The organism is Collinsella sp. An7 (assembly GCF_002159335.1).
In the GTDB taxonomy this organism is placed as follows: Bacteria; Actinomycetota; Coriobacteriia; order Coriobacteriales; family Coriobacteriaceae; genus Coprousia.
In genome coordinates this window covers 115,343-173,013 of the sequence record NZ_NFHP01000006.1, presented here as the reverse complement: position 1 = coordinate 173,013, position 57,671 = coordinate 115,343, and the positions used below count along the sequence as shown (strand labels likewise).

44 protein-coding genes and 2 tRNA genes are annotated in these 57,671 nt (G+C 68.1%); 21 read left to right on the top strand and 25 right to left on the bottom strand.

Annotated elements, in window-relative coordinates:
• Positions 1-125: 125 nt before the first annotated feature.
• From typA to B5G20_RS08205, 6 genes are all read right to left on the bottom strand, one after another.
• Positions 126-1,967, bottom strand: coding sequence for a translational GTPase TypA (gene typA / locus B5G20_RS08225; protein ID WP_087356425.1), 1,842 nt, complete (start codon positions 1,965-1,967; stop codon positions 126-128).
• A gap of 233 nt (positions 1,968-2,200) precedes the next feature.
• Positions 2,201-2,668, bottom strand: coding sequence for a hypothetical protein (locus B5G20_RS08220; protein WP_087356424.1), 468 nt, complete (start codon positions 2,666-2,668; stop codon positions 2,201-2,203).
• Between the two features lie 132 nt (positions 2,669-2,800).
• A complete protein-coding gene (locus B5G20_RS10635) occupies positions 2,801-2,935 on the bottom strand; it encodes a hypothetical protein (RefSeq protein ID WP_255377032.1) in 135 nt (44 codons plus the stop codon).
• A 451-nt stretch (positions 2,936-3,386) separates the two neighbouring features.
• Positions 3,387-3,983, bottom strand: a complete 597-nt coding sequence (locus B5G20_RS08215) for a J domain-containing protein (protein WP_087356423.1) — start codon at positions 3,981-3,983, stop codon at positions 3,387-3,389.
• Positions 3,984-4,428: 445 nt separating this feature from the next.
• Positions 4,429-4,504 (bottom strand) — tRNA-Ala (locus tag B5G20_RS08210).
• 60 nt (positions 4,505-4,564) lie between these two features.
• Positions 4,565-4,641, bottom strand: a tRNA-Ile gene (locus B5G20_RS08205).
• 299 nt (positions 4,642-4,940) lie between these two features.
• Between B5G20_RS08205 and B5G20_RS10375 the strand changes: the two genes are divergently transcribed.
• From B5G20_RS10375 to B5G20_RS08190, 3 genes are all read left to right on the top strand, one after another.
• Positions 4,941-5,324 (top strand): hypothetical protein, encoded by a 384-nt coding sequence (locus B5G20_RS10375; RefSeq protein ID WP_158094427.1) that lies wholly within the window; start codon positions 4,941-4,943, stop codon positions 5,322-5,324.
• Positions 5,325-5,470: 146 nt separating this feature from the next.
• On the top strand, positions 5,471-10,648 hold the full coding sequence (locus tag B5G20_RS08195; protein WP_143750252.1) for a SpaA isopeptide-forming pilin-related protein: 5,178 nt from the start codon (positions 5,471-5,473) through the stop codon (positions 10,646-10,648).
• Positions 10,649-10,885: 237 nt separating this feature from the next.
• The gene (locus tag B5G20_RS08190; protein WP_158094426.1) at positions 10,886-11,767 is read left to right on the top strand and encodes a class B sortase; all 882 of its coding nucleotides are present in this window, start codon (positions 10,886-10,888) and stop codon (positions 11,765-11,767) included.
• Positions 11,768-12,101: 334 nt separating this feature from the next.
• Here B5G20_RS08190 and B5G20_RS08185 read toward each other — a convergent pair whose 3' ends face one another.
• Together B5G20_RS08185 and B5G20_RS08180 are read right to left on the bottom strand one after the other, a co-directional pair.
• Positions 12,102-12,416, bottom strand: a complete 315-nt coding sequence (locus B5G20_RS08185; protein ID WP_143750250.1) for a hypothetical protein — start codon at positions 12,414-12,416, stop codon at positions 12,102-12,104.
• Between the two features lie 197 nt (positions 12,417-12,613).
• The gene (locus B5G20_RS08180; RefSeq protein ID WP_087356418.1) at positions 12,614-16,267 is read right to left on the bottom strand and encodes a M28 family peptidase; all 3,654 of its coding nucleotides are present in this window, start codon (positions 16,265-16,267) and stop codon (positions 12,614-12,616) included.
• 316 nt (positions 16,268-16,583) lie between these two features.
• Here B5G20_RS08180 and B5G20_RS08175 point away from each other — a divergent pair, with 316 nt between their 5' ends.
• Both B5G20_RS08175 and B5G20_RS08170 read left to right on the top strand, forming a co-directional pair.
• A complete protein-coding gene (locus B5G20_RS08175) occupies positions 16,584-17,771 on the top strand; it encodes a WYL domain-containing protein (RefSeq protein ID WP_087356417.1) in 1,188 nt (395 codons plus the stop codon).
• Positions 17,761-18,708: a WYL domain-containing protein gene (locus B5G20_RS08170; RefSeq protein WP_087356416.1), complete on the top strand. Its 948-nt coding sequence runs from the start codon at positions 17,761-17,763 to the stop codon at positions 18,706-18,708. The genes B5G20_RS08175 and B5G20_RS08170 overlap by 11 nt, the downstream gene beginning before the upstream one ends.
• Before the next feature lie 229 nt (positions 18,709-18,937).
• Here the strand turns inward: B5G20_RS08170 and B5G20_RS08165 are convergent, their stop codons facing one another.
• Positions 18,938-19,528 (bottom strand): HTH domain-containing protein, encoded by a 591-nt coding sequence (locus B5G20_RS08165; RefSeq protein WP_087356415.1) that lies wholly within the window; start codon positions 19,526-19,528, stop codon positions 18,938-18,940.
• Between the two features lie 73 nt (positions 19,529-19,601).
• Complete coding sequence (locus tag B5G20_RS08160) at positions 19,602-25,184, bottom strand: FctA domain-containing protein (RefSeq protein ID WP_087356414.1); 5,583 nt, start codon at positions 25,182-25,184, stop codon at positions 19,602-19,604.
• A 321-nt stretch (positions 25,185-25,505) separates the two neighbouring features.
• On the opposite strand from B5G20_RS08160, the gene rlmD reads away from it, so the two are divergent.
• On the top strand, positions 25,506-27,077 hold the full coding sequence (rlmD, locus tag B5G20_RS08155) for a 23S rRNA (uracil(1939)-C(5))-methyltransferase RlmD (RefSeq protein WP_343283995.1): 1,572 nt from the start codon (positions 25,506-25,508) through the stop codon (positions 27,075-27,077).
• Positions 27,078-27,159: 82 nt separating this feature from the next.
• Here the strand turns inward: rlmD and B5G20_RS08150 are convergent, their stop codons facing one another.
• The 6 genes from B5G20_RS08150 to B5G20_RS08125 all read right to left on the bottom strand — a co-directional run bounded on the left by B5G20_RS08150 (position 27,160) and on the right by B5G20_RS08125 (position 33,850).
• Positions 27,160-28,569 carry a hypothetical protein gene (locus tag B5G20_RS08150; protein WP_087356413.1) on the bottom strand — a complete coding sequence of 470 codons (1,410 nt, stop codon included), beginning with the start codon at positions 28,567-28,569 and terminating at the stop codon, positions 27,160-27,162.
• Positions 28,570-28,991: 422 nt separating this feature from the next.
• The gene (locus tag B5G20_RS08145; RefSeq protein ID WP_087356412.1) at positions 28,992-29,588 is read right to left on the bottom strand and encodes an FmdE family protein; all 597 of its coding nucleotides are present in this window, start codon (positions 29,586-29,588) and stop codon (positions 28,992-28,994) included.
• 57 nt (positions 29,589-29,645) lie between these two features.
• Positions 29,646-30,470 carry a phosphatase gene (locus B5G20_RS08140; RefSeq protein WP_087356411.1) on the bottom strand — a complete coding sequence of 275 codons (825 nt, stop codon included), beginning with the start codon at positions 30,468-30,470 and terminating at the stop codon, positions 29,646-29,648.
• A 140-nt stretch (positions 30,471-30,610) separates the two neighbouring features.
• A complete protein-coding gene (locus B5G20_RS08135) occupies positions 30,611-31,822 on the bottom strand; it encodes a pyridoxal phosphate-dependent aminotransferase (RefSeq protein ID WP_087356410.1) in 1,212 nt (403 codons plus the stop codon).
• 137 nt (positions 31,823-31,959) lie between these two features.
• Positions 31,960-33,144, bottom strand: a complete 1,185-nt coding sequence (locus B5G20_RS08130; protein WP_087356409.1) for an FprA family A-type flavoprotein — start codon at positions 33,142-33,144, stop codon at positions 31,960-31,962.
• A gap of 304 nt (positions 33,145-33,448) precedes the next feature.
• A complete protein-coding gene (locus tag B5G20_RS08125; protein WP_087356408.1) occupies positions 33,449-33,850 on the bottom strand; it encodes a helix-turn-helix domain-containing protein in 402 nt (133 codons plus the stop codon).
• Positions 33,851-34,357: 507 nt separating this feature from the next.
• On the opposite strand from B5G20_RS08125, the gene B5G20_RS08120 reads away from it, so the two are divergent.
• The 3 genes from B5G20_RS08120 to B5G20_RS10605 all read left to right on the top strand — a co-directional run bounded on the left by B5G20_RS08120 (position 34,358) and on the right by B5G20_RS10605 (position 37,563).
• Positions 34,358-35,329, top strand: a complete 972-nt coding sequence (locus B5G20_RS08120) for a magnesium transporter CorA family protein (RefSeq protein ID WP_087356407.1) — start codon at positions 34,358-34,360, stop codon at positions 35,327-35,329.
• An 85-nt stretch (positions 35,330-35,414) separates the two neighbouring features.
• Positions 35,415-35,990, top strand: a complete 576-nt coding sequence (locus tag B5G20_RS08115) for a histidine phosphatase family protein (protein WP_087356406.1) — start codon at positions 35,415-35,417, stop codon at positions 35,988-35,990.
• Between the two features lie 91 nt (positions 35,991-36,081).
• Positions 36,082-37,563 (top strand): DUF2399 domain-containing protein, encoded by a 1,482-nt coding sequence (locus B5G20_RS10605; protein WP_239286934.1) that lies wholly within the window; start codon positions 36,082-36,084, stop codon positions 37,561-37,563.
• A gap of 243 nt (positions 37,564-37,806) precedes the next feature.
• Here the strand turns inward: B5G20_RS10605 and B5G20_RS08105 are convergent, their stop codons facing one another.
• Positions 37,807-39,165, bottom strand: a complete 1,359-nt coding sequence (locus tag B5G20_RS08105; RefSeq protein ID WP_087356405.1) for a C1 family peptidase — start codon at positions 39,163-39,165, stop codon at positions 37,807-37,809.
• Between the two features lie 794 nt (positions 39,166-39,959).
• Here B5G20_RS08105 and B5G20_RS08100 point away from each other — a divergent pair.
• Positions 39,960-41,333: a site-specific integrase gene (locus tag B5G20_RS08100; RefSeq protein ID WP_087356404.1), complete on the top strand. Its 1,374-nt coding sequence runs from the start codon at positions 39,960-39,962 to the stop codon at positions 41,331-41,333.
• 136 nt (positions 41,334-41,469) lie between these two features.
• Positions 41,470-42,426: an ORF6N domain-containing protein gene (locus tag B5G20_RS08095; RefSeq protein WP_087356403.1), complete on the top strand. Its 957-nt coding sequence runs from the start codon at positions 41,470-41,472 to the stop codon at positions 42,424-42,426.
• Positions 42,427-42,497: 71 nt separating this feature from the next.
• Here B5G20_RS08095 and B5G20_RS08090 read toward each other — a convergent pair whose 3' ends face one another.
• Positions 42,498-43,487, bottom strand: coding sequence for a caspase family protein (locus B5G20_RS08090; RefSeq protein ID WP_087356402.1), 990 nt, complete (start codon positions 43,485-43,487; stop codon positions 42,498-42,500).
• Between the two features lie 10 nt (positions 43,488-43,497).
• On the bottom strand, positions 43,498-43,866 hold the full coding sequence (locus B5G20_RS08085) for a TIR domain-containing protein (protein WP_040359710.1): 369 nt from the start codon (positions 43,864-43,866) through the stop codon (positions 43,498-43,500).
• 724 nt (positions 43,867-44,590) lie between these two features.
• Between B5G20_RS08085 and B5G20_RS08080 the strand changes: the two genes are divergently transcribed.
• The 3 genes from B5G20_RS08080 (at position 44,591) to B5G20_RS08070 (ending at position 46,668) form a co-directional block, all read left to right on the top strand.
• Positions 44,591-44,956, top strand: a complete 366-nt coding sequence (locus B5G20_RS08080; protein WP_087356401.1) for a hypothetical protein — start codon at positions 44,591-44,593, stop codon at positions 44,954-44,956.
• Positions 44,957-45,234: 278 nt separating this feature from the next.
• On the top strand, positions 45,235-45,909 hold the full coding sequence (locus B5G20_RS08075; protein ID WP_087356400.1) for a hypothetical protein: 675 nt from the start codon (positions 45,235-45,237) through the stop codon (positions 45,907-45,909).
• Positions 45,910-46,245: 336 nt separating this feature from the next.
• Positions 46,246-46,668, top strand: a complete 423-nt coding sequence (locus B5G20_RS08070) for a hypothetical protein (RefSeq protein ID WP_087356399.1) — start codon at positions 46,246-46,248, stop codon at positions 46,666-46,668.
• Between the two features lie 512 nt (positions 46,669-47,180).
• Here the strand turns inward: B5G20_RS08070 and B5G20_RS10600 are convergent.
• Positions 47,181-47,498: a hypothetical protein gene (locus tag B5G20_RS10600; protein WP_239286933.1), complete on the bottom strand. Its 318-nt coding sequence runs from the start codon at positions 47,496-47,498 to the stop codon at positions 47,181-47,183.
• A gap of 404 nt (positions 47,499-47,902) precedes the next feature.
• Between B5G20_RS10600 and B5G20_RS10595 the strand changes: the two genes are divergently transcribed.
• Positions 47,903-48,403 carry a hypothetical protein gene (locus B5G20_RS10595; protein ID WP_239286932.1) on the top strand — a complete coding sequence of 167 codons (501 nt, stop codon included), beginning with the start codon at positions 47,903-47,905 and terminating at the stop codon, positions 48,401-48,403.
• Between the two features lie 128 nt (positions 48,404-48,531).
• Here B5G20_RS10595 and B5G20_RS08060 read toward each other — a convergent pair whose 3' ends face one another.
• Genes B5G20_RS08060 through B5G20_RS08045 form a run of 4 tightly spaced genes read right to left on the bottom strand, consistent with a single transcriptional unit; the run spans position 48,532 to position 52,033 of the window.
• Complete coding sequence (locus B5G20_RS08060) at positions 48,532-49,797, bottom strand: ABC transporter permease subunit (RefSeq protein WP_087356397.1); 1,266 nt, start codon at positions 49,795-49,797, stop codon at positions 48,532-48,534.
• Positions 49,790-50,719, bottom strand: coding sequence for an ABC transporter ATP-binding protein (locus B5G20_RS08055; protein WP_087356396.1), 930 nt, complete (start codon positions 50,717-50,719; stop codon positions 49,790-49,792). The genes B5G20_RS08060 and B5G20_RS08055 overlap by 8 nt, the downstream gene beginning before the upstream one ends.
• Before the next feature lie 41 nt (positions 50,720-50,760).
• Complete coding sequence (locus tag B5G20_RS08050; RefSeq protein ID WP_087356395.1) at positions 50,761-51,525, bottom strand: hypothetical protein; 765 nt, start codon at positions 51,523-51,525, stop codon at positions 50,761-50,763.
• Position 51,526: 1 nt separating this feature from the next.
• On the bottom strand, positions 51,527-52,033 hold the full coding sequence (locus B5G20_RS08045) for a sigma-70 family RNA polymerase sigma factor (protein ID WP_087356394.1): 507 nt from the start codon (positions 52,031-52,033) through the stop codon (positions 51,527-51,529).
• Between the two features lie 189 nt (positions 52,034-52,222).
• Between B5G20_RS08045 and B5G20_RS08040 the strand changes: the two genes are divergently transcribed.
• The 6 genes from B5G20_RS08040 to B5G20_RS08015 are packed head-to-tail and all read left to right on the top strand — an operon-like array spanning position 52,223 to position 57,062.
• Positions 52,223-52,951: a lantibiotic protection ABC transporter ATP-binding protein gene (locus B5G20_RS08040; protein ID WP_087356393.1), complete on the top strand. Its 729-nt coding sequence runs from the start codon at positions 52,223-52,225 to the stop codon at positions 52,949-52,951.
• The gene (locus B5G20_RS08035) at positions 52,948-53,718 is read left to right on the top strand and encodes a hypothetical protein (RefSeq protein WP_087356392.1); all 771 of its coding nucleotides are present in this window, start codon (positions 52,948-52,950) and stop codon (positions 53,716-53,718) included. The genes B5G20_RS08040 and B5G20_RS08035 overlap by 4 nt, the downstream gene beginning before the upstream one ends.
• A 5-nt stretch (positions 53,719-53,723) precedes the next feature.
• The gene (locus tag B5G20_RS08030) at positions 53,724-54,533 is read left to right on the top strand and encodes a lantibiotic ABC transporter permease (RefSeq protein WP_239286931.1); all 810 of its coding nucleotides are present in this window, start codon (positions 53,724-53,726) and stop codon (positions 54,531-54,533) included.
• A complete protein-coding gene (locus B5G20_RS08025; protein WP_087356390.1) occupies positions 54,526-54,930 on the top strand; it encodes a hypothetical protein in 405 nt (134 codons plus the stop codon). Before B5G20_RS08030 ends, B5G20_RS08025 begins: the two co-directional genes overlap by 8 nt.
• Positions 54,931-54,975: 45 nt before the next feature.
• Positions 54,976-55,638 (top strand): response regulator transcription factor, encoded by a 663-nt coding sequence (locus B5G20_RS08020; RefSeq protein WP_087356389.1) that lies wholly within the window; start codon positions 54,976-54,978, stop codon positions 55,636-55,638.
• A 26-nt stretch (positions 55,639-55,664) separates the two neighbouring features.
• Positions 55,665-57,062, top strand: coding sequence for a HAMP domain-containing sensor histidine kinase (locus tag B5G20_RS08015; RefSeq protein WP_087356388.1), 1,398 nt, complete (start codon positions 55,665-55,667; stop codon positions 57,060-57,062).
• Between the two features lie 81 nt (positions 57,063-57,143).
• On the opposite strand, the gene B5G20_RS08010 is transcribed toward B5G20_RS08015, so the two are convergent.
• The gene (locus tag B5G20_RS08010) at positions 57,144-57,566 is read right to left on the bottom strand and encodes a YjdF family protein (RefSeq protein ID WP_087356387.1); all 423 of its coding nucleotides are present in this window, start codon (positions 57,564-57,566) and stop codon (positions 57,144-57,146) included.
• Positions 57,567-57,671: the final 105 nt, after the last annotated feature.

Sequence of the window (57,671 nt, the reverse complement as noted above, 5' to 3'; positions counted from 1 at the left end):
GACCCTCCACCCGCCGTCATAGCCGCCGCCCACATGTCGTTCCGCCACGTGCGCCATACGCAAAAGGGCCTGCCGACGGGCATCTTCCCCCGCCGACAGGCCCCAGCTCGCACACTCAAAGGCAATTACTTGTTCTTTACCTGCCCAGCGCGCACGGCAGCCTTCTTGCGGTCCGTCGCGTTGAGGATGCGCTTGCGCAGGCGGATGTTCTTGGGCGTAACCTCCACCAGCTCGTCATCGGTAATGTACTCGAGCGCCTCCTCGAGCGTGAAAGTGCGCGGCGGCGTGAGCTGCACGGCAATGTCGGCCGTGGAGCTGCGCTGGTTGCCGAGGTTCTTGGTGCGCGCGATGTTAACCACCATGTCGCCCGGCTTGTTGCGCTCGCCCACGAGCATGCCCTCGTAGCACTCGGTGCCCGGCTCCACAAAGAGCTGGCCGCGCTCCTGCAGCGTGCCGAGCGCGTAGGCAACGGCCTTCTCGGTGGTCATCGAAATCATGGCGCCGTTGTTGCGCCCGCCGAGCTCGCCCGCGTAGGGTCCGTACTCCAGGAAGGTGTGGTAGAACACGCCCTCGCCGTGGCTGACGTTGAGGATGCGATTCTTGAGGCCCATGATGCCGCGCGTGGGGATGCGGAACTCGATGTGCGTGACCGTGCTGCCCGCGTTCATGCTGGTCATGGTGCCGCCGGCGTTGCCAAAGACCTCGATGACCTTGCCCGCGTACTCGTCGGGGCACTCCACCACGGCCTGCTCGATGGGCTCGAGCTTGTTGCCGTGCTCGTCGGTGTGGAAGAGCACACGCGGGCGACCGACCTGGAACTCGTAGCCCTCGCGGCGCATGGTCTCCATCAGAACGGAGAGGTGCAGGATGCCGCGGCCCGAGACCTCCACGCCGCTCTTGTCCTCGAGCTCCTCGATCTTCATGGTCACGTTATTCTCGGCCTCCTGGGCAAGGCGCTCCTTGAGCTGACGCGCGCCCACGATGTCGCCGTCGCGGCCAACAAGCGGCGAGGTCGACGCCTCAAACACAACGGAGAGCGTCGGCGGATCGATCTCGATCGGGTCGAGATGCACGGGGTTCTCGGGGTCGGTGTAGACGTCGCCGATGTCGGTGTGGTCGATGCCCACCACCGCGGCGATATCGCCGGCGCCGACCTCGTCGCACTCGGTGCGGCCGAGGTAGTCGAAGGTGTAGAGCTGCTTGACCGTGGCCGTGGAGCTCGAGCCGTCGTTCTTGACCACGAGAATCTGGTCGCCGTCGTGGATGGTGCCGGAGTACACGCGGCCGATGCCGATGCGACCCACGTAGCTCGAGTGGTCGATGGTGACGCACTGCATGGCAAGCGGCGCGTTCTCGTCGACCTCGGGAGCGGGCATCTCGCGCACGATCATATCGAGCAGCGGGTACATGTCGTCGCCATCGGCCAGCGGGTCGAGACGCGCGTAGCCGTTAACGGCACTCGCGTAGACCACATGCTCCATGGCAAACTCGAGCTGCTCGTCGGTGGCGCCGAGGTCGGCCATGAGGTCGAGGCAGTCGTTGTAGGCGCGCTCGGGCTCGGCGCCGGGGCGGTCAATCTTGTTGATGACGATCATGATCTGGAGGCCGCAGGCGATGGCGTGCGAGAGCACGAAGCGCGTCTGCGGCATGGGGCCCTCAAAGGCGTCGACAAGCAGGAGAGCGCCGTCGGCCATCTTGAGCACGCGCTCGACCTCGCCGCCAAAATCGGCGTGGCCGGGGGTATCGATGATGTTGATCTTGACGCCCTTGTACTCGATCGAGCAGTTCTTGGCGAGGATGGTGATGCCGCGCTCGCGCTCCTGATCGTTAGAATCGAGTACGCGCTCCTCGACCTGCTGGTTGGCGCGGAAGGCGTCGGTGGCGCGCAGCAGCTTGTCCACCAGCGTGGTCTTGCCATGGTCGACGTGGGCGATGATAGCGATGTTCCTCAGGTTCTCGACGCGCATGTAGTCTCCCGTTTCTTGATCCGTTTATCCCACCGGGCGGGGTCGTCCCCCTCGCTTTGCCCTCAGCTTCGTTCCTCAGAAATCGGGCAAAGCGAGGGGGGACGACCCCGCCCTGCAATATTGCGGGTTCATATCGTTCAGCTCGCGCCGAGAAGCCTTCGGATGGGCAAAGATGGAAAGGAGGCCTTCCTCGTAAAGCCCCTAGCGCAAGCGAATGAAATTGTAAACGATTTCTAGATGAGCGGTGACTCTTCTCCCGCGGGCGCGGGCTCGCTCCATATAAATTCATCGCCGGCGCCGGCGTTTTGGTAGGCCACGTAGGCAGAGTACCCCGTTGGGGCGCCGTCGGCCGTAGAGAGCCCGCGCTCGTAGAAGCTCACGAGCACCGCGTCCTGATAGGCTCCGTCAAGCTCCACCGCGCCCGTACAGGCGATGGCATAGCGCTCGATGGGCCCGAGCTGCTCGGCGGAGTTGCCGCGCGCGTTCTGGGTAACAAACACCTGCGCAGCCTCAAGACAGGCCTCCTCGCCGTCGTCGGTAAAGACCGCCTCGATGCGCCCCGTGCCCGCGTCTTCTGCACAGGCCGCCGTACCCGGATCGCGCCCCTCGGCGAGCTCGTCGAGCATATAGCCGATGAGGTCGCAGACCATCTCGTCGAGCTCGGGCGACACGGCACCGGGATTCTGCTGCTGGCGGCTCATGGCGAGCTCCTTTCTGGGCGGTAGGGATTAGCGAGCGACAACGCACATGGCGCATGACCGTTGGGGTATACTGGTGCTTGGCGGAGGCCTACGCCTGGAAACCTAGGCAGCGCCGTTTAGAGCATCGGGCCGTTAGCGCTTGCGCTTACGGCCCTTCCGCTTTTTACATTGCAACCTACGCACCTTGGGAATGGCCGACACCGCCGCCACGAGCCCCACCACTGCGGTAAGAAACTCAATGACCTTGGTCGCTACGTCCACTGACAACTCACCTCCTTTCGCAAGGAGTGGCGCTGCCGGGCACGCGGTCCCACCGTCAAGCACGGTCATTCTAGCACGCCGCCGGGACGCGGCATTGCTGGGGACGATGGAGTACGCCGGGGCGGCGCCGCAGGCGCGCCGGGCGAGCACGGGCTGCTGCGCGATCGGTGCAAAGGGGTAGGGGCTTTGTGCCGGGGATGCCCGCGGCACCCGGGGAAGGCCGACACCTCGCCTCCGCGCGGGCCCTGAATAAACTCGACGCCGGATGTGAGTGCATCTTTTGGAATGTCTCAGTAGCGCTCCACTAGGCTAAAGCGCTCAACTGGCCTTTTACTGGTAATTCATCGCCGATTTGAACGGTCTGCCCGAGGGGTCCCAAAAGATGCGCTCACTTCAGGGGTCGAGTTTCCGTGCGGGGCGCGAAAGCCGGCAATCAGAGTTTCCCTGGGCCGCGTTGCTACAGCTCGCGGGCGCGACGGGCGATGTCGCGGGCTGCGTCGCGCTGACGCAGCAGGTCGCGGGCTCGGCGATCGAGCACCCGGACCTGGTTGGAATACATGGCAACGTCCACGATGCCCCACACGAGCAGCATCGACGAGACGGAGAAGATGAGGGTGCCGAGCGCCCCGGCCATGCGCACAGTAACGAGCGCCACGAGCCCGGCGACAACCGTGAGCGAAAACATGCCACCGCGCCGTTCGCGCAGCGTGCGGGCTTGCGAGACAACGGTGAGCCGTGCCGTCTCGGCCGCATGGGCGCGTGCCTCGGCCTCAAAGGCGATCTGGTCGGGGGTGCGCGGCGCCGACGAGGGACGGGCGGCGGACGAGCCGTGCGCGGAGCTTGCGCGGGAGCGGCTTCCCGAGCCCTTAAGGAGCACGTCGCGGGCCTCGTTGATGGAGCGCATCTGCTGCTCGGCGCGCTCGCGGAGGCGCTTGTTGCCGGCGAACTTATCGGGATGGAGCATCTGCGCGAGCTCGCGATAAGCCACTTGGACCTCGTCGCGCGTGGCGTCGGACTTGAGCCCGAGCACGCTGAGCGCCTCGTCGCGCGTCATGGCCGCCTCCCCTCGTCTGGAACGTGATGCTGCGTTGCCATTTGGCCTTGCCGGCCTGGTTGACGCTTGCCGGCCGGTCGCACTGCCGACTATTGTCGCACAGGGTTGGGTGCTGCCCGTCGGGGCTTTGCCGTCGCGGAGGCTTTATAGACGGACGAGCTGCCGCGCTGCCGCCCCGTCCCGTGCACGTCGATTGCTGCCGCAGATGACCCCGAGACATGAAAAAACCTCGCCGTGGCGAGGCTCTTAAGGTCGTGGTGGAGGTTAGGGGGAGTCCGCAGTCGCTTCGCGACCGCGACCGCTGCGGGCGCTCGCGCGCCCTTGCACGCTACGCGGCCAACGGCTCACGCCGTTGGCTCCGCTTCGCGCCCCGAACGGGGTTCGACCCCCGTGCATCTGCCCCAATGCAAAAAAGGGCCCACACGTGTGAGGCCCTTGATTTCCCTGGTGGAGGTTAGGGGGATCGAACCCCTGGCCTCAGGCTTGCAAAGCCCGCGCTCTCCCAGCTGAGCTAAACCCCCGGTAGTAATAAACACCCCAGCGGCGACTCGGCTCTCGCTGGGGTGTTTATTGCGAAAGGATGGTGGACCTGACAAGATTCGAACTTGTGACCTCCCGGTTATCAGCCGGACGCTCTAACCAACTGAGCTACAGGTCCAACGCACTTGGGTATATTACTCCGGCCTCCGCGGCTGAGTCAACACCCAATTTTTCTTTCCTTTTGAGATGCCTCCAAATCTGGAATCCGCGTGGAGACACATCGGACGGCAGCACGCCTCCCCGCCGCAGCTCACCCGCCAAACAGGTCAAAACACCCCATCTGACCTGCGCGGTTAGAAAACGCAGAATCCTGGTTAGATATTGGTCAGGTTCGTGCAAGAAACAGCAGGAAAACGGTCAGATGGGCGCCGATACCCTTGCCTCCCGTTCTCTGGAGGGAAGGAGTGCCCATGAGCCATGAACCGTCCCACGTACCGCGCGCGCAGCGTCCGCGCCCCCGACCAGCCGTTTCCCCGCAAGACGGGAAGCGAGCGGGTAGCCAAGACGCAGCCTCAAACGTCTCCGCAGGCATGCCCCCTTGCGGGGCGCATCGGGCACGCCCCCAACGCACCTGTGGGGCGCGTCAAACGCGTCTCCAACATGCTTTCCGGCGATTGCGCTCCTGGCACGCCCCGCGGCGCCTGCGCCTCCGCCTCCCACGGCGGCGGCCTCGCCTCCCCGGCTGCGCCCACGCCCAGCCCCAGCAGCAACATCCCCATCGCCTACCCCGGCGCCTCCACACAGCCGGGCGTGCGCTCGCGCTCGTCGCTCTGGCAGCAGTCTCAACGCTCACCCTGTTAGCCGTCCAGACCGCCCACGCCGCACCGCGCGCTGGGCAGACTATCGACCAGGCGCTCGGCTGCACACGGAGCATCGAATCGGTCCTAGAAAGCCACCGCAACGACGGGTACTACCTCGGCACGCCCTACGGCAACTCCGCACCGGGCGTGTACGGCGACATCACCAACTCAGACGCCTGGTGGCCCAACGGCAACCCCAAGCCCGGCGTGGGCGCCTACATGAACTGCGCCGGGTTTGTCACGGCGGTAATCCGCGAGGCGGGAGGCGACACCTCCGCGGTGGGCAGTCACGTGGCCTCGAGCGGCTACCACCGGGGCAATGAGTCCAATGCCTCGCTCTGGAAGTGGTTTGCCATCGACAACGGCTTTGCAAACTACCAGTTTGACACCAAGGAGGCCATGCTCGCCTCGGGCGTGCTCGAGCGCGGCGACATCATCTACATCCAACCGGTCAACTTTGACTACCCCAACGACACGCACCTCATGTTCTTCTGGGGCAGCAACCCGCATGAGGACCTTGCGTGGCACTCGGGCCTCTACGGCGACGGCGTGGTGGCCGGCGCGGCGGACCACGGCAACATGATCAGCCGCATCACTCCCAAGGGCACGGCGCAGTATTACCAGGTCTACAAGGTGCAGCACACGGCCGACGTGACGTTTCAGAAGGTGAGCTCGCTCCCCGAGGTCGACATCTCCCTTGAGGGCTACAGCCTTGCCGGCGCGGTGTACGAGATCCACCGCGCAAGCGACGACGCGCTGGCAGCAACCGTGACCACCGATGCAGACGGCCGCGCCACCGCCACGCTCGACGCGAGCACCGCCTACTACGCCGTGGAGACGGTCGCGCCCGAGGGCTTTACCCTCAACCCCGAGCGCATCAGCTTTAACACGGGGAGCGGCACCACCGTCAACCTGCCCGATGCGCCCAAGGTAACGGTGACGTTCTCTAAGGTCTCGGCCGAGGCGTCGGTGAGCGACGGAAACGCCGAGTACGCCTACGCCGGCGCCACCTACGAGATCTATCGGGCAAGCGATGACACCCTGGCAGCCACACTCACCACCAACGACGCGGGGCAGGCGAGCTGCAAGCTCGACGCCTCGACCGCCTACTATGCCGTGGAGACGCACGCGCCGCAGGGCTTTGTAGAGAACCCGGAGCGCATTGCGTTTACGACCGGGGCCAACGCGAGCACGGTCGAGCTCCCCGACGAGCCGGGCACCGTAACGATCCGCATTGAGAAGACCGACGCCGCCACCGGAGGCGAGCCGCAGCCCGGCGCCACGCTCAAGGGGGCCGTCTACCGCCTGACCGACGCCAACGGGGTAGACCACACGGCCACAACCGCAGCAGACGGAACCGCCTGCTTTGAGGGCCTGCCGCTCGGCACCAGCCGCATGGTGGAGATCGCCGCGCCTGAGGGCTACCGGCTCGACGACACCGTGCGCAGCTACACCGTGCACGCAGGCGAGCTCACCGATGCCGGCGTGGTAGAGCTTGCACCGGCCAGCGACTTTGTCGAGTTGCCCTGCGCCTTTGACCTCGAGCTTGTAAAGTACCGAGACACCGGCGAGGACGGCTCAGGACTGCAGCAGGCCGCCGAGGGCGTGCGGTTTCAGATTGTCAGCAACACCACGCACGAGGTGGTCGGCACCATAGAAACCGATACGACGGGCCGAGCCTCGACCGAGGGGCAATGGTTTGGCGCGGGCAAGCGGGCAGAGGGGATCTCGGGCGCCCTCCCCTACGACGCCGCCGGCTACACCGTGCACGAGGTGCCCGAGACCACGCCCGAGGGGTATCAGCCGGCGCCGGACTGGCAGATCACGCCCGAGCAGATGCTCGACGGCGCAACGCTCTCGTACATCGTGGATAACGACTTTGTGGCGACGCGCATCCAGATTGTAAAGGTGGACGCCGAGACGGGACGCACCGTGCCGGCGGCGGGCTTTACCTTCCAGCTGCTCGACGCGGACGGGCAACCCATCTCGCAAGAAGCGTGGTACCCCAACCATCAGGAGCTGAGCGCCTTTACCACCGACGAGACGGGCATGGTGACCCTGCCCGAGGCGCTCAGGCCCGGCACCTACTATGTGCATGAGGTGGCAACGGGCGCGGCACCCTACCTGCTCAACGGTGAGGATGTTGCGGTTGAGGTGCCCGATGACGACGACCTCGCACCCGTAACGGTGGTCGCGCTCGCCGACGAGCAGGCCATGGGGCAGGCGACCTTGGTAAAGCGCTGTGCTCTGGCGGATGGCGCCGAGGAGAGCGGACGCGGCGACGATGCCGAGAACGCTGCCGCTGGTGACGCCACGGGCAATGAGGCGTCGGACGGCGACGCGACGGGGCAGCCGGCTGATTCCGATGGGGCCGAGGCGGGCGGCACGGACAACACGGGCGCTGCAGACAGCGCCGGGTCCGGCACCTACGACCCCGGATGCTCGGGGCTGCTCGCCGGCGCGGAGTACGACGTGGTGGCGCAGGAGGATATCGTCTCGCCCGATGGAACGGTGCGCGCCGTAGCCGGGGAGATCGTGGACCACGTGACCACCGACGATACCGGCAGCGCCACCACCAAGCCCCTCTACCTGGGCGGGGGCTCAGCCACATACGCCTTTGTGGAAACGGCGGCGCCCGCGGGCCATGTGCTCGACGCAACGCCGCACCCCTTTACCCTGGAGTACCGCGACCACACGACCCCGGTCGTTTCCACGCGCGTTGAGGTATCTGACGCACCGACCGAGACCGTCCTCACCAAGACGGTACTTGGGCACGACGACACGCTCCCCGGCGCAACCTTTGAGCTGTGGAGCTCCACCGACGAGGTTACTGTTGTCCCCGACGAGGGCATGGCGGCACTCGCCGTTGATGCCCCCGAAGGCACCACGGTCGAGCTTAGGGCCCCGGCGGCGTATGCCGAGGTTGTGCCCGCGCTGCCCGAAGGGTGGACCGCCACCCTCACCGCAGACGACGGCTCGGCCTATGTGCTAGGTACCGAGGTTGCGGCGCTCGAACCCGGGAGCTACACGCTCTCCGTTGCGGACGAGGCAGGTGCAGAGGCCTCATTCGCCGGCGAGCAGGATATCGAGCTTGCAGCCGACGGCTCCTATCAGCTCACGGTACACAGCGGATTCTTTACCGGCGTTTCGGCCGAACTCGCCCGTAAGGGCACGGTCTCCGAGGCCCTACCCCTTCCCTACGACGCGGACCGCGGCGCCCATGCTGCCACCGACCTTTCTGCAGGCACCTACCGCGTTGAGGTGGACAGCAGCGCCGTGGACACCGTTGAGCTTGCCGCCGGCGAGACCCGCATCCTGGCGTACGAACCCGCGGACGACCCCGAGGCAACGGGCTCGCTCACCGAGCTCCCGGCGCTCCTTGCCGACGATGCCGAGCCCCAGCAGCTCACCACCGGCGCCGACGGTACGCTGACGATCCGCCACCTTGCCGAGGGGAGCTACCGCCTCTGCGAGACGAACGCACCCGACGGTTTTCTGACCGAGCGAAGCGTGCGCTATTTCACCGTTGACCGCAACGGGCTCACCGAGGGCATGCCGAGCTTTGGGATTGATGTTGCAAACGACTACACAAAGGTCGACCTCTCCAAGCGCGACGTTACCGACGAGGCGGAGATCCCCGGCGCGCACCTTGCCATTCTCGACCATGAGGGCAACGTGGTGGAGGAATGGGTGTCGGGCGAGGAGGATCATCGCATCGAGGCGCTGGCGCCCGGCTCGTACACTCTGGTGGAGCAGATGACGCCGCACGGCTATGACGAGGCCACGGCGGTTGAGTTCACGGTCGAGGCCACCGGCGAGGCCCAGTGTGTGGTGATGTACGACGAGCCCATTCAGGTTACGGGCGAGGTCGACAAGAGGCAGCAGATTGCCGACCCCGTGCGGGCCTACACCGAGGCCGATGCCGTGGCGAGCGAGGACGGGAGCAACAACGCGCCGGCAACGCCGAGCGACGACGGGAGCTTTGCCTACACCGTCGACTTCCGCTCGACCTCGAGCACGTGGGTGGACGAGTTTACCGTCACCGACGAGCTCGATGGCGCGAGTGCAGGCCTGGCTGAGCTTACGGGTATCACCACGCCCGTTGCCAGCGAAGACTATGACGGGCTGCTCAACGTGTGGTATCGGACCAACCAGACGCCCGCGGACTATGTGGATCCCAGCGGCGCCAATGGCACCCTCGGTGATGGCCACGAGAACCCGTGGCTTGCGCACGAGACCACCGCGAAACGCTTGGGCGACGACGGGCGCGCCCTCGACTACACCGGTTGGCGCCTCTGGGCGGCGAACGTGAGCGCCACCGAGCCGACCGAGCTTGCCGTGGCCGACCTCGACCTTGCCGAGGGTGAGTTCGTAACCGCCGTGCGCCTTGAGTATGGCCGCGTGGAGCAGGGGTTCTCCTCGCGTTCTAACGGATGGGACCGCGAGCTACTCAAAGATGCGCACGATGACATCGAGAGCATCGCGGCGGCTGATGACGCGGCGCCACTCGTCGTCCACATGCGGGCAACCGACGCGTACCGGGCGGACACGACCCTAGAGAACAACGCGGCCGTCAGTCTCTTCCGTAACGGCGGCAACGTTGAGGAGCATGAGCGTCTGGAGGATCAAGACCACGACCGCGTGGAGCAAGTGCCCGTTGAGCGCACGCCGCACATCGGCACCACGCTGACCGATCGGGCCGACGGCGACCACGAGGTAGAAGCGGGCACCGTCACGCTCATCGATACCGTCTCGTACGAGGGGCTCGAGCCCGGCATCGCGCACACGCTGACCGGAACGCTCCATGACCGCGAAACCGGCGAGACCCTGCAAGGGGCGGACGGCAGCGCGCTGACAACGAGTGTGACCTTTACGCCCAGCGAGCCAAACGGCGAGGCGGAGGTTGCCTTCACACTCGACACCTCAGACCTTGACGGCGGCGACGTGGTGGCGTTTGAGCAGCTCTCGTACCGTGCCCAAAAGGCGCCCGAAGGAGCGGAGGACGAAACCGGCGAACAGGAGCGCGGGTTGTTGATAGCCGAGCACGCAGACCTCGATGACGAGGGGCAGACCGTGCACGTGCGGGGCTCGGGCACGCCCGTCGGAATCCTCGCGCAGACGGGTACCGCTCCGTTTGCGATTGCCCTAGCGTTGACCGGTCTCATTGCCGCCGGGCTTTGGCTGGCAGCACGCCGGAGCGGGGCATTCCCGGTTGGACCCGTGCCGCACAAGCGGACGAGGATGACCCGCCGAGCCGCGTTACCGCAAGGGCGTCGCGAGCAAATGCCGAGCGGAACACGGTCGGGACGGAGGTTGCACAGGTAGAGCCGTAGGTAAGACCGGAGCACGCACGGGAGCTGCGGCGGTACAAATTGCCGCCGCAGCTCCCGAGCAGAGTGGAGCATGGTGAGTTGCCGCGCCATGAGGGCTATGTTTCGCGTGGCGCACGAACACGCGCAGAGGGTACGGCATTGGAACAGGGTGTTGCCGCAGGTCGTCGCGTGGGACGGACGTATGGACAGCGATGTCGGAGCTCGTCGACACAGGGGAGGGGTGATTGATATGCGTGAGGACCGGCGGTCTGGCAGATCTCGGCTCCACGCGATTGTCCGCACGCTCATTGCGCTTGTCTGCATCGGATGCCTTGCCGCCGCGGGCTCGCTCGCTGCCCACGGCGCCCTGGAGGAACACGCCTATCGCGCGGCAGGCGATGGGGAGTCAGCCGACGATAGCTGGCAAGCCGTGTTCCCTGGGGCGATCGCCTGGCTCACCGTTGAGAGAACCGATATCTCCTACCCTGTCATGCAGCCCGCAACGACTGAGCCGGCCGACTTCTACCTCACCCACAACGCATGGGGCGAGCCCTCGGCAGCGGGATGTCCTTACCTCGACCCACGTTGCTTGCAAACGGGCGCGCACCTGCTCGTCTATGGGCATGCCACCGGCTTTCCGAGCCGAATGTTCGAGCCACTCCGCGAGGCGTATCGACCCGAAGTGTTCGCGCAGCTCGGTGCCGCCCACTGGCAGAGCGCAACGTCCTCTGGCGACGCTCGGCAACTCGGCGCCGCAGCCTCGAGCGTTGTCCGGTGGAGTGGCTTCGCAAGCTCGGGTGCCGCCCGAGCGGCGGGCGCTTCTCACCCGGCGCCTCCGCGGCGCGCCGACACGCTGACGCCCATCGCGAGCACAACTACCGAGGAGCTTGTCTTCCAACCGCTCTGCGCCCTCAGGGTCGACCAATCCTTTGCCGATATTCAGCGCTTCTCGCTAAACGCGGGCGCCGATGTAGCAGCGTTTGCCCGGACGCTCGCAGCTCGGGCACAAGCTCGCGCACCCTCGTGGGAGGAGCAGACTCAACGTGCCAAGCGCGTTCTCACGCTCATCACCTGCACGAGCCCTTTGCCCGGCACACGCGAGCGCACGCTCGTTGTCTTTACGCTTTCGTAGGAGAGGGGGTGGGTCAGGCGGGCCCTAGTAAACAGAGCTGCTGGAAAGGGGGGGGGTTCATAGGTGGGATCGGGCCATGTAGACCCACGTAAACAGGATTGCGGAAGTATGGGGTCATAGATGGGATCGGGTCAGGCGGATCCGCGTAAACAGGGCCGTGAGGGCCATAGAGTCGCAAGGGCGTACAGAGCACCGCGCGGGAAAGAGCCAGGCGCATCCTAATGGCCGGACGGCGCCCTTCCACCGGGGCAAGCGCGCACCGACCCTACACGCCTTGCAAAAATGCCAGGCCAAGCGGCGCCATCCCCTCGTAGACGTGTTCGCGCCAATCGTGCTATTCGCTCGTAGACGTATCCGCGTCGCTCGCGGCATCGGCCGAGCCATCAGCCGCTCCGTCGGTGCCGGCATCGGTGGTAGCGGCATCGTCCGTCGTAGCATCCGAGCCGTCGCTGCTGAGCGCATTAAGGTCCTCGTCGATGCTGTTCATCTGGTCCTCGCGCTCCTCCTCGCTCTCGATGCGCTCCTCGCGCACCGAGCTCGGCGTGGAGCCCACAACGCCCACCACGTAGGCGGCACCCAGACCAATGGCCACGGCCACCACGAGCCCGATGAGGTAGACCAGCCAATGCTCCCTGATGTATCTAAACACCGTGCCTCCTTTTGCGCGCGTATGCACCCATGCTACCAGCACCTCGCGCTCGCGTGCGCCGCGCGTCGAATCTTTTGCGAGCAAGCGACGCGCCTTCCCGCGAGCCTGTGCACCCCGCCACCTAGCCTCGATATGCGGGGACCCGCCACACGCTATGCAGGTGGCGGGTCCCCAAGGTTCAGTCTTGCAGCCGCGCGCTACGAGCGGCGGATGACCTCGGTCACCACGTCGGCGACCTCGTTGATGTTGTTGACATCCACGCTGAGCGGCAGATCCTCCTCGCTGTGCGAGCACGCGAGGCACGGCCCGTCTACACCGGCAATGGTGAGCGAGCGCAGGCTCATGTTCATCGCTGCGTAGGCATCGGTGGAGAGGTAGGGCATGTCGATCGCGCCAAACTCATGGTGGAAGGCGCCCGAGACCTTGCGGACAAGGTTCATGATGCGCTTGTCGCCCTTGAGCACGCGACGCTCGCCCTCGGTGGAGAGCATGGCGAGCTGGCCGGCGCCCACGCACTCGAGGTTGATGAGAAAGACGCCGCGCAGCTTGTCGCGGTGCGTGGCCAAGAACGCCTTGATGCCCGCGTTGCCGTACTCCGAGGCACCCGTCGCTACAAACCAGATGTCGTGGCCAAGCAGCTCGTCGTCGCCAAGGGAAGTCACGGCGTCGCGGAGCTCGTCCTCGCTCACACCGGGCACGCCGGTGGCACCGCCCTTCCAGTCATCATCGTCCTCAAAGTTGTCCCACGAGCCGATGTCGCGCCCGGAGCTCTTGGCGTCAAAGTCGTCACCAAGGCCCAGGTACTCGCCCATGGAGGGCTCTTCCTTCTTCTTGCGGTGGAAGAGACCACCCAGACCGCGGCGCTTCTCCTCCTGCGGATGGGCAACCGGCGTCTGTGCCGAGATGACCTCAAAGGCGCTCTCGGACGCCTGAGCAGGCTGCGGGTCCGCCGCGGGCGCGCTCGGCGCTGCCGGAGCGGCGGGATCGAGCACCGTGAAGTTGCGGGAACGAGCGGGCGCCGGAGCGGCAACCTGCGGAGTGGCGTTCTGGGCCGGCATGGACGGCAGGGAACCCGTGGCGCTCTGCGGCGCAAATGGATCGACCTGCGGGGCCGACGGATCGGGAAGATCGAAGAGCGACGTGCGGCTCACCGAGACGGGCTGGTTGAGCGAAGGCTGGCCGGGGTCGGGCACCACGATGGGCGTGCGACGCGGGGCAGCCGCCGGACGCGGCGCGGCGCTCTGGCGCGGCGGGTTGATCTGCGCCATGAGCGAGTCGACCGTCTCCACCGGGCGCGGTGCCGGAGCGGGTGCAGGGGCAGATGCGGCGGAGTTGGCACCACTCGGCGCCGCAGCAGTGGACGCCTGCTGCGGGGTAAAGGCAACGGTCGCCCCAAGCGGTGCGGCGGGCGTCGGCGCGGGTTCGGCGGCAGGCGCGGGGGCAGGCTCGCCGGCCGGTGCCCCATCGGTCACAACCTCGTCAGCCTCGTCATCCAGCACCTCGCCGGCAGGCTCACCGTCCGCAGGCGTTACGTCAGCCGGCAGCTCAACCGCGAGCTCCTCGGCCTCGGCAACCGCCGCAGCCTCGGCGTCATCGGCCTCGAGCGGGGCAAAGATCCCCGTCTCGCCATCGCCTGCAACGGCGATGTCCTCAGCCGCGGCAACGGCCGTGCCGTCAGCCTCGGAGGCAGCAATCTCAACCGACACGGTCCCCTCGAGGTCCTCGTCGCTGAGCGCCTCGTAGGCCATGGTCGGCTCGTCAACCACCTCGGCAGCGGCGTCATCGGCGGCGTCAGCAGCCTCGGCATCCTCATGGGCCGCGGCAGACGCAGCCGCAACCTCGGCGCCGGCAGCCGCATCGAGCGCAGCCTCGTCCTCGGCAAGCTCGTCGAGCGCCTCGTCAGAGCCGCTCAGACGATCGGCCACACCATGCGCGGCCTCCTCGATGTTCTGGATGGCGCTCTTACCACGGTCGAGCACGCTGCCAAAGAAGCGCGACGCACTGGCGCCAAAGCCCGAGAGCTTCTCGGCAATGCCGCCGCGCCCGGTCAGGCGCGAGAGCCCGGTGCTGCCGTACTCAGACGGCTGATAGGCGTAGCCGCTCTCGTCGTAGCCCTCGTAGGCATCCTCGTCGTACGCGCCCTCGTCGTAGGCGTCGTCCTCCGCATAGGCGCCGTCGTAGTCGTCCTCGGCGTAATCGTCGTACGCCTCGTCTTCGGTGTAGCCATCGTAGTCGGCATCGTCGCCGGCGACCTCGGGCTCCATGGTTTCGTCCGCCTCGACAACCAGCTCGGCCGCAACCGGCTCCGCCGCCGGGGCAGCAGGCTCCGCGGGCGCGGGCGGCTCGGGCTCGTCGTACTCAAGCACGCACGACTCGGGCAGCATGCCCAGCGCGCGAATCGCGTCGGCACCGTAGCGGTAGTTGCCCTCGGCGTTTACATGCGCGGGCTCGGGCCCCTCGGTGGCAGCAGGCTCAACCTCGGCCGCAGCGGCCTCGGAGCCGGTCAGCTCGGAGGTAAAGAACGCGTCGCCGAAGTCGCCGGAGTCGCTAGCGTCGCCGGCCTCCTCGGCGTCAGCCTCAACAATGCCCTCGTCCGCCTCGGCAACTTCCTCAACCTCGGCCTCAGTCTCATCGTAGGCAGCGGACTCGTCGCCCGGCTCGGCAGCCTCGGCGGCGGCAGTTGCAACAACCTCTGCGCCCGCGGCAACGCCTGCGGCGGCAGCGGCGGCAAGTTCCTCGGCAGACATCGCCATCGTGGAGCCGGCGTTTGCCGCGTCCGCACCGGCGGCCGCAGGGGCATCGGCGCTGTAGGCAGCCGTGCCGCCCAGGTCGTCGCTCTCGGCCTCAAGCGTTGCATCGGCGGCCTCAGCACCGGCAACCTCGGCAGCGGCCTCAACGGCCTCGGCGGTCTCGGCAGCGGCATCGGCAGCCAGCATCTCGGCGGCCTCCGGCTCGGCAGTGCCCGCAGCAGCCTCGGCGTCTTCCACCGGCACGCCGCGCTTGGCAGCCTTGGCCGCAGCCGCGGCGGCAGCCTGCTCGGCAGCGGCGCGGGCGGCGGCCTCGGCTGCACGGCGCTGGCCGTGCATGTAGCGCTCAAAGGGCATGTCGCCGGGGAACTCGCGCTCGCCGCGGAACGGCGCCACGGCGTTCATCACACCGAGCATCGCCGCCACCGACGACTTGTTGCATACCGAGCCCGAGGTGTAGGGCAGCACAAACCGGTTGAGGATGGTCGCCACCGCGTTGGCCAGCGGCACGAGTGCGGCGAGGATGGCCACGATCCATAGGATCACCTTGGCGGCGCCCGGCAGCGGCAGCAGCCGCACGATGGCAATCACCGCCGGGGCAAGCATGGCATACGGCAGAAGCTTTACGATAGCCGGGCGATACGAGGCGTACGGCATCTGCGAGAGCAGGTCGGCGCGCGGCGAGTCGTAATGCGCCACAACCACCACGGGGCGGTTGCGCGGCGAGGCCAGCGGGCCAGACGCCTTGTGATAGGCGATGACGTTTTGCGAAAGACCGGCGCCGCCCAAGCTCGAGAGCGAGGTCTTGCCCATGCGCTCGAGCGTGTAGAGCACACCGCCCGCGAGCGCGAGCAAAAGACCCACCACGCCCACGATCCCGCCGATGCCCATGAGCAGCGCGCCCAGAAAGACGGCGATGCCGAGCACCGCCGTTACGACCTTCTGCGACCCCGAGGCGCTGAACTCCTGCATCTCGGGCTCAAACCCGTGACGGCGGAAAATCTGCGCGAGGTCTTCGGCCGCAAGGCGCTCCTCCTCGCTGCACGCAGGGGTGATGCCGCTGTTCTGGAGCAAGTGGTTGATATAAGGGCGGACGTTTGCCATGGGGACTCCGCATCGCTGGATGGTGGGCGACCTGCCCGGTTGGGCAGGGGTCGTGCTCGTAGTTAGTCGAAAGTATACCGCGAGTTATTCGTTTCTGCAGTTACGCCCGGCAAGCGTCAAGAGATGCGCAGGATACGGGGAGGGGGCGCTTTTATGGTCCGAGCCGCGTGCGCCAAACGGCGCAGAGCCCGGCTTTTGTATATCGACTAGAATGGTCCAGACGAGGGCGAATCGGCCGGTCGAGCGGGCCCGCGTGGACACCACGGCGAGCCGGCGCGCCGCCCGCTCAACCGTACGTTGCAGGAGAGGAGGGGGCATGGGCAGATACGACGCAGCGCGGCGAGATCTCGCCGGAGGCGGGTGGACCGCGAGCACGGACGCAGGCGTGGACACCACGGCGGCGAGCCCCGACGCAACCGCCGAGCCCGCCATCGACGAGACCGCCCAGCGCCTCCTCAACCTGTTCTTTGTGCTCAACGCTGTACCTCGGCCGCTCACCACTGACGAGATCATCCGCGACTCCGACCTGGGCTACGGCTCCCCCAACCGTGCCTCCGACCTGCGTAAGTTCCGCCGCGACCGCGAGAAGCTCGCCGCGCGCGGCGTCTTTGTGGCCGAGGTCCGCACGCCCGGCGCCTCCGAGACCGAGGAGAGCTCCTGGACCATCGACCGCGCGCAGACCTTTGCCGCGGGCGGCATCGTGCGCGCAGACGACGCGAGGCAGCTCATCGGCGCCATCGACGCCTACCTGCGCATCCCCGGCTCGCCCTTTGGCACGCCGCTGCACACCATCCGCGGCAAGGCCGTCGAGGCGCTCGTCGCCCTAGAGGGCGTGCTACCCGAGGAGCTTGAGGCGGACGAGAGCGAGCAGCCGCGTACCTCCGCCGGCTCCGCGCGGGCCAACGCGCGCGGCACCACCTCGTCCGCCGCCCCCGACCCGGCGCGTGCCGCTATCACGGACGCCCTCTGGACCGCCTTCTCGCTGCGACGCGCCATCCCCATCCGCTACGTCAACGCCGGCGGTACCGCGTCGCGGCGCGCCGTCTGCATCTACGGCATCTTCTCGCGCGCGGGCGCGGGCTACATCGCCGCGCTCGACGACGCCTCCGGCGAGGTCAGGACCTTCCGCATCGACCGCATTGCGCGGGTGGGCGCCCTCCGCGGCAGCTATCGCATTCCCGCAGGCTTTGATGTGCGCAACCGGCTCTTTTTGCCGTTTGACCTTGCCGATGCCGACACGCCGGAGGTGTTGGCGGCCTTCTCCTTCCCCGCCGAGCGAACGGCGGCCGAACTTGCGGCGATCACCCTCGGTCGTGGCGAGCTCACGCAGCAGGCGGAGCCCGCACCGGGCTGGACCTGGCACATCGGCGTGCGCAACGTAGACGCCGCGGCGTCGTTTGCCCTCGCCCACGCGCGCGACGGCATGCGCCCGGTGGCCCCGCAAGAACTCGTGAGCGCCTGGCGCGCCCGGGTAGCGCAGGTGGTGAGCGCCCATGGCAACTAGCCGCCGCCGCACCCGCCGAAACGTCGCTCTAACCGGCTCTGACGAGCGGGTCTCGCGCGCCATCGGGCTGCTGGAGCTGCTCTCGTCCGTTGAGGACGGCATTGTTTCTGCCGAGGAGTCCGCGCGCCACCTTGACTGCACCAACGCCGACCTCGACACCGCCATAGAGCTCATTGCCACCCTGGCCGACCGCGAGACCGGTGCGCGCGCCGTGATCTTCCGCGACCACGGAGACATCGTGCTCGGGGGCGACGGGGCGTACCTCATGCCGCTCCGGCTGAGCTTGGGTGAGGGAGCCGTTCTTGCCCATGTGATGAACGCGCTCTCGCTCGCGCCCGAGGTGCGCGACCGCCTTTCGCGCGCGCTGCTGCCGACGGGCATCTCCGCCGCGGGTGCGCCGCTGGTAGCAAGCGCCACCGTTTACGGAGATGCCTACCCCCAGCTCGCGCGCGCCATTGAGCAGCACGAGCGCGTGCGCATTGCCTACCGCGCGCACGGCGAGGAGCAGCCGAGCGAGCGCGTGGTGGAGTCGCTTGGCATTGAATCGGGTGACGACACCGCCTATCTGCTGGCCCGCAACGTGACCAAAAACGCGCTGCGCCGCTACCGCATGGAGCGTATCAGCGCCGTTGTCCCCACCGGGGAGCACTTTGAGGTGGAGCCCGAAAGCCCGCGCGACGGCTGGGACGAGGAGGTTGCCGAGCTTGAGGTGGCGCCCGGTGCCGACCTGCCCACTTGGCAGGGCATTGCCGAGACATACCCCTCGCCCACCGTGGCTGGCGCCACGCGCGTGCGCGTGCACGTAAGCTCGCCCGCCTGGCTCTTTGACCAGGTGCTCGCCGCCGGGGGCGACCTGCGTATTGTGGGGCCCCAACACTTGGTGGACGACCTGCGCGCCTATGCACGCGCGCTTATTGAGGACTCTGCCCGCGCGTAGCTCCGCCGGAACGGCAGCCAAAATGGGTCAGATGGGACACGTCCCCAACTGCCCCAGGGGGGGTTAATAGCAAAACTTCGCGCCAATGTAAGGATGAAATGGCGTTCCGCCGAGTAGACCGCTTTTGACCCAAGCACTGTACCTGCGCTTTTGATTTTTGAGAGCGGCTGTCTACTCGAGAAGTCGCGATTCCATCCTTACATTGGCGCGAAGTTTTTATTCTGACCCCCTATTTTCTGGGGTCGGAGGCGTCAGGGGCGCCGTCGGGGCCGGCGTCGGGGTCGCCGTGGGCGCCGCCGGGGCCGTCCTGCCGCGCCGCGTCCGCCCACGCCGCGCGCTGCGCCCGCCAGTGGTAGTAGCCGCCCTCGGACACGCCAAGGACACCGCAGGCGGCCGCGAGCGAGAAGTCATCCACGCGCTCCCGCAGCTCCTCGATAAGCTCAAACCGACGCGCCTTGCGCACCGCGCGGTTCTCGCGGGCGTGCGCGAGCTCGACCAGCCCTTCAAGGGCGGCGACCTGGCTCCGCAACATGCGGTTCTCCACCAGCAGGTCGCGCTTGGCCGGCGGCGTGGGCGTGTCGCGCGGCGGTATCGAGTGGCGCCAACGCGATACACAGCGCTCGATGCGCTTGCCCCCGATCAGCGCCGGATCGAGCCCCTCCGACCGAAAGATCTCGGTCGGGGACTCGCCCGCGTAGTAGCGGTCCATGCACGTCGCTCTAAACTCAGGCGCGTAGGTGATAGTGCTCTCGCTCACCGACTGAACGGCGGGCAGCGAAGCCAGATAGGCCTGCTCCTCCGGCGTAAACGCGCACGACACCTAGCTCATCCTCCCATCTATGCGGAGAGGGCCCCGGGCGGTGCACCCGGGGCCCTCTCTCAGCGTTCAAACGCTACTGGCGCTTGCGGCGCTGGATGACGGTTCCGGCCGCCACCGCGCCCACGCCCACGAGCGCGGCGAGCCCCGTCGCGGCGAGCTTGTCGCCGTTACCGCCGTTGTCGTTGTTACCGGTACCGGTACCCTCGCCGGTGCCCTCCCCGGTGTCGGGGATGTTGGCCTTGGTGTTCACGTTGACAAAGTGCGACCCGTCCGCGCCGAAGGTCACGTATGCCGTGAGGTAGCCCTCACCGCTGTCGGTCACGCTCACGTGGATGGTGCGCGTGGCGTCCTCGTCGTAGGTGATGCCGTCCTGGCCGTCGTTAACCTCAGTGATGGTGTAGTCGTACTCGCCCACCTGGTCAATCGTCACGGTGCCAAAGCTCACCGAGCCGTCAGCCAGGTTGGTGACCTTGGTGGTTTTGGGCATCGGCGCGCCCTCGGAGCCCGTGAGCTCAAAGGTGAACTGCCCGTCGGCGAGCGTGCCGTTCTTGAGCTCCTTGCTCGCGCCAAGCACGATCGTGGCGCCCGTGGCCTTATAGGTGTTGGTGAACATCATGGCATCCGCCGGCTTGGAGATGTCGGCCGGATCCGTGTAGCTCACCGTGGCCTCGAGCGCGTGCGTATCGGGGTTCTCGGTCACCTTGACCGTCACGGCGTAGACCGTGCTGTCGTAGGTGATGCCGCCCAGGCCGGTGTTGATCTCGCTCACCGCGTAGGTATACGTGCCCGCCTTGTCGAAGGTGATGTCGTCGAAGACGAAGTTGCCGTTCTCATCGTTGGTGGTGCGGCTGACCTCCTGGTCATCCTTCAGCAGCAGGAACTCGAACTCGCCGGCCTTCATGGTGCGGCTGCTGCCGTCGGCCACGTTGAGCACCTTGGTGCCCTCAATCTTGGCGGAGCCGCTGGGGCCGACCACCACGGGCGTGGGCTCGTAGGTGTTGGTGAAGGTGATGTCGGCGTTCTGCACGTCGGCCGAGGCGGCGAGCCCGCGGCCGTCGTTGGACTCCGTCACGGTCACCGTCACGGTGTAGACCGCGTCGGAGTGCGTCACGCGTGCGTCATCCGTGCCGCCCGTGCCCGGCTGGCCGTCGGCACCGAGCTCGTACACCTTATAGGTGTGCATGCCGGCCTCGGTGTAGGTGATCGGGTCGAACTGGAACGTCGCGGTGTTGCCCGTGGCCGCACCGTTGGTCACGCGGCCGACCTCGTCGCCGTTCTCGTCCACGAGCACGAAGGTGTAGGCGCCCTGGGTGAGCGACGCGCCCTTGTAGCCATTGGTCTCCAGCACCTTGGTGCCGCCGATGGTGTACTCGGTCTGGCCGTCGTTGTAGATGTTCTCAAAGTTCAGAGCGGTGCCGTCAACTTTCTTGCCGTCGGCGTTGGTGATGGACGAATCCGCCACCGTCAGCTTGCCGTCCTGGTCCTCAATCGTGTAGGAGAGCGTGTAGACCTCGCTGCTGTAGGTGACGCCCTCCTTGTTGCCGGTCACCTCGCGCACCTCATAGGTGTACGTGCCGGGCTCGGAGAAGGTCAGCGTGCCAAAGTCGAAGTTGCCGTCAGCCTTCACGTCCACCGTGGAGCCGTTGCTCGGCTCGGGCGCGGTCACGCCGGCGGGAGCAACGACGCTCTTCATCGTGAACTGGAAGTCACCGGCCTCAAGCGTGCCATAGTCGCCATGCTCGTTCGTCACGGTCTTGGTGCCCGAGAAGCCCGTCGTCGCATCGTCAGGAGTCGGGTCGACCGTCACGTCCTCGGGGTCGTACGTGTTAGCGAACACCACGTCCTCGGCGCCGATGGCATTCCCCGCCACCGCCTTGCCGCCACGGTAATAGGTGGCGTTGGCAAGCAGCTCACCCGTCTCGGGGTGATCGGCCACATCATACTTGACCGTAAACGTATTGGTGTCATACCTAACACCGGCCTGGTCGCCCGCAACTTCACTCACGGTGTAGATATAAGTACCCGGCTTGGTGAAGCGGAAGGTGCCGAAGTTGATGGCGCCGTCCACGTCGTTGGTGACGGTGTAGGTGCCGTCGCCATCCTCGTCCTGCGCGTTGCTCGGCATGGGAGCCGTCACGTCGGCGGGGGCAGAAACCGCCTTGACCTGGAAGGTGAACAATCCCGCCTCAAGACCCTTGGTCTTGCCATTGAGCGTCTTAGTCGCCGTCAGGCCAGCGAGCGCGGCGTCCGGGTTGTAGTTGTTCACGAACGCGCTGGAACCGGTCTGGCCGATCACGGAGGGCTCGCCCACCTCGAGCTTGCCGTCCTGCGTGGTGTCGTCCACCACGACGCGGTAGGTCACCGAAGTGCCGCTCGTGTTGGACACGTGCTCCTCGTCGATGGCGCCCTCGGTCACCGTGAACTCATAGGTGCCCGTCTGGGTGAAGGTGATGTTGTCGAAGCCGAACGGCACCGCGACGCCCTCGGTGGCGTTGCCCTCGCCTGCGGCCGCAACGGCGTCAGCGTAGCCAACCGTTGCCTCGGTGGCCGCAGGGAGCTCGAAGCCCGCCGCCTCGTCGGCGCCCGGGGTCACGTTCTTGCCCGTGAGCGTGAACGTGAACGTGTCGCCGTCGATCCAGTCGCGGCCGGTGAGCGCCTTGGTCAGCTTGATGGTGCCCGAACCGTCGACCGGCAGGTCGCCGCTGGCGCCGTAGGTGTTCGTGAAGGAAACCGCGGCGTCCACGGGGTCGACCGTCGCGTTCATGTCGTTGTCGACCTTGACCGTGATGGTCTTCGTGCTGCTGTCGTAGGTCCAGCCGTCACCGGTGCCGGTCGTCGCTTCCTTCACGTTGAAGGTGTAGGTACCCGGCTTAGTGAAGGTGATCTTGCCGAAGCTCGCGGTCTGCGTGAGCTCGTTGTCGGCGTTGAAGGCGCCGTCGACCGTGGCGGTCATGCCGTTGAAGGCGGTCAGCGCGTCATCGTCGCCAGTCTCGAACACGGCGTCCGTGATGTCGTTGTTCTCGCCATCCTTGGCGCTCGCCAGCGTGAGGTCAAACGAGAAGTCCTTGTCGGTCGCCACGTTCACGGTCTTCTGAACCTTGAGCGCGGTGTCCGTGCCGTCGCCGCCGATCGTGGCGACCTTGATGGAATTGTCGAAGGTGACCGTGGGCGTAACGCCTGCGGCAACCGGGTCGCCGCCATCGATGCACATCTCGACCGAGAGCGCGGCCGTGGCGTCATCGCTCACGGTGTAGGTGACGGTATGCGTGGCGGTGTCGTACACGTAGCCGTCCGCGCCATCGGTGGGCACGACCTCGGAGACCTCATAGGTGAAGGTCTTGCCGCGATCGGCCGCCGTAAAGGTGAGGTCGCTCGTGAGCGGGTTGGAGCTGCCCGACCACACGTAGGCGTTGTCGCCCGAGCCCTGCGTGAGCGCGGCGCTCCCGGCCGTGAGCTCGGTCGTGTCGCCGGTCAGGCCCAGCTTGGCGGCCGCGTCGGCGGCGGTGGGCTGGTTGTCGCCCTCGGTGTCGATGGCCTTGATAGTGAACTGGTGGGCACCCTTCTCGGCGTTCACCAGGCCGGCGGTGTCGGCGCTCGCGCGCAGGTTCTTGGTGATCTGCAGCGCGTCGGCGGCGGAAACGGTCAGGTCGGCCGTGTTGGTGAAGGTGAGCTCGTCGGACTCCTCGGTCACCACGCTCGCCCTGAGCGTGCCGTTCTCGTCGGTCACCGAGACGGTCACGTGCTTCGTAGACGCATCCTTGGACACGCCAGCCACCGTGCTGTCGTTCTCGGTGATGATGAACTTGTAGGTGCCCTCGCTCTTGAAGGTGATGTCACCGAAGGCGGCGGTCTTAGGGTTGGTCTTGTTGCTCACCACAACGGTACCGTCGTCGGCGTTCTCGGGCAGCACCACGGTGCCGTCCTTAACGGCGTCCAGCGTAGTCGTGTCGTCCGGGTCGGCCGCCAGCGTAAAGTTGAACGAGTCGCCGTCCTGCCAATCGCGGCCCACGAGGTTCTTGGTCACCACGAGGTTCTTGGCACCGTCGAGGGTGGTGTCCTCGGGGATGACCTTGCCCGTCACATGAATGGTCACGTTACCGGTGAAGAGCGCGCTGAGGTTGGTGTCGCCCAGATCCTGCTTGTCCATGTTGGTGATGACATCGTGCTCGTAGCACTGCGTCACGTCCAAGCTTGACCAGCCTGCCTGAGCGGTGTAGCTGTCGACGCCGTCCGTCGTGCCAACATAGATGAGCTCGTTATCGCCCTCGTCGTTGTAGTGATAGTGGATGGAATCTGCGCCGTCGATGTTCTGCCAAACGGCATTTGCGGGGTAGCTCGCAGTGGTCTGGGGCTGTGCCTGGACATCGTGCAGCGTCGCGTCGACCTTATCGCCCGCAGCGAAGCCCTTCATGCTGTATACGAGGCGCCCGATGCCCGTTTCCACGGTTACGTTGTCGTCGGCGGTGCCGGCATTGACGTGCACGCCCTCGTCGTCCACGACAATTTCGATCGGGGTCTTCTCTACGACGTACCCCTCTGGAGCGCCAGTCTCCACAAGCAGATAGTGACCGGCGGTCAGCAGCCCATCGTCCGTCGAAGTCACGTTGATGGCACCGCTCCCGTCCGTCATGAGCGTCTGAAGGGCGTCGCCAGGGTTATCAACGTTGAAGTTGTCACTGTACTCATACAGCGCGAATGTCGCGCCCTCAATTGGCGCATTGTCATTGTCGGCATCGGTCTTGACCAGCGAGAGCTCGTTCTTGATGTTGGGGATGTTCAGCATCACCGAGAAGACGCGGTCGAAGCTCGTACCCGCAGCTCCCGTGCCGCTCGGATTGAGCTCGTCGATCGTGCTCGCGCCGGTGAGCGCATCCAGCGAATCTGCGTTCGTCCAGTAGTACTTCACCGAGTACTTGGCGGGGTCGTTGTTATCGTTCGGGCCGTACGTATCGATGACGTACTGGTACGTCGTGATGTCGCCCAGCAGGTTATCGATCTCGACCTGATACGCGCCGCCGGAGCCCACGGTGAACGCGTTCTGGTTCGCCTTGGCGGCTGCGATGATCGCGGCGTTGTCGTTGGTCGTAGCAACGCTCCAGCCCGTGAACGCATTGCCCGAGACCGGGTACCAATTGCCGTCAGCGCCCTTCTGCATCACCACGGCGAAGACGGTTCCATTGTCAACGTTATGGGTTCCGCCATCGGTGGTGGTAAGCGTGTCCGGCGCGGTGACGGTCACCCGCGCCTGGGAGTACGCGCCCGTCACCCACTGGTTGCTGGCGAGCAGCATGCCCGCCCCCTTGGTGGGGTCGCCCTTCTGCGCATGTGAGAAGCGCATCTCGACGGTACCGGCGTTGCGGTATCCCGTCGGGACGATGTCCGCGTCCTCTTGCAGGATCCACCAGCGGCTGATGTTGTCCAGCTCTTCCAGCGTGTAGGGGCGATCCTGACCAGAGGCCTCATCCGTGTAGGAGAAGACGAGCTCTCCCGTCGCCCAGTCGGTCGTCGCGTTGATCGTCTGGGCGTCCGCAAGGGGCTGATAGCTCTCATTGGTCGGTGTGAGGACGAACTGCACGTCGCCGAGAGGATCGTTGTTTTGCGAGATCTTCTTGACGCCCGACTCGGGGATGGTCTCGAGATTGTACTTGAGCGACATGTTAGAAGCGGAGTTTCCGCGCTCGAGGTAGAAGAAGTTCAGCGTGTGGTAGGAGCCGTCGGTGAAGATGTCGCCGGTGAAGCCGGTGGGGTTCTGCGTGTTGTCTGCATTGAGGGGATGCCCCCTCGCGACCTTTGGCTTATCGTAATTGTTTGCTCACAGAAAGAACACATTTGTTGACATCTGCCCACGCCTTGCAGCGCGTCCGCGCGCGTTGTGCGGACCCCGTGCATGCGCTTGGCCCGCAGCCGGCGGGCTTTCCCATGCCGGCGGGGCATGAGACAATCGGGGGCATGCAGGCGATAGAACGGGGCGAGCACCATGGCGAACCATCGCAAGACCAATACCAGCGGACGCGGAGACGCAGGTGGGCGCCGCGGCGAGAACGGGCGCCGCGGGGCTGGCGCGGGGCGCAGGCAGGGCGACCACCGCGGCCACGCTGCTCGCTTTGGCAAGCCCTCGCGGGCGGGCAGCTCGCAGCGCTCCCGTGTTCAGCCCTCGGGAAAGCGGCGCAACACCCCGCAAACCGGCTCCCCTGCGCAACCCGCACCCGCCGCGCCGCTCTCCAACAAGGCGCGCAAGGCGGCGGCCGGCCCGTGCCCGCTCATGCACGCCTGCGGCGGCTGCTCGTGGATCGGCATGCCCTACCGCAAACAGCTCGCCCGCAAACAGCAGATGGTCGAGGAGCTCTTTGGGCCGGTCATAGCCGAGTTTGGGTGGGGCATCGCCCCGGATGCGGTGCTCGGCATGCGCATGCTCGACGCGCCCGGGGCAAACGGGGACGGGGCCGACACCGCAGGCGACGTCTCCGCCTCCCCCGCCCTCGCCAGCGACCCGCTCCGCACGGCCACCGTCACCATCGCCGACGGCAAGCTGGCTGCGCCGCGCGGCTTTAGGCACAAGGCGGCGACCCCCTTTGCGCCCGGCCCCGAGGGCACGGTGCGCGGCGGGTTTTACGCGCGCGGCACGCACGACATCATCGAGGTGCCCGCCTGCCCCGTGGAGGCGCCCGGCGCGCGCCAGATCCTCAACGACGTCGCCCGCCTGGCCGGCAAGCTCGGCATACCCGCCTACGACGAGGACCGCGGCCAGGGCATCCTGCGCTACGCGGTGCTTCGCCTCGGCTGGCGCCGGCCCGAGGGCATGCTCACCCTCGTGACCGCCCGGCGCAACGTCCCCGAGCTGGACGAGCTCGCCCGGCAGCTCGCCGCGGCGCACCCGCAGCTCACCTGCATCGCCCAAAACATCAACGGTCGCCCCGGCAACGCCATCCTCGGACACGAGACGCGCCCCCTTTGGGGCAGCGCCTGCATGCGCGACGAGCTGCTGGGATGCACGTTTGAGATCTCGCCCACGGCGTTCTACCAAACCAACCCGCAGCAGACCGAGGTGCTCTACCGGCTGGCGATCGAGGGGATGGGCCTGCGCAGCGGCGACGTGCTTATGGACGCATACTGCGGCAGCGGGACCATTGGCATTACCGCCGTGCACGCGGCGCGCGCGGCCGGGCGCGACGTGCGGCTGCTCGGCGTGGAGCGCAATCCGGCGGGCATCGCCGACGCGCGGCGCAACGCCGAGCTCAACGGCCTTGCGGGCTCGTGCGAGTTTGTGGCGGAGGACGCGACCTCCTACCTGCGGCGCGCCGCCAACACGGGGGCGCATGTGGACGTTTTGGTTATGGATCCGCCGCGTGCCGGCTCCACTCCCGAGTTTTTGGCAGCGGGTGACGCCATGGGCCCGCGGCGCATCGTGTATGTGAGTTGTAACCCCGCAACGCTCGCGCGCGACCTGGCCGACCTCGGCCGCGCCGGCTACCGCCTGGTGCGCCTAACCCCGGTGGACATGTTTCCGCACACGGAGCACATAGAGATGGTCGCCGTGCTGGAGCGGTAGCGCGAAGGACTGCCGGGGCGGTGCGGCCGCAAGGCGAGCGCCACCCGCGTCGACGAAGCGCCCCACCCCGGAGAAGTGCCCGCTACGCCACCTCGGCGCTCGCCTCGGCGTAGAGCCACGCGATGTAGACGCTCGGGTAGTGCGCGTAGAGGAGCTCCATGGGGTTAACGCGGAGCGCGCAGGTAGAGACCACCGTGGCCACGCCAGCGGGCGTGAGGAGCGCCTCGGCGGAGTCGACCTGCGTGCCGATGTCCGTCAGAAGGCTGCCGATCAGCTGCTCGTCCTCGGGGCGGTAGGGCGACTCGGCATTCATGATCTGCAAAAACGTTGATTCCATCTTGGCGTGGCTCGCGGAGAAATCGGCCTCGGCCACGCTCGGCAGCGCCACGTCCACGCCGTAGCGCGCGTAACCCCAGCTTTGGAGCGGCAGGTAGGTCATGATGTCCGCCGGGTTGACGATGTTGAAGATGTTGCCGTAGCGTGCGGCCGCCGCCTCGGGCGCCGTGGTGGTCGCCGGGCTCGCAAAGGTGTAGGCACGTACGCCGTCCGCGCTGGTCAGGCCGAGCTGCGCGGTTGCACTCGCGCCGGCATCGCCGTCGCCGACCTGACTCATTGTAACCCCGTCCCCAAATGAGTCATCGGCGCGCGAGGCCACCAGATTGGCAATGGCGCCGCCGCGGCTGTGCCCCACGAGCAGCAGCTCCACCGCACGGCCCTCCGCGTGGGCACGCGCGATGCGCGGGGCCAGCTCGCCGCAGATCTCGTCGGCTGCGGCCACATAGCCGGGATGGTCCTCGCCGCCGAGCACCTGCAGGTTGCTCAGCCACTCCGAGCCGTAGCTGCCGCGCACCGTTACGGCGATGAGCTGGCGTTCCTCGCCGTCGGCCGAGGTCACGAGCTTCTCGGCAATGCCGTATGCCGCGGCGTCGGACTCGTCGGTCACCAGGCTCAGCACCTCGTCGGTCACCTCGCTGCGGTAGCGATACGAGGCCGTGGAGATATCGGTAAAGCCGAGCGCGCCGAGACCGATCTCTATGTAGGGCAGGCAATCGGTCGCCGCCTGGTAGTAGCCCGACTCCGCGTACGCGAGCGCCGCGATTACGGCCGCCGCGGACGCGAGCTCGGGGTTGTAGGCGGAGGCGTCGGCAAAGAACCACGCATCGTCCCAGGTTACGGGCACCGTGGCCTCGCCCGTGGGGGCAGCGAAGTCGGTAAAGGCAACGTCGGCCGTAAAGCGGCCGGTGCGCGCGAGGTCGTCGCCCCAGACAACGGTTGCGGGCGGCGTGGGTTCCTCGACCGCGCCGACGCCGAGCTGGCGCTGGCAGTGCCGCGTGTAGAGGGTGAGCCCGCCCAGAAGCGACGCCACGAGGCAGATCATAAGCATCGCAAGGAGGACGCGCTTGACCCCGCGGCGAACGGGGTGCGCTTTAGCGTGTTGGGTGGCGAGCTGGGTGTCGCGTGAGGGTTGAGGCTCGGGGAGCAGACGACGCACGGGCTCACCTCCTGGCGATCGGGTACGTGGGGCGGCGGGGCTGGAGCGGGTCGGCACGGGCTGGCGTGCGCGGGCGCGCGGGCGGTGCTCGACTGCCGAGCCGCGGAGTGGCCGCGGCACTGCGGGCACTGCGCCGCAGGCACGGTGCAGAATCGCCGCCGGGGCCCAGCGACGGACCCCGGCAACCGAAGATACCAAGCACCTGTGAAGTGCTGATGGTGATGCGCCTTACATTTTTGTCCTATAAGGTAAGCGGTCGTTCTGCGTGGGCGAACGGTTGGAGGGTGGCGGGATCGGCCGGGCCTGTCGGGCTGCTGGTGTCGCCCCCGGGGGGCGAAGCCGCGGCCGGGCTGACAGGACCGTCGGGGCAGGGCCTGACGGGGCCACGCGCGCCTCTCTCGCCCGCCTGCGCGCCGGCACCGCTAGATGCCCGCGGCCACCTCGTCGGCCGTGAGCTCGCGTCCCTCAACGTAGTAGACGTGCTCGCCCGCGCACCGGCGACAGAACACGTGCCCGTCGCACTCGATGCCGCGGCCGTCGTGGATGCGCTCGCCGCAGCGCTCGCAGATCTGCGTCTGACGCGGCTTGCCCGGCAGGTCAAACTCCTCAAAATCGGGCAGCTCAACCTCGTGGACGGCAAAGAGCTCGTCGTCCGAGAGCTCGGCAAAGAACGCCCGCGCATCAGCCCCGTGCGGGCAGTGCGGTGCCGTGGGGCGCTGCGAGATGCGGATGGCCCGCCCGCTCGCCAGGTCGTAAAAACTCGCCGACATAATGCCGTAGTCGTACCACTTGAGGCGGCGTTTGCCCAGGTGGCAGTTGGCAACCGAGATCACCGCGTCGGCCAGGCAGCGGTCGCACTCCACAAAAGCGATGAGGTCGCGGTAGGTGTCGGGGTCGTCGATGTGAAAGTACGCGAGGGCGAGGCGCGCCATGCGCGTGCCAATCACCTGGCCGCCGCAGAGGTGACCGTGAAAGGCAACGGCACGGTCGAGGTCTTCGTCAAAGGTGCGCTTGAGCATGAGGGGTCCTTTCGTGGCGAGACGGAGCGGTTGTCGGGGCGACGGCGCGGGCGGTGGTTACGCCACGGCGTCGCCCTTGAGCGTACGCAAATCGCACACCCCTGCGGTGGCCATGGTGTCGAGCAGCACGTCGCGGCTGCGGTTTTTGATGAGCTCCTCGGGAAAGTGCACCTCCTCGAGCAGTCCCTCCGCGAAGGGGAACCGTCCGATGGCCGGAGCAATGTGTGCATCACTCGAGACCGTGATGCCCACGCCAAGCTCGGCGCAGCGCTCGGCGATGTGCCGGCACGCCTCGTGATGGCCCTGCCCCTCGAGGCTGTGGTTGTTGATCTCTATCAGCTTGCCGCGCTCCTTGGCCGCGGTGAGCACCTCGTCCACATCAAACACCACGCCTGAGCGGCCCGTGTGTCCCAGCACCAACACTTTGGGGTTCTCGAGCGCCGCCAGATACATCTGCGTGGTCTCGGCCACCGAGGCGCCGCGGGCAAAGGCGGCGTTGTGCACGCTCGCCACCAGGTAGTCGAGGTCGCCCGTTACGTGCTCAAACAGGCTCTTCTCTTGCCGGTAGGGGTGCCCGACGATGCTCTGGGGGCACGCGATGTCTTGCCCAAAGAACGCGCCCGAGGTAGAGACAATGTCCACCTCGGCGCCACGCAAGAGCGTCACACCGTCCCAGGTGCGGGGCCAGATGCCCTGGTTGAGGAAAAACTGAAAGTTACGGATATGCTGCTCGGGGAAAAGCATCTCGCTAAAGTGATCGGCCGAGCCGAGCAGCTCAAGGCCGGCGGCGCGAGCGGCGGCGACGTTCTCAGCGATGGTGGAGTAGGCGTGGCGCGAGAACAGCGTGTGGGTGTGAATGTCGGTGGCGATGCGGTAAGGCATGCGGGCCTCCTTGGCGGTTGGTAGTGTACCGGCACCATCATAGGGCTTCTTGCGCGGTGGACGCGACGTCTACGCAGGAAGAACGCGCCTTGGGCCGCAGCGCTTGGAACCTCTCCGCGCCGCCATCCGGCACCGCGCCGCTAGCACCCGCAGACGCCGTAGTCCTCGGCCAACTTGCGCCACGCAGGGAGCGACCGCTCGATGACCTCCGGCGCCACGCAATACCCCACTCGGACCCAGCCCTCCACGCCAAAGCTGTTGGACGGCACCGGCAGCAGCTCGTAGGCGCGCGCCCGCTCGCAAAACGCCTCCGCGTCGGGCTCAAGCGCACGAACCCACAGGTAAAAGGCTCCGTCGGGCTCCACATACTCGTAGCCATACGCACTGAGCGCACTCGTGAGCAGCTCGCGGTTGCGCGCATAGGCCGCCACGTCGGGGGGCACGTCCACGCAGTCGGCCACCACCCGCTGAAAGAGCGCCGGTGCACACACAAACCCGAGCGCCCGGGCCGCGCCCGCAACCGCCGCCATCACGCGACGCGCGCCCTCGCTCACCTGCGGCACCAAGATCCAACCCACGCGCTCGCCGGGGAGCGAGAGCGACTTGCTGTACGAGTAGCACACCACCGTGTGCTCGTAGATGCTGGGCACCCAGGGAACCTCCGCGCCGTAGGTGATTTCGCGGTAGGGCTCGTCGGAGATGAGGATGATCGGCTGCGGGTGGCCAAGCTCGGCCTCGCGCGCAGCGTTGGCACGCTCGAGCACCGCGGCCAGGCGCTCGATCGTCTCGCGCGTGTAGACGGCGCCGGTGGGGTTGTTGGGCGAATCCACGATCACCGCCGCGGTGCGCGAGGTGATGGCCGCCTCCACCGCAGCCGGGTCTACCTGGAAGGTCTCGGGGTCGGCCGGCACCTCAACGCAGGTGGCGCCCGCGACCTCGATCCACACGCGGTACTCCGGGAAGTACGGCGCGATGACGATGACCTCATCGCCCGGGCAAGCGACCGCATGGAGCGTGCACGAGACGGACGCCGCCGCGCCCACCGTCATAAAGACGTCAGCCGCGGTGTAAGCCGTGCCAAAACGCCTGTTGAGCGAGGCCGCCACCGCCTCGCGCGCCGCCGGGAGCCCCGGCGCAGGCGTGTAGCCGTGGAGCTCGGCGGCGGGCACCTCGGCAAGCGAGCGCTCGATGCTCGCGCGCACCTCCTCCGGCGCGGGGATGCTCGGGTTGCCCAGGCTAAAGTCAAAGACGTTCTCTGCGCCGATCTCTTCTTTGCGCGCGCAGGCGTAAGAAAAGATCTCGCGAATCTTGGAGCTCTCCGCCCCGTAGGCGTACATCTGCCCGTTGATCATGCCGACCTCCTCAACGCTGGGGCGGCCGCGCGGCCGCCCCGTATCCCTAAACTCCATTGTCACAAAAACGGGGTGGCCGTAGCCACCCCGCTCAAGAACGTAACGTGCAGGCGCCCGCAGCGCCCCGGCAAGCCTGCTTACTTGCGCGCGTCTTCGATGATCTTGGTCACCGTCTCCTGCAGGTTGGTGAGGTTCTCCTCGCTCGGGATCCACTGCTGGGCGATCACCGGCACGGGCATCTCAAACTTGGCCTTCTCCATCTCCTCAAAGACCTGCTTGGGGCCAAGCGGCGCCCAGCCGTAGCTGCCGAACGCAATGCCGATGCGCTGGCTGTTGTTGGGCGAGAGGCCGCGCAGGTAGGTGAGGAAGCTCGCCATGGTGGGCATCATGTTGGAGTTGAGCGTCGGCGAGCCGCACGCCACGTAGCGCGCGTCGCAGAGGTAGAGCATGATGTCCGAGATGTGGGTGTGCTTGACGTCGATGAGCTTGGCCGGCACGCCCTCCTTGATAAAGGCATCGGTGATCTCGCGCGCCATGAGCTCGGTGGAGTGCCACATGGAGTCATAGACCACCACGGCCTTCTCCTCGGTCTGGTAGGTGCTCCAGGCCTGGTACTTCTCCAGGATCTCGGGGATGTGGCTGCGCCAGATCACGCCGTGCGAGGGCGCGATGAGCTTGATGTCGAGCCCGCCGAGCGCGGCCATGGCCTTCTGCACCTGCGCACCGTAGGGCCACACGATGTTGGCGTAGTACTTCTTGGCCTGCTTCATGACCTCGCAGAGGTCGTTGTCGTCGTCAAAGCGCTTGGTGGTGGCAAAGTGCTGGCCAAAGGCGTCGTTGGAGAAGAGGATGCCGTCCTCCGGGCACCAGGTGACCATGTTGTCCGGCCAGTGGACCATGGGGGTCTGCACGAAGTGGAGCGTGCGCGCGCCGATAGAGATGGAGTCGCCGGTCTTAACGCCCTCGACCTCGATGCCGTAGTGGGCGCGAATCTCGTTTACGCCGGCCGGGCCGCTCGCCACGATGCGCGCGTTGGGCGCAAGGCGGTGGATGGCAGGCAGGCTGCCGGAGTGGTCCATCTCAACGTGGTTGGTAACCACGAGCTCAATCTTGGAGGGGTCGACCACCTGGCTGATGCGCTGGATAAACTCATCGGTAAAGGTGGCCTTGGCGGTGTCGATGAGGGTGACCGTCTCGTCCATGATGAGGTAGGCGTTGTAGGTGATGCCCTGCTCGGTGGTGTAGCCGTGGAACGAGCGCTCGTTCCAGTCGATACCGCCGACCCACCAGACCTTGGGGGAGATCTCGATTGCGTTGAGCATAACGCGTCCTTTCTGCCGCCACAGGCGGCATACGCTGCAGTCGCGACCATAATAGCACGCGGCTGCGGCCGCCCGCGGGGCTCCGGGCACTCCGAGGGCGGGATTCAGAAATGCTATATAACTTGAGCCATTTTGAGGCGTGGGGCAGACCGCCCAGCGAGCGGGTGGCCCGGGCCGGCGACCGGACCGCGCGGCGTGCGCCGGTGGACCTGCCGGAGTGGCTGGTGCCAAGCCCGAGCACCCGCGAGTACCAACGACAGGCGAGAGCGTCGCCCCGGAGCGGCACTCTCGCCCACCGCCGGCGCTACTCTTCCGCTGTCTCCGTCGCGCTGCGCGGCTTGCGACCGCGCGGCTTATCGACCAGCGCCTCCGCGCCGCCCTGACGGTACTTGCGGCACCACATCTTGACCGACGACTCGCTGGGAATGCCGTGCGCCACCATTACCTCGCGCACCGACTTGCCGCGCTCCAGACGGTCGCGCACCACGGCCATCTTGGCCTCAAAATCGTACACACGGTGCCGCGACCCGCCGTTGAGCACCGCCTCGGCGCCGCCCGCCGCAAAAGCTCGGGCCCATTGCCGCGCCGTTGCATCGGGGATTCCCAGCTGGCCAGCAAGTGCACGATGCCCGGCCCCCTCGCTCAGAATCTGAACCGCCCGACGCCTCATTGCATCACTGTAGACTGCGCGTTTTCTCTGTGCCATGTCCCATCACCATACTTGTGGGCAGCGCGTCCGCTCGTGCACCAGCCCCGCCTGCGTCTCGACAGTATCCCGCCGATTTTCCAACAGTAAATATAGTTATACCCTTGAAATCTACGATGCCACGCAGCTGTAACAATGCGAATTTGCCGCCTGGCAACCTGCACGATGTGCGTGTATGCGAAAAGTCGCTCGAAAAGCCCTGCACGGGAAAGCGTACCCCCCCTCACCCGCCGTGACGCTTCCAAGCGTAAAGAGACGGTAAGGGCTCTTTGCGAATTACACAAAATGCGGCCCACCCCGACGCGTTTGCGGTATCGTACGCTGCCGGGAGTCCGCTCGAGGTCTGCCGCACGGCCGCCGCCCCAGCGTCGGCAACCTGCCACGCCGCGCTCCCTCGGCACCGCCGCGCACCAGCGCCGCGCGCCCTCGGCACCCGCGCCTGAGCCCGCCCGCACCGAGGCCCGCGCACCAACCACTAGCCACAACCCCAATCCGCGAGGAGGTACTATGATCGAGTGCTACATGACCGACGTCAACGGCGTCACCCAACGGGTCGAGAACCCCAAACCCGGGTCCTGGATCAACCTCGTCGCCCCCACGCCCGATGAGTGCACGTGGCTCGAGCGCGAGATCGGGGTGCTGCCGGAGTTTGTGCGCGCCGCCCTGGACGAGGAGGAGACCTCGCACATCGACTTTGACGAGGACGTTAACCAAACGCTCGTGATCGTTGACTACCCGAGCGCCGAGGACGTTGAGGACATGCAAGACCCCTCGATGCTCCAGTATACAACGCTCCCCATCTCGGTGATCTTTGTGCCGGCCCAAGACGTTATCATCACCATCTCCCTGCAAGAGAGCCCCATCGTGCGCGATCTTGCGGGCGGCCGCGTGCGTCAGCTCAACACCCGGCTCCGCACACGCTTTTTGCTGCTGATGCTGCTGCGCATCTCGCAGAGCTACCTGGTGCATCTGCGCCGCATCGACGCGCTCTCCACCAAAACGGAGCGCCACCTCTACGGCTCCATGCGCAACGAGGAGCTGCTGCAGATGCTCTCGCTCGAGAAGTCGCTCGTCTACTTCTCAACCTCGCTCAAGTCTGCCGAGGTCACGCTTAACAAGATCCGCCACGGCCGACTCATCGCGCTCTACGAGGACGATCAGGACCTCATGGAAGACGTGATGATCGAGGTGCACCAGGCGCAGGAGATGTGCGACATCTACTCCAACATTCTCTCGGGCACCATGGACGCCTACGCGAGCGTGATCTCTAACAACCTCAACATCGTGATGAAGGTGCTGACCGTCCTGACCATTGTGATGGCGATCCCCAACATGATCTTTGGTTTTTACGGCATGAACGTGTCGCTGCCGTTTGAGAACATCCCGATGATGAACACGTGGGTCTTTCCGCTGATTGTGACCGCGGTGGCGTGCCTGGCCGCAATCTACATCTTTAAGCGGAAGGGCTTGTGGCGATAAGCCCGCGTACCGCGCGCACCGCGCGGTGCCCGCCCCACGCGGCGCGGGACCCCGCCCGCCGGTGCGTCACGCAGAAAGGACCCCTATGAAAGACCTCTACCTCATGCGCCACGGCCAGACGCTCTTCAACCTGCGCCGCAAGATTCAGGGTTGGTGTGACTCTCCCCTCACCGAAGAGGGCATCGCGCAGGCCCGGCGCGCCGGCGAGCTTTTGCGCGAGCGCGGCATTACCTTTGACCACGCCTACTCGAGCACAGCCGAGCGCGCGTGCGACACCCTCGAGCTCACCCTCGAGGCGGCCGGGAGCCCCCTCCCCTACGAGCGGCTCAAAGGCCTGCGCGAGCGATTCTTTGGCACGTTTGAGGGCGAGAGCGAAGACCTCAACCCGCCGTTTGAAGAGTACGATACCCTCTTCTCGCGCTACGGCGGCGAGACGGGCGAGGCTGTGCGCGAGCGCATGGTGGCAACTCTGCGCGAGGTAATGGAGCGCCCCGGCCACGAGCGGGTCATCGCCACGTCGCACGCCGGGGCCTGCATGAGTTTTCTCTCCGACACGGGCGACCCGCGCGAGCTTTTGGGCGGCATCATGCCCAACTGCGGCATTCTGCACTTTGCGTACCAAGATGGGGAGTTTGAGTTTATCGAGCTGATCGGACGGTAACGGCACACGGCGCTGCGCGCGGGCGGGTAGGCAGGTGGCGCTGGGGTTTGGGGGCGAGGTATCCTTAACCAAGACGAGACAAGGAGCCCCCATGCCGCAAAAGCTGACCGAAGCAGAAAAAGAAACCGCCATCAGGCTCGCCAAGTCGCTGGCGTCCGCGCTCGCGCCCGAGCACCGCTCCATGGCGAGCGGCATCGCGAGCGGCCTCGTGCGCCTGCAGCTGCGCGAAAATCCGCTCTCGGCCTCGTCGGTGCGCGAGGTACTCAAGAAGTACGGCGCCGGCGAGGGCACGCTCAAGACGCTCACGCAGACGGGCCTCCTCGTGCGGGCGGGCGAGGGCGTCTACCGGCTGCAGGCCGAGGCGAGCACCGGCGCGGGCAGCGCGGCGGTGCCCGTGGGCGGCAACCCCGGGGGTAACGGCGCAGCGGGCACGGCGAGCGACGCAGCCGGCGCCCCCAAAGACGCCACTACCAGCGACACCGCCACCCGGTCCGCTAGGCGCGAAGCCGCGCCCGCATCAGGCGCAGACGGCAACAGCAACACCGCCTCTCCCGCCTCCTCGGCGGCCGGCACGTCGCGGCGCGGCAGCCGGCGGGGCGAGCGCGGCAACCGACCCGGCACCTCGCTTGCCAAGCAGGGGCCACGCCAGCTCGCCCGCATCGACACCGTGCGCAAGCAAACACCTGAGCTCAACGCCATACGCCGGCTGATCATCGACCTCGACCCGCGCCTGTGGATCAACGGCTACCTGCTGAGTGCGCCCGACGCGTACCTCGCCTACGAGCGCGAGCTCAAGGCGCTCTCCGACGCGCTCGATCGCCGGCCCACCATCGGCGACGGCTCGCTCACCATGCGCGAGCTCTCCTACCAGATTTTTGGCGACGAGAAGTTTATCGCCATCGAGTCGGAGGGGCGCAAGCTCCTGCGGCTCATGGGCGTGGGCGACTTGCTGCGCTACCGCCACGCCGCCAAGTCGGAGATGCTCGCCTGCGTACCCAAGCGGCGCCGGCACCTCAAGCTCGTGATCTCCGAGAACCTCGACCCGTTTACCAATATGCGCGACGCCATCTTTCTCTCCGGGCAAAAACGCCTGCTCGGCGAGCGTGTGCACGGCGTGGTGTTTGGCGACGGGCACCTGGTGGGTGACGCGCAGAAGCTCGTCGACCTGGTGGAGACGCTCGGCGCTGAGGACGCGCGCGTCTACTATTGGGGCGACCTCGATCGCGCAGGGCTCGAGCTCATGGCCAAGCTCGACCTGGCGCTTCGCGCCCGTGCGGGGCGCATGGCGGCACGGGCGGAATCAGACGACGAGGCGGACGCGGACGACGGCCTCGGGGCGACGCCCATCACACTCGAGCCGTTTGCCCCGGCGTACCGACTCATGCTCAAACGCGCGATGAGGCGCTTCCCCGATCCGCTCGAGAACCGCCGCACCGACCAGGTCAACGTCCCCATCATGGGCTTTGAGCTGCTCGAACCCCTCCTCAAAAAGAAGGAGGCGACCTACCTGCGGGCGGTGCTCGACGGGGCGCGGCTCATCCCGCAGGAGATCGTGACCGCCGCCGACCTGTAGCACGGGCGATCGGTACACACGCAAAACGGGGCGTGGCCGCCGGGTATATCCCGGCGGCCACGCCCCGTTTGTATGGGCGGATTATCTGGAGAGGTCCGGCGCCGCGCCGCGCCCAGCGCGGACCGGGCCGGGTGCGGGCGCACCGCCGGCGTCCGAGTCGCGCGGGCGTGCGTCCCGCACTCAGGTCGGCACGGGCACGACCCCTAAACCGGCCTCGCACCCGCGCCGCCCCGCCACAACCCGCTACCTCACGCAGGCAAGCGAGCCCATCGGGTCCCACGGCGCGAGCACGCGCGGCTCCTCGGTCTCGTAGGTGGCGCGCTCGTCGTCGGTGAGGTACTTCTTGTCCACCACGACCTGGTACACGTACTCGTCAAACCAGGCGTCGGAGAGCGTGTCAAACCCGTCGCGACCGTGATCGGCGCCCCAGCTGTTCTCGACCTTCCAGAGCGTCGGCTCCCCGTCGGCGTTGAGGTTAACGCCCTCGAGCACCATGGCGTGGGTCATGAGCGACTCGCCGTAGTCCAGCCGCTCGGCGCGATCCATGCAGTCCTCGACCGCAAAGCCAAAGAGCGCGTCCACGTTAAGCGCGGCGGTGTCCATGATGCCCTCGTCGCGCAGGTAGCTCTGGGCAACGTCGCAGCCAAACCATACGGGCAGGTTGTCGCGGAGCTGTGCGATGGCCACCTGTTTGAGCCGCTCAATCGGCAGGTTGAGGTAGCGCACGCCGCCGTCCTCCACCACGTTGCCCAAACGACTCACCGTGTAGACGTGGCCAAAGGGCTTGTCGGCCGTAGGGGCCGAGATGAGCGAGACGTAGTCGTCTACGTTCATGTCCACGACGTGCTCAAAGAACTCCTGCGGCGTAAAGCTGTCCGAAAGCACGAGCTTATGGTCACGATCGCGCAGGCGCACGTCAAAGCGCGCCGGCGGCTCGCCGAGGCAGGTGACGAGGAGCCGGTAGACCTCGCCGACCATGGTGCGCTTGAGCGCAGCGAGGTCGTCGGCCGAGACGCCGGCCGCGGCGCTCTCGCGCAGACGCTTGGCGGCGCCGCGCAGATAGCGCGTGAGGTAGGAGTCCATCTCGGAGGTGTTGCGCGAGCAGGCGGTCTCGGGCATGGCCTCCTTAGGACAGACACCGTACTTTTTGACGAGGCTCTTGAACATGTCCCACTGCCCGCCGTCGCCGATGGGGTCGGTCAGCAGGTAGGCAACGAGCCGACCGTCGAGCGGCTCGTCGAGCGTGTCGAGAATGTTCTCGAGGAACCAGTTGCTCTTCTCGAGTTTGTCCCAAAAGAGCGGGTAAGCCTGGCTGAGCTCAAAGGTCTCGAGGTTGTAGCGCTGGATGATGCGGTAGCGCATGGTGTTGAGGCTGGCAAACATCCAGCAGCGGCCGGAGCGCTGCTGATCGCAGCGCTTGCCCTGCTTGACCTCGATGTCAAACGTGAGCGGGTTGGCGGCCACGCCCTCAGGCACGCGCGCAGCGGCGCGGATGCCCGAGGAGGTCACGGCGTTTTTGGCGACGGTGTTGGCGCGGTCGGCGAGGAACTCATCGCGGGCGAGCGCGATGTCGTCTGCGGTAACAGGTTGCGGCGTAGGCATGGGCAGTCCTTTCTTGATTGGGTGCGGTGTGTGCCGGGGACCATTCTCTCACGTTGGCGCGCGGCGTGCGGGCAGGCGGAGCGGTGTCTTTTGCCGAACGAGTATGCAGAGGGCAAAGGGCTGGTAGCGAGCGCGCGACGGACGCCCCTCCCCAGTGAGTTGACCCGCGAAATCGTCCTCCAGCTGACCTATGCGCTCACCGACGGGTTCATCACCGGACTTGTTTCCCAAGAATCGACGGCAAATACGTGCGCGGTGAACCCCGCAGTGAACCAGTCAACGAGCGCATAACAAAAAAGCTCGGAGGCCGTTTGACCTCCGAGCTTCAAGTTCTTGGTCGCGGGGGCAGGATTTGAACCTACGACCTCTGGGTTATGAGCCCTTTCCCGGAGGGTAAAGCATGTTATCCCGATTATAACGCTTGTGTTTCTTTTGTGGCTCTGACCTGCGGCTTTTTGTCAATCTCGATAAACCTCGCACAACCGCGCGAAACCGCGTAGCCCCGCCGATTCCCCCCGATTTCCCCCATTTCCGTTCGCCCCGTCTAACAAATTCCCCCCTGATACAATTCGCGCCAGAAGGGGGCTCCGAGCAGCCCCCTCGACACCAGGCCGCACGGCCCCTCTTCCACACCACGGGCCGCGCGGGACACGCGAGAGAAAGGGGCGGCCATGCCGTAGGTCACGGGCTGCGGCGAGATCGAGGAGATCGAGCGGGGCAAGGTCTACCGGATCAGGCACCATCTGGGTAAGGACCCCGCCACAGGGAAGTACATCCGCTCCCCGAAGAGGACGGTGCACGGCACCAAGTCGGACGCGAGGCGGGCGCTCGAGGAGTACCGCCGCGAGCTGGAGAGCGGGTTCGCCAACCCCGACAAGGTGACGGTGCCCGAGCTCGGATGGAGGTGGCACGAGCAGCGCAAGCTCCTCAAGAACCTCTCGCCGCTCACGCACAAGACCGACGAGTGCGAGCTCAAGAAGGTGGAGCGGTGGTTCGCGGGCGTGCTCGTGAGCGACCTGTCCCTGTCGCTGCTCAACATGGTCTACGCGGACCTGCGCGAGGAGCACGGCATGTCGCAGAGCGGCGTCCACAAGCTCAACGCCGTCATGAGCCAGGTGATGGACCTCGCCGTGAAGGAGCACCTGACCGAGCACAACCCCTGCCGCGACGTCGAAGTCTCGCGCCCGCGCTCGGCCGAGAGGACCCCGCTCACGCTCGAGGAGGCGATCTCGCTCTGCCAGGCGCTCCACGACGACGAGCTCGACGGCAGGCGCGTCGCCATCTGGCTCGCGCTCGCGACCGGCGTGAGGCGCGGCGAGGCGCTCGGCCTCACGTGGCGCTACGTGGACTTCGACAACATGCGGGTGTTCATCAAGTACCAGTACACCAAGGACAAGACGCTGCGCGAGACCAAGAACCGCCGGTCGCGCTGGGTCGCGATCGACGACGGGACGGCCCGGTACCTGCGCACCTGGAAGGCCGTCCGGGCGAGGCGGATGCAGGTTCAGGGCCTCGCCCAGACCCCGGACACCCCGGTGCGCTCGGACAGCGACTTCGACTTCCACGACCCCGACAACTTCTCGACGTGGCAGAGGGGCTACTTCATCGAGCACGGCCTCGGCAGAATGGAGGAGGCCGAGGAGGGCGGCCGCAAGCGGAGGCGCTACGTCGGCTACGACTTCCACGAGCTGAGGCACACGCAGGCCACCTTCCTGATCGGCAACGGCATCGACCCGAAGAGCGTGCAGGGGAGGCTCGGCCACGAGGTGTCGAGCATGACGATGGACGTGTACGCGCACATGATGGGAGGGAACGACCGCGAGGCCGCCGACCTCATGGGGAGGCTGCTGCGAACCGGAGGCGGCGGGCAGGAGGCCCCGGGCGAGGAGGCGCGCGCCAATCAGCCGGCCGGGGAGCGGGCCACCGCGGCCGTAGCGCCCGCGGAGCCGGTGAGGCTCACCGTCGTCGGGCCGAACCCGGACCTCTGCCCCTGTCCCGGCGCGAAGCTCGTCGAGCGCGAGGTCGTGCGCGACGGCCGCGCCGCCTGGGTCGAAGAGTGGCGGATCACGGTGTCCTCGGCCGCCGATCTCCTGGAGATCCAGCGCGGGGCGGGCGCGCCCATCGTCATCGACGGGAGCCGGATCACCGTCATGGCGAGGGAAGCTTAGGGCCGACGTCGCCACGACGAAGCACACTCCCTCCCTAACGTCAGAGGTCATCGCCACTGGACCGGCAGGCGACAAAGCCCCAGGATGATAAAATGCTTTCGACGCAGGAGCGTCCCCATCTTTGAATCGAGGAACCATGAGCGATTTTGATGCCGAGAACGAATCGGTCGAAACGAGCGCGCCGATAGCCCTGGTCGATTCCGCAAACATAGAGCCCCTAATCCATACCGTCCGTGGGCAGCAGATCATGCTCGATACCGATCTCGCTCGGTTATACGAGGTAGAGACGAAGAATCTCAACCGCGCCGCCGCGCGCAACGCTGACAGATTCCCCGAGGACTTCCGTTTTCAACTGACCAAGGAGGAGGACGAGTCTTTGAGGTGCCAAATTGGAACCTCAAAGACAATGGAGGGCCGCGGCGGGCGGCGTTACCTCCCCTATGCCTATACCGAGCAGGGCATAGCCATGCTGTCCGGCGTGCTACGCAGCGAAGTGGCGGTGCAGACCAGTATCAGTATCATGAGGGCGTTCGTCGCCATGCGCCACCTCCTCGCCGAGAACGCCACCCTGTTTGAGCGGTTGCGCGGCGTCGAGTTGAGTCAGGCGGCGTTTCAGCAATCAACCGACGAGCGCTTCAACCAGGTGTTCCGCCTGCTCGAAGGCGAGGTCGAGAAACCCCAGCGGATCTTCTTCGCCGGGCAGATGTTCGACGCCTTCAGTCTGCTGACAGATCTCGTGGGCCGCGCCGAGCGCGAAATCGCCCTCGTGGACGGCTACGCAGACGTCCACACCCTGAACATCCTCGCAAAGAAGCGCGAGGGCGTCGCGGTGACCGTCTACACCTCCGGCAACCGGCTCACTCAAGGCGACGTCGACGTGTTCAACGCACAGTACCCGCAGCTCACCGTCCGTCGCACCAGAACGTTCCACGACCGCTTCCTTATCCTCGACAGTTCGACCGCGTATCACATCGGCGCATCCCTCAAGGACGCGGGAAAGAAGTGCTTCGGTATAGATCTCATTCAAGACGAGGAGCTTACGAAGATGCTCATCGAGAAGCTAAAGCTCCTCGATGAGCATCAAACGGCCTGAGTGTTATCCGACCTCTTGCCGCAAGCCCTAAAGTTTGAGCATGATCGCTGAAAGCCTCGTTAGTCAACGTGTCAAAGCAGGCCTTGGTCCGCAAGCCTTCGATAATGCTTGCCGAGGAGCGTCAACCGGCAGGACTTGCTCTCCATCGCCGCGTTCCACATATGGTCGGCGCCAACTGGAACCAGAAGACCATGCCGGTTGTATTTCTGGAGCAGAGAGAACACCCGGTTGTTCCTGGGCTCTGCCGGAGGCATAGCGTCTGTTCTTCCCTCGTCCCTTGGTTCATACGACGGATCCAGCCTGTATTCATAGTCCTCTGTTGGGAAGAGCTTTTTCAGCTCCCGCAAATCATCGAGCGAGATTGCGGGATCGACTTCGCGCAGCGACACGAAGCTGTCCGTGTTCGTTTTGAAAACGGGCCTTTGGTCCCACATGCCAAGCGATTGATCGATGTGCGCATAGACGCTGCCCGGCGTGATGCTGCCCGTCAGGTTCGCCGCAGCGCCCTCTAGGGCGTTTATGAGGAGACTTGTAAAAACGCCATGCCCCTTACGCTCAAGCGAGGGCTGATCGCTTCGCGAGGCGGTGAGTATGGTGACGCCCTCCGCGATTGCGGCATGGTTCTCCATGCCCGCGACCGATCCCGCCGCCCCTGAATAGCAGCTGTCAAGGATAACGATTCTGTGGCGCGCGCTCGAGCCGTTCGCCAGATCAACGAGTTCCCTCAGAGAGAGCCCCTCGTCCCCCCGAGTGGAATCAGACCCATTGATAAACCCGCCGGTTGACTCGATATACCCGTGTCCAGAAAAGTAGAAGAGCGCTATTTCGGCTTTTGACTGAAACAACCTGCGCGCCTCATCTTTGATCGCGGCGCGATTCACGGCATGGTCTGGGCCGGCTGCATACAGCTCCTTGCAGTCAAAGTTTCTGCTCCGAGAGGAATCCCCGTTGTGCTTGAGGAGGCGCGCGACCTCCTTGGCATCGTTCACACAACCCGAAAGATTTGGTATGCGCTTGTCAGAATAGTAGTTAACTCCAACTACTAGGGCCATCCTGTCCATCGCCCAGCTCCTACAGGCTGTCGATGAAATCTTCGATATGGCTCCAGGTCCATGAAACCGTGCGTACACCGGGAAGATCAGTTCGGTCATCGCTATACGCCCAGATTCCCAGCACCTTCTTCCCCTCCTCGCGCGCGCAGCCGATTTCCCACTTTTCCCCACTTGAGCTCAACGAGTTCTTGCTTACGAGCGCAATCACGCCGTCGGAGCGCTTAATGCGAGTGCGGACCTTCTCCTTCCAGGCGGTTGCGTACGGCTCCTTGACCGACATATCGATGTACTCGAAGGGCGACTTCGTGTTGAGCGACTGACCCTTCAGAAAATCGCGTTGACGCTCGTCCTCGATTGCAAACGCAACGAATACTGTCTTCTTCTCCATAAATCTCACCTTTCGCATATAAAAGCAGCTCCTCATCAGTATAAACCCGACCGGTTGCGATTCTCCACCGGAGCGACCCACCGCATTACCGCGCCCACCTGCACGTCGCAAGGATCCCACCTCCAGCGGGCTCCGATAAAAGCGGAGAGTGGAAAATACTACGACATCCCATGTCGCAGCAAATGTCGTAGCAACGTCGTAGTAAACCAGCTTCGCCGTCCTAAGTCCCAACTTTGTGGCAGCCCATGCCCGAGATGCGGCGGTGGCCTTCGGGTGGCGTCTTGATTCGAGACACCGTTGCCGCAGGCTTAGTCAAGCCCGTCGACCCCAACACGGCGCCGCGCCACATGCGCTACGTCCCATACTGGGCCTAAGGGGCAGCCTAACTTTCCAAAAGAGGGGAATTGCCCCTCTTTTTTTGATGGGCGGGGCTTCGAGCTGCGGATACGCATCTCTTCAAGTCGCCTCTAACTTTCCTTAACTTCCCATCCGTCCCATTCCCACGTGTTGCGCCTCCGCTGCGCGGCGTCAGGGGCGCTCACGGAACCCCGCACAAATCTGCGCTCCGCTCCGATTGGTGGGGGTTGCCGCGAACATCCCCTGACCCCCCTCGCCTCGGCGCGGCGCTTCAGGGAGCAAAGCGCAAGGCGCCGCAGGGCAAGCGTCTTCCGCTTTGCCCACGGGCGGAGATTCTACGGGCCGGGAGGCCGGAAGGGAGCGGGACATGAAGGCGAGCGAGGTCATCGCGGAGCTGGAGGGGCGCAGGGGCCGCAGCGCATGGGACAGGGGCGTCACCTCCTACGCCGTCGGGATGCTCGAGGAGCTGGGGCCGGGCGCCGAGCTCGTGCCTGGGGGCGTCCGGGAGGCCCTGCTGAACGGGGCGGCGGACTGGCCCGCCTACAGCTGGGGCGGCTGCGCGCTCGCCTACGACGCGGACATAGCCCGCGCCCTCTGCGCGCCGTGGGAGCTCAGACGCACGCGCGGCGGGGAGCTCCAACCGAACCGGCGCGAGGAGTGGCTCGACGTCCAGGCCCGCGCGCTCGCCCAGGCGTGCCGCCGTATCGAGCGGATCGTCGGGACGCGAGGCTAGGGCAGGCCGGCCCCTGGGAGCGCCCGGGGCCGGATCCCCCCGCGGGGGCGGCGCGCCCCCGCACCCCCGCGGCGGGGGCTGTGCCCTCCGCCTCTGGCGCGTCAATGTCGCCGCGGGATCCCTCCACAGATCCCGCTGCGCGGCATCGGTGCAGAGACCGGCCCTCCGGGCCTTCCCGCAGCTCGTTGACCCGCCTCCGCCTCCGGGCGGGCGGCAGGCAAGCCGGAAGCAAGCGCGCTTGCATCCGGCGGGCGCGGATCCGAGAGGAAGGACCGAAGATGGGAAACAGGGCGGTCATCACCACGAGGAAGCGGGATCTGGGCGTCTACCTGCACTGGAACGGGGGCAGGGACTCCGTCGGGGCGTTCCTCGAGTACTGCGAGCTGCGGGGGTTCCGCTCCCCGGACAACGACTCCTACGGCTGGGCGAGGCTCTGCCAGGTGGTGGCGAACTTCATGGGCGCCGAGGGGCTCTCCGTGGGCATCTCGCGCTACCTGGGCGACGCGCGCATGGACCCCGGCGACAACGGGGTCTACGTCATCGAGGGGTGGCGCATCGCCGAGCGCCTGCGGACGGAGTACGGCCCCGGCTGGGAGCCCATCGGGATGCGGGATGTCCGCCCCGAGGAGGAGCAGCGGGCCCACGACCGCGCCGAGATGCTGCGCGCCATCGACGCCTCGCAGCCCAAGGACCAGAGGCTCGGGGCCTACCTCGACGCCGAGGAGGTGCCCGTCGCCGAGGTCGTCCCCGGGGACGAGGTGTTCGTGCGGCGGGTCGACGGGCGCTTCGAGGCCTACCCCGTGGTCGGCGTAGGGTACGAGGGCCGGCTGGTCAACGGGTGCGACGTCGGCCTCGTGCCCTACGTGGCCATGTACGGGGAGGACGACGCCGGCTGGTCGGGCAACATCAACAACTACCTGCGGACCCAGACGGTGCGCAGGGCGCGGCGGTAACCGAGGCGGGGGCCGGGCGACCTCCCCGGCCCCCTGCCATCCCGTCATCTGCCGCGCGCGCCGCCGGGCGGATACACTCGTGGCGTGCGCACGCGGGAGGCCGGCGGGGCCGGAAGCGACTCCCGGAGCCGTTGGCCTAGCAAGTAGCCTGCTCCGTGCGCACGGCGCCCGGAGCAGCGCGCCGCGGCGCCCGGCGGGCGCCACCCGGCCCGATTCCGATGACCGCGGATCGGGATCGGGCCGGGGCGCGGCGGCGATGGCTTCGCGATCGCCGCCGTGCTCGCGGCGCGCAGCGGGGGAGCCCCCGCGCCCCTGGGACGGAGAGGGAGGGAGCCCATGGAGAGGTACCCCGAGCGCCTGTACGTCAGGCTCGCGAGGGAGGACAAGGAGCGCGCGCAGGAGGTCGCCGGGGCGATGGGGCTGAGCCTGTCGGATCTCGTCCGCCTCATGGTGCGCCTCGCCGCGGCGGACCCAGGGCTCGCCGCCCGCGCGGCCTCGGAGGGCGGGCCGATCGTGCTGGACACCGCGACGTGCCTGCGCATCGCGCGGGAGCTCAGGCGCTGGGGCTACCACTACAACCAGGGCGTACACGCGCTCAACTCCGTCGCGTTCCACCTGCGGCACGGCTCGCGCGACTACGGCGACATGGCCGAGGCCCTGCGCGACGCCCGCGCGGAGCTCTCCGCGGTGAACGGGGCGGCCGGGGGCCTCTGCCGCGAGATGGCGTCGCTCACCGGGCGCGCCGCGCTCTTCCTCTAGGGGGCTGCCGTGACGAACCTCAAGGCGATGACCGGCCACACCTCGGCGCGCGGCGTCATGCGCTACCTCGAGCGGGGCGGGCGCGCGCTCGCCCGGGACTTCCTGAACCTCGCCCCGCCCGTCGCGGGCGAGGGCCCCGGCGGCCTGCCCGAGCACGGCCCCTACGACTGGGCCGCCGCCATGGACGCCACGCGCGCGGCGGCGGGCAACGACCTGCCCTGGCGCGGGCGCGCGGCGAGGACCTGGAAGCACTACGTGATCTCGCCCGACCCCCGCAACGGCGTGTCGCTCGCCGAGCTCAGGGAGCTCGCGACGGCGTGGGCCCGGCGCTGGTTCCCCGACTGCGAGGTGGCCGTCGTCTACCACGACGACAAAGCCGGGCGCATACCCCACGCGCACGTCGTCGTGAACAACACCGTTCTCTCGACGGGCAGGCGCCTCCAGGTGCCCGACCCCCTCGAGCTCAACCGCTCGCTGCAGCGCATGGAGGCGGAGCGGGGCTTCGCCCACCGCTACTCCAACGAACGCGCGGGGTCGGGGCGCGGGAGGCCGCGCACGGCGCAGCGCGTCCACGTCAGGCGCGCCGAGCGCGAGATAGCCGCCAGGGGCGGGCGCTCCTGGGTGGCCGACATCCGCGGCAGGGTGGAGGCGGCGCGCGCCGTGTCGCGCCGCGAGGGGGAGTTCCGCTCGGCCCTCGCCGCCATGGGGGTCGAGCTCTCGGACGCCTCGCCGCGCGGCGGCAGGCGCGACTGGGTGTACTCGCTCGCCGGGACGCCCTCGCGCAGGGTGCGCGGAGAGGGGCTCGGGCTCGAGTACGGCCGCGCCGCCATCGAGGCCCGCTGGGCGGGGTCGGCCCCGCCCGCGCTGCCCCGCGAGGAGGTGGAGCGCGTCGCGCGCTCCGCGCTGGAGGTCGAGGACCTCGCCGAGCTCGACGAGCTCGCCCGGGCCGTGGGCGCGCTGGAGCGATACCGCGTCCGCGGCGCGGCAGACCTGGAGCGGCGGGCCGAGGCGCTGGAGGCCCGCGGGGACGCCGCGGGCGCGGCGGCCCTGAGGGATGCCCGCGAGCTCTTCGAGCGCAAGGGGGTGGCCATCCCGGAGGCTGCGCCGCGGCCCCCGCGGCAGACCGCACCCCGCCGGGGCCCCGCGGGGCGCGGCGGGCGGGCCGGCGCAGCGCCCGGCGGCGGGCGCGACGAGGGCGCGCGGAGAGAGGAGAGAGGGGCGAGAGGGGGAGCCGATGGTCGTCGAAGTGAGCTACGCCGACGGGCGCGAGGACGTCTTCGACCTCGAGCGGCTCTGCGAGGGCCGCGGCCAGCCGCTCGCCACGGAGTACCGCCTGAGGTTCGACCGCATGGAGAGCGGCGGGCTCTGGGTCGAGGCGAACAGCTACGGCCCGGGCGAGGGGGGCGTCGCCGATCGCAGGCGCGGCTGGCGGCTCATGCTCGCCTCGCCGGAGGAGGTCCGCTCGATAGAGTCCGTGAGCAGGGACGGGAGGCTCAGGTACTGGCGCCTCGGCGGCTCGCTCGTCGACGACCGGCGGCTGTCCGCCGCCGAGCAGCGCCTCTACGAGGGCGACCCCGGGGCCTGCCTCCTGCGGCGGGCGCTGTGGCTCGACGGCGCGGTGTCGCGCGCGAGGCCCGACCTCGGCGCGGAGGAGGCGTGCGCGCTCTACGGGTTCACGCTCGCGGCGCGCGAGGAGGCCGCCGAGGCGGTCTCGGCGGCCGGGGAGGGGGTGTGAGCGATGAGGCTCTCATGAGGGCAATCAGGTGGCTGTTCCGCGCGGTGTTCCGCTGGATGTGAGCCCCGCCGCCGGGGCCGCCCGTGGGGACTGTCTTCTGGGCGGCCCTGCCGAGTCGGGCGGGGCGGCTACGCCACCTGGCGCCTCCTGAAGGAGACCACCGCCACGGGGGTCGAGACGAGCACGAGCGCCGCGTAGACGAGGAGCACCATACCGACGAGGTCGAACACGGCCGGGCCGAGCGGGTAGGACTCGAGCGCCGTGTAGAGCACGCTGAAGTTGGCGAAGTTGATCGGGAAGAGGGCGAGCACGCGCTCGAGCGCGCCCACGCCGGCCGAGGGGACGAGCCCCGTGAGCAGCACGAGCACCACGTCCGTCAGGAAGACCGCGAGCGTCGAGGGGGTGCGCGACGAGAGCGCGAGCGTGAGGCACGAAAAGCCCAGGCACGCAGCGTACATGAGCCCCACGCACGCGAGCGCGGCCTGCCCCGCCGTGAGCGGGTAGGGCGAGGAGAGCGCCATGCTCTGGACCGAGAGCCCGAAGCCCTCCGCTCCGTAGAAGGCGAGCGAGACCCCGACGATGATGGCGGCGCTGAGGGCGAAGAGGGCGGTCGCGTAGGCGAGCCCCGCCGCGACCTTGGCCGCCACGAGCGTCGAGCGGCCGCGCCGGGTGGCGAGCACCACCGCGTCGGCGCCGGAGCTGTACTCGAAGGAGAACGCGGGCGCCAGCGTCACGCACGCCGCGAGGATCGGGAAGACGAGGAAGGCCGCGCAGTTGACGACGTTGTCCCAGCCGCCCGAGTAGCCGTACTCGATGGGCTCGGGCACGGAGGAGCGCATCTCCGTCCAGTACGCGCGCTCCGCCTCGGAGTACTCCCACATGCCGCCCTGGCCGTCGTCGAGGGCCGCCTGGGTCAGGTCGTCTGCGGCGCCGTACCAGTCGGCCGCCATCTCGGGCGTCACGCGGGCGGCCGTCTGCGCGGGCTCCTCGCCCGAGATCCGCCAGGGGCGCAGCAGCCAGCTCCAGTAGGGGTTGTAGAGCTCGTAGACCTCCTCGTCGGAGAAGCTCTGGAACATGAGGTCGTAGACGGTCGAGCCCGTCATCTGGGTCACGGCGTCGCGGTCGATGCGCGAGAAGACCGTCTCCTGGTAGGCGGCTATGTCCTCCGCAGCTCGCTCGGCGGTGACGGCGCCCGCGTGCTCCTCGGCGTCGGTGCGCATCTGCGCGATCGCCTCGGTGCCGGAGACGATCTCGCCCCGGGCGTTCGCCGTCTTGGTCTGGACCACGTTGAGCGCCATGATGGCGACGAGGAAGACGACGACGCCGACGTTGGCCGCGAGCGGCGCGCGGCGGGAGAGCATCTTCTTGAGCTCGAACAGGATGAGCCTAGGCATGGCGTCCCTCCTTGAAGTGGGCCCCGCGGGCGGCGCGGGGCGAGCCCGCCCCGGCGGCGCCGTCGCGGAACACGTACAGGTACAGGTCCTCGAGCGTGGGCTCGGCGGGGGCGGAGCCCGGCACCCTGGGCTCGTCCGCCACGTAGCGCAGGAGCGCCCGCCCGCCCTCGAGGTGGCGGACGTTGCCCACCGTGAGCGCGGCCTCGAGCGCCTCGGCACGCCCGGCCGGGACGACGGCCTCCCAGACCCTGCCCTCGGCCTCCGCCACGAGCTCGTCGGGCGGTCCCGAGAGCACGACCGACCCCGCCCGCATCACGAGGATCTCATCGGCGATGTGCTCCACGTCGGAGACGATGTGCGTGGAGAGAAGGACGATCATGTCGCGCGCGAGGCCGGCGATGAGGTTGCGGAAGCGCACGCGCTCCTTGGGGTCGAGCCCGGCCGTGGGCTCGTCGAGCACGAGGACCTCGGGGTCGTTGAGGACGGCCTGCGCGATGCCGAGGCGCTGGCGCATGCCGCCGGAGAAGGTCCGGATGCGGCGGCGCTCCTCGCCGCCGAGCCCCACGCGCTCCAGCAGCGCGAGCGAGCGGTCGCGCGCGTCGCGCCGGCCGAGGCCCTTGAGGGCGGCCATGTACTCCATGAAGTCGAGCGCCGTGAACTCCGGGTAGTAGCCGAAGTCCTGCGGCAGGTAGCCGAGGAGGGCGCGGTACTCGTCGCCCATGCGCGCGACGGGGGCGCCGTCGTAGCGCACCTCGCCCGAGGTGGGGCGCAGCACCCCGCAGACCATCCTCATGAGCGTGGTCTTGCCGGCGCCGTTGGCGCCGAGCAGGCCGTAGACGCCGGGGGCGAGCGTCGCGCTCACGCGGTCCACGGCGATCTTGGGCCCGAACTCCCGGGTCAGCCGGTCGAGCGTCAGTTCCATGCTGGATTTCCTCTCTGGTAGTCGGTCTTACGGTGGGGTCGCTAGAGCGCGCCTGCGGACGCGGGCGCGTCGGCGAAGCCGGACGCCGCCGCGCGCAGCCACGCGCGGGCCTGCGCCGCGGCGAAGGCGAGGGCCGCCGCCGCGGCCGCCCACCAGGCGAGCGCCGCCGCGGGGCCGAAGGCCGCCGGGCAGACGGTGCGCGCGAGGACGCAGGCGGCGCACACCCCGGCCGCGGCGGCGGCGGCGGCGACCGTCGCGTCCGGGCTCGCCGCGCGGCGGGCTGCGAGGAGCCCTGCCCCGAGGGCCGCGAGGTAGGGCGCGAGCCCCTGGGCGAGCACGGCCCAGGGCGCGCCCCCCGCCGGGCCGGAGAGGGCGGCGAGGAGGGCGATCGCGAGGGCGTCCGCGCAGCAGAGCACGAGCCCCCGGGCCCAGGCCGCGGCCTGGGCGTTCACGGGGCACGCGGCCTCGAGCTCGGCCATGCCGCAGGAGCGCGAGCGCGTGACGCCCGCGAGCGAGGCGAGCGCGAGCGCCGCCCCGAGGGCCGCCGCGACCGTCCCGACGCCGACCCCGGAGAGGGCGCACGGCACGGCGAGAAGGGCGAGCGCCGCGTGCAGCGCCCACGCCCCCGCACCGACGCGGCGGGCCTGTCCGGCGACGACCTCCGCGGCGCGCGGCCGGGCGGGCCGGGCCATCTCGGCCGCGACCGCCTCCACGAGCGCGCGGGGCGCGGCGGCGTCGGTGCCGGGCGCCGCCCGGTAGTGGTCCCGCAGCGCGTCCTCGAGGGCGCGTCTCTCTCGCATCCTCATCTCAGACCTCCCTGCCCTTATCGGCTTGAACGTCCAAATCCGCCCGCAGCGCGTCGAGCGCCGACGACAGGGCGCGCGCCGCGGCGAACCTGCTCATGCCCAGCGCGGCGCCCACCTCGCCGACCGTGAGGCCCTCCCCGTACCTGAGCTCGAGCGCCTCGCGCTGGGCGCGGGGCAGCCGGGCGAGCGCGGAGGCCAGGTCGCGGCGGTCGTCCGCCTCGCCCGGGTCGCCCCCGCCGGGGAGCACCTCCGGGAGATCGGCCCACGAGGAGGCGCGGTCGCGCGCCATGTCGGCGCAGACGTTGCGGGCTATTGTGACGAGGTAGGCGCGGGCGCGGCCCCGATCCCGGTAGCGCGAGCGGGCGCGGACGAAGCGCAGGAACGTCTCCTGGGCGGCGTCCTCGGCGAGCCCCGCCGGCGCGTGCCTGCGGCAGTACCGCAGCACGTCCGCGTAGTGCTCGCCGACGAGGCGCTCCGCCTCGTCCGTCCGCCCGTTCCTCTCGCCCACGGCGTCACCTCCCTCTATCCCTATTAACGCAGCGGCGGCCCCGGATGAGCGGTCGGATTGAAAAAACTTTCGCCATCAGTCGTTATTGCTTCGTTAGAAACGCGCCCCACCATGGATGGCGAACCCGAAAGGCGAGGCGCGCGGGCACGGCGACTCGGACCGCGCGCCCGGAAGAGAAGGGACGAACCCATGGGCTACATGCTCGAGACGCGCGGGCTCACCAAGCGCTTCGGCCGCGGCGACCAGGCGCAGGAGGCCGTGGCGGACGTGAACCTCCACATCCGCGAGGGCGAGGTGTACGGCCTGCTCGGACCCAACGGCGCCGGCAAGTCGACCACGCTCAAGATGATCTGCGGGATGCTGCGGCCGACCGCCGGCGAGATCCTCTTCGCCGGGCAAGCCTGGCGCCGGGAGGACCTCTACGCCATCGGCAGCCTCATCGAGGAGGCGCCGCTCTACCCCAACCTCACCGCGCGCGAGAACCTGCGCGTGCGCACCACGCTGCTGGGACTGCCCGAGTCCCGCATCGACGAGATGCTCGCGGCCGTGGACCTCGCGGACACCGGGCGCAAGCGCGCCGGGCGCTTCTCGATGGGCATGAAGCAGCGCCTGGGACTCGCGCTGGCGCTGCTCGCCCGGCCGCGCCTGCTCGTGCTCGACGAGCCCACCAACGGCCTCGACCCCATCGGCATCGAGGAGCTGCGCGACCAGATACGCGGCTTCGCGGCGGCGGGCACGACGGTGCTCGTCTCGAGCCACATCCTGTCCGAGGTGCAGCAGATGGCGGACACGGTCGGCATCATCTACCGGGGGCGCCTCGCCTACGAGGACGCCCTGCGCCCAGGCGAGGACCTCGAGGAGCTCTTCATGGGCGTCTGCCGGGAGGGGCGGCGCGCACGCGGGGAGGTGGCAGCATGACGGGCGAGAAGACCGGCCTGATCGCGGGCCTGCGCGCCGAGGCGCTGAAGTCGCGCCACGCGGCGCCGGTTCGCCTGGCCGTGCTCATGGCGCTGCCGATGCCTCTGCTCGGCGCGATGCCCTACCGGGGCGCGCAGTCCTTCAGCGCGTGGAACTACTGGTACGCGCTCTTCCTGCCCGTGGCGCTCTCGCTCGTGGTCGCCTGCGTGGCGCAGGCCGACGCGCGCACGCGGATGCGGGGCGTGCTGGGCCTGGGCTTCCCTCTCGGGCGCGCCTGGTGGGCCAAGGCGCTCTGGTGCCTCGCGCTCTGCGCGCTCTCGAACCTCGTGGTCTTCGGCATCTACCTCGCGGGGTCGGCGTTCTCCTCGCAGGGCCTCACGGCCGCAGGCACGCTCACGATGCTCCTCTGCGCGCTCGTGAACACGGTGACCGCGGCGTGGATGGTCCCCGCGGGGCTCTTCCTCACGGCGCGGCTCGGCATGCTCGCGGGGATCTTCTGTCCGCTCGCCGTGCAGCTCGTGGGCGGGTTCGCCTGGTCGCTGGTGCCGCTGCCGCAGCTCTTCCCGCCATCGGCGAGCATGGTCATCCCCACGAGCTTCATCCCCGTGCTGCCGAGCGGCGAGCCGCTCGCGGCGGACATGGCGCTCGGCGGGGCGCTCGCGGCGGACGGCATGCTCACGCTGGCGGGCCTTGCGGTCTGCGCGCTCGCGTTCGTCGCGCTCACGGCGGTGGGCGCGTCCTGGTTCGCGCGCTCCGAGGAGAGGTGATGGCCATGGCACGACTCTCCGGCCCGGCGCCGCGCATGACGCTCCCGCGGGCCCTGCGCTCCGAGGCCCTGCGCCTCGGGCACTCCCCGCTCGTGGCGGTGCACCTCGTCTGCGGCCTGGCCGCCGGCCTTGCCTGCGGCGAGTACTTCTCCGTCGCCCGATGGGACCCGGCGCTGGGCGCGGACGCCTACGCCCAGTTCCTCGGCGCCCTCATGCCGCTCATGTCCGCCATCGTCTGCGGGCTCGCCGTGGACGAGGAGCGCTCCGCCGGGCGCCTCGCCAACCTCACGGCGGTCCCCTCGCGCGGGCGCGCCGTCGCGGCGAAGCTGCTCGTCCTTGCGGCGCTCGGCGCGGGCGCGCTCGCCGTGGCGCTCGGCGTGTTCGGGGCCGCGCTCGCCGCCGCCGGGCGCCTGCCGCTCGGGCCCGCCCCGCTCGCGGCCGCCTGGGCGGGCGTCGCGCTGGGCAGCCTGCCCCTCTACGCGCTTGGGCTCGGCGTGGCCCTGCGCCTCGGCCGCAACGCCGCCATCGGCGTCGGCGCGGCGGGGACGCTCCTCGCGTTCTTCTCGGTGGGAGGGCTCGCGCACGGCCTCATGACCGGCGAGCTCACCGGCGCCCTGGCGACGCCTCTGAGCTGGGTGCCGCTCGCCTGGCCCGCGCGCCTGGGGTCACTCGGGGTGGAGGCCTTCATCGACGTCGCGCGCGCGACGGGCCCGCTCCTCGAGACCGCGCTCGCCGGCCTCGTGCTCGCCCTGGCGGCCGCCGCCGTCCTTCTCGCCTGGTTCCGCCGCTTCGAGGACGGGAGGGCAGATGCGTAGGAAGCCGCTCGTCGCCGCCATGCTCGCCCTTCTTGCCGTGGCGCTCGTCCTGGGCGGGAACGCCCTGCTCGACGCCGGCTGGGGTCCCGCCCTGCGCTCGGTCGCCGACCGCGTGCTGCCCAACCCGGAGGTCGCCATGTGGGCGCCCGCGCCCGATCCCGGCAGCCACGCGAGCTCCTACGCCGACGCCACCGGGACGGGGGCGAACTACGTCTACCTGGTGGAGGCGGCGGACGCCGAGGGCAACGTCCGCGAGCTCCAGCTCATCTTCTTCGGGCGGGAGTCGGACGGCGAGGGCTGGCTCGAGATCGAGGCGCGCGGCGGCTCGGGCGTGCGCTACCGCGCGTGCGACGCGGACGAGGCGCCCGCGGCCGCGCGCGGGGCGCTGGGCCGCTGAGCGGCGCGCTGGTACAATTCCGACTGGAACATCGGGAGGTCGAACATGGCGAGGATACTGGCGGTGGACGACGAGCGCGCGATCCTCGACGCGCTCGCGCGCGTGCTCGGCCGCGACGGCCACGAGGTCGTCAGGGTCGCGGACCCGACGGCGGTCCCGGGGACGGACCTCTCGCGCTTCGACCTCGTGCTCTGCGACGTCATGATGCCGGGGCTCGACGGCTTCGAGCTCGTGCGGAGGATCCGCCCGGACTTCGACGGGCCCATCATCTTCCTGACCGCGCGCGTGGCCGAGGAGGACGCCGTGGCCGGCTACGGCCTGGGCGCCGACGACTACGTCCGCAAGCCCTTCGGGGCCGCGGAGCTGCGCGCCAAGGTCGCGGCCCACCTGCGCCGGGAGCGCAGGCCGCGCTCGCACGCCCTCTCCTTCGGGGAGGTGCGGCTCGACCTCGGGGCGCGCGAGCTCGCCGTGGGCGGCGAGGCCGTGCCGCTCACGCCCACCGAGTACGCCATCTGCGAGCACCTCGCCCGCCACCCCGGGCAGGTCATGAGCCGCGCGCAGATCCGCGAGGCGGTGCTCGGCTGGGACAGCGACGCTGACGACGCGGCCATATCCATGCAGGTCAGCCGCGCCCGGAGGAAGCTCTCCGAGGCCGGAGCCGACCCGATCGCGACCGTCTGGGGGATGGGGTACAAGTGGCAGCCCTGAGGACCGGAGCGCGGGGGCGCGGGGGCATGCCGCTCTCCTTCGTCATAGCGCGCTACTTCGCCTACGCGTTCGCGGCGGTCGCCGCGGCGTGGCTCGCCTCGTTCATGGCGCTCTCCGCGACGATCAACATGGGATGGGTCTACGAGGCAAGCTGGGGGCCGGCCAACGCGCGCGGGGTCGCGGCCCTGCTGGCCGCAGGGGAAGGCCTCGGGCCGGAGGACATACCCACGGCCTACCGCTACGCCGTCGTGGACGAGAGCGGGGAGGTGAGCGAGACGGACCTCGGGGGCGCACGGCTGGACCACGCCCGGCAGGAGGCGGGTGCGGTCCTCGACGCCGCGCCCGGCACCGTCGAGATCACAGGCGGGGGCTCCGGCCTCACCTACGCCGCGTTCCCGCTCGAGGGCGGCGGGGCCTGCGCGCTCGTCAGCGAGTACCTGCCGCAGTGGGTCTCGCGCGACCTCGCCGGCCTGCTCCCCAACCCGCAGAACCTCATGCTCGCCGGCGCCGCGGCGGGAAGCGCGCTCGCGCTCGCGCTCGTGGCGCGCCGCGCGAGCCGAGTGATCTCGCGCAAGATGGCGCCGCTCACGGAGGCGGCGGGGCGCGTCGGCGCGGGAGAGCTCGGCTTCGCGGTCGGCAGCACCAACGTGCGCGAGGTGAACGACGTCCTCGCCGCGATGGACGCCATGCGGGCCTCCCTCGCCGAGTCGCTCGAGGCCCGCTGGGCCGCGGAGCGCGAGCAGCGCGAGCAGGTGGCGTCGCTCGCCCACGACCTCAAGACGCCGCTCACCGTGCTGCGCGCCAACGCCGACTTCGTGGCGGAGGAGCTGGGGGACGAGGGGGACGCCGACCTCGCGGCCGCCGCGCGCGACATCTCGGACGGCGCCGAGAGGCTCGACGGCTACGTGCGCCTGCTCATCGAGGCCTCTCGCGGGTCCGGCGGGGCGGAGAGGGCTCCCGTGCGGCCGGCCGAGCTCTGCGAGCAGGTCGTCGCCGAGGCCGCGCAGGTCGCCCGGGCGCGCGGCGTGGCGCTCGACGCGGCCACGGGCCCCGCCGTCGCGGGCGCGCCCGAGGCCCCGCTCGACCGAGCCGCCCTGGCGCGGGCCGCCGCGAACCTCGTGGCCAACGCCGCCGAGCACGCCCGCTCGCGCGTGGCGGTCTCCTGCGACGTCGCGGGCGGGAGCTTCGTCATCGAGGTCACCGACGACGGGCCGGGCTTCTCTCCCGCAGCCCTCGAGCGCGGCTGCGAGCGCCTCTTCACGGACGACTCCTCCCGCTCCTCGCGCGACGGGGGCCGCCACTACGGGCTCGGCCTCCACGCCGCCTCCGAGGCCGCGCGCACCCACGGGGGCTCTGTCTCGCTCGCCAACAGCCCCTCGGGCGGCGCGGTGGCCACCATCGCGGTCCCCTTGAGCGGGACCTGACGGCTCGGGCTCCCTTGTGTGCAACGGCGACGCAGGCGGTCGAGCTGCGAAGAGCACTCGCCCTCGGCAAGCGAGGACTCGTCAGTGACCCCGGTGCTTCCTCTTCGACTTCTCCCGTCTCTGCTCGAAGCGCTGGCGCCTCTCCTCTTCTTTGTGCTCCTTATCGCGGGCGGCGGACTCCTGCGCCAGGGCCTCGCGCTGCTCGGCGAGCGCGACCTGGGCCTTCGTTGAGGGTCCGCGCTTCTTCAGCTCGCGGGCGGCCTGGCGTGCACGGCGCTTCGGGTTTCTCGCCATCGCCCGCTCCTCGCAGGCGACAGCGGGGCCGAGGGGTAGCCTCACCCACTCCCTGAGCACGAAGTCGAGGACCTCCTCGTTCGAGGGCTCGGCGCCGAACACGACGCGGCACGCGCTGAGGCGGCCGTCCTCGACACGCTCCACGATCCCCACCCAGAACTGGCCGTCGAAGCGCACGACGAGGGTGGAGGACACGGCTGTCTTCCGCATGGCTGGTACCTCCTTTATGTAGAAAGCCACGCGGAGAAGGGACAACCAAGGAGGCAGGTTACTGACGGGCGGCGCCCGCACCCCGACTACCCGACGGGGTCGTGT

What these genes read in the sequence shown, in the direction of transcription:
- typA (WP_087356425.1), bottom strand. Translation starts at nt 1,967, where the DNA reads ATGCGCGTCGAGAACCTGAGGAACATCGCTATCATCGCCCACGTCGAC.
- B5G20_RS08220 (WP_087356424.1), bottom strand. Translation starts at nt 2,668, where the DNA reads ATGAGCCGCCAGCAGCAGAATCCCGGTGCCGTGTCGCCCGAGCTCGAC.
- B5G20_RS08215 (WP_087356423.1), bottom strand. Translation starts at nt 3,983, where the DNA reads ATGACGCGCGACGAGGCGCTCAGCGTGCTCGGGCTCAAGTCCGACGCC.
- B5G20_RS10375 (WP_158094427.1), top strand. Translation starts at nt 4,941, where the DNA reads ATGAACCGTCCCACGTACCGCGCGCGCAGCGTCCGCGCCCCCGACCAG.
- B5G20_RS08190 (WP_158094426.1), top strand. Translation starts at nt 10,886, where the DNA reads ATGCGTGAGGACCGGCGGTCTGGCAGATCTCGGCTCCACGCGATTGTC.
- B5G20_RS08180 (WP_087356418.1), bottom strand. Translation starts at nt 16,267, where the DNA reads ATGGCAAACGTCCGCCCTTATATCAACCACTTGCTCCAGAACAGCGGC.
- B5G20_RS08175 (WP_087356417.1), top strand. Translation starts at nt 16,584, where the DNA reads ATGGGCAGATACGACGCAGCGCGGCGAGATCTCGCCGGAGGCGGGTGG.
- B5G20_RS08170 (WP_087356416.1), top strand. Translation starts at nt 17,761, where the DNA reads ATGGCAACTAGCCGCCGCCGCACCCGCCGAAACGTCGCTCTAACCGGC.
- B5G20_RS08160 (WP_087356414.1), bottom strand. Translation starts at nt 25,184, where the DNA reads ATGTCGCTCAAGTACAATCTCGAGACCATCCCCGAGTCGGGCGTCAAG.
- rlmD (WP_343283995.1), top strand. Translation starts at nt 25,506, where the DNA reads ATGGCGAACCATCGCAAGACCAATACCAGCGGACGCGGAGACGCAGGT.
- B5G20_RS08145 (WP_087356412.1), bottom strand. Translation starts at nt 29,588, where the DNA reads ATGCTCAAGCGCACCTTTGACGAAGACCTCGACCGTGCCGTTGCCTTT.
- B5G20_RS08140 (WP_087356411.1), bottom strand. Translation starts at nt 30,470, where the DNA reads ATGCCTTACCGCATCGCCACCGACATTCACACCCACACGCTGTTCTCG.
- B5G20_RS08135 (WP_087356410.1), bottom strand. Translation starts at nt 31,822, where the DNA reads ATGATCAACGGGCAGATGTACGCCTACGGGGCGGAGAGCTCCAAGATT.
- B5G20_RS08130 (WP_087356409.1), bottom strand. Translation starts at nt 33,144, where the DNA reads ATGCTCAACGCAATCGAGATCTCCCCCAAGGTCTGGTGGGTCGGCGGT.
- B5G20_RS08125 (WP_087356408.1), bottom strand. Translation starts at nt 33,850, where the DNA reads ATGGCACAGAGAAAACGCGCAGTCTACAGTGATGCAATGAGGCGTCGG.
- B5G20_RS08120 (WP_087356407.1), top strand. Translation starts at nt 34,358, where the DNA reads ATGATCGAGTGCTACATGACCGACGTCAACGGCGTCACCCAACGGGTC.
- B5G20_RS08115 (WP_087356406.1), top strand. Translation starts at nt 35,415, where the DNA reads ATGAAAGACCTCTACCTCATGCGCCACGGCCAGACGCTCTTCAACCTG.
- B5G20_RS10605 (WP_239286934.1), top strand. Translation starts at nt 36,082, where the DNA reads ATGCCGCAAAAGCTGACCGAAGCAGAAAAAGAAACCGCCATCAGGCTC.
- B5G20_RS08105 (WP_087356405.1), bottom strand. Translation starts at nt 39,165, where the DNA reads ATGCCTACGCCGCAACCTGTTACCGCAGACGACATCGCGCTCGCCCGC.
- B5G20_RS08095 (WP_087356403.1), top strand. Translation starts at nt 41,470, where the DNA reads ATGAGCGATTTTGATGCCGAGAACGAATCGGTCGAAACGAGCGCGCCG.
- B5G20_RS08090 (WP_087356402.1), bottom strand. Translation starts at nt 43,487, where the DNA reads ATGGACAGGATGGCCCTAGTAGTTGGAGTTAACTACTATTCTGACAAG.
- B5G20_RS08085 (WP_040359710.1), bottom strand. Translation starts at nt 43,866, where the DNA reads ATGGAGAAGAAGACAGTATTCGTTGCGTTTGCAATCGAGGACGAGCGT.
- B5G20_RS08080 (WP_087356401.1), top strand. Translation starts at nt 44,591, where the DNA reads ATGAAGGCGAGCGAGGTCATCGCGGAGCTGGAGGGGCGCAGGGGCCGC.
- B5G20_RS08075 (WP_087356400.1), top strand. Translation starts at nt 45,235, where the DNA reads ATGGGAAACAGGGCGGTCATCACCACGAGGAAGCGGGATCTGGGCGTC.
- B5G20_RS08070 (WP_087356399.1), top strand. Translation starts at nt 46,246, where the DNA reads ATGGAGAGGTACCCCGAGCGCCTGTACGTCAGGCTCGCGAGGGAGGAC.
- B5G20_RS10600 (WP_239286933.1), bottom strand. Translation starts at nt 47,498, where the DNA reads ATGGCGGCGCGGCCGTACTCGAGCCCGAGCCCCTCTCCGCGCACCCTG.
- B5G20_RS10595 (WP_239286932.1), top strand. Translation starts at nt 47,903, where the DNA reads ATGGTCGTCGAAGTGAGCTACGCCGACGGGCGCGAGGACGTCTTCGAC.
- B5G20_RS08060 (WP_087356397.1), bottom strand. Translation starts at nt 49,797, where the DNA reads ATGCCTAGGCTCATCCTGTTCGAGCTCAAGAAGATGCTCTCCCGCCGC.
- B5G20_RS08055 (WP_087356396.1), bottom strand. Translation starts at nt 50,719, where the DNA reads ATGGAACTGACGCTCGACCGGCTGACCCGGGAGTTCGGGCCCAAGATC.
- B5G20_RS08050 (WP_087356395.1), bottom strand. Translation starts at nt 51,525, where the DNA reads ATGAGGATGCGAGAGAGACGCGCCCTCGAGGACGCGCTGCGGGACCAC.
- B5G20_RS08040 (WP_087356393.1), top strand. Translation starts at nt 52,223, where the DNA reads ATGGGCTACATGCTCGAGACGCGCGGGCTCACCAAGCGCTTCGGCCGC.
- B5G20_RS08035 (WP_087356392.1), top strand. Translation starts at nt 52,948, where the DNA reads ATGACGGGCGAGAAGACCGGCCTGATCGCGGGCCTGCGCGCCGAGGCG.
- B5G20_RS08030 (WP_239286931.1), top strand. Translation starts at nt 53,724, where the DNA reads ATGGCACGACTCTCCGGCCCGGCGCCGCGCATGACGCTCCCGCGGGCC.
- B5G20_RS08025 (WP_087356390.1), top strand. Translation starts at nt 54,526, where the DNA reads ATGCGTAGGAAGCCGCTCGTCGCCGCCATGCTCGCCCTTCTTGCCGTG.
- B5G20_RS08020 (WP_087356389.1), top strand. Translation starts at nt 54,976, where the DNA reads ATGGCGAGGATACTGGCGGTGGACGACGAGCGCGCGATCCTCGACGCG.
- B5G20_RS08015 (WP_087356388.1), top strand. Translation starts at nt 55,665, where the DNA reads ATGCCGCTCTCCTTCGTCATAGCGCGCTACTTCGCCTACGCGTTCGCG.
- B5G20_RS08010 (WP_087356387.1), bottom strand. Translation starts at nt 57,566, where the DNA reads ATGCGGAAGACAGCCGTGTCCTCCACCCTCGTCGTGCGCTTCGACGGC.